The 57,671-nt window shown below is 57.5% G+C and carries 54 protein-coding genes and 1 pseudogene (1 of these 55 running past the window's edge); 34 read left to right on the plus strand and 21 right to left on the minus strand.

All coding sequences use genetic code 11. The features are described 5' to 3' along the window. The 3 genes from ligA to TX82_RS12800 form a co-directional block, all read right to left on the minus strand. Positions 1-1,917: NAD-dependent DNA ligase LigA (ligA, locus tag TX82_RS12790; RefSeq protein ID WP_042251276.1), on the minus strand; the 1,917-nt coding region annotated here is incomplete at its 3' end. A 34-nt stretch (positions 1,918-1,951) separates the two neighbouring features. Next, positions 1,952-3,349: a Do family serine endopeptidase gene (locus tag TX82_RS12795; protein WP_005011506.1), complete on the minus strand. Its 1,398-nt coding sequence runs from the start codon at positions 3,347-3,349 to the stop codon at positions 1,952-1,954. A gap of 87 nt (positions 3,350-3,436) precedes the next feature. Beyond that, positions 3,437-4,918: a DegQ family serine endoprotease gene (locus tag TX82_RS12800; protein ID WP_005011508.1), complete on the minus strand. Its 1,482-nt coding sequence runs from the start codon at positions 4,916-4,918 to the stop codon at positions 3,437-3,439. A 493-nt stretch (positions 4,919-5,411) separates the two neighbouring features. On the opposite strand from TX82_RS12800, the gene TX82_RS12805 reads away from it, so the two are divergent. The 4 genes from TX82_RS12805 (at position 5,412) to TX82_RS12820 (ending at position 8,545) form a co-directional block, all read left to right on the plus strand. After that, positions 5,412-5,612 carry a DUF2065 domain-containing protein gene (locus TX82_RS12805; protein WP_005011511.1) on the plus strand — a complete coding sequence of 67 codons (201 nt, stop codon included), beginning with the start codon at positions 5,412-5,414 and terminating at the stop codon, positions 5,610-5,612. Beyond that, positions 5,605-6,042: a hypothetical protein gene (locus TX82_RS12810; protein WP_005011513.1), complete on the plus strand. Its 438-nt coding sequence runs from the start codon at positions 5,605-5,607 to the stop codon at positions 6,040-6,042. Before TX82_RS12805 ends, TX82_RS12810 begins: the two co-directional genes overlap by 8 nt. A 102-nt stretch (positions 6,043-6,144) precedes the next feature. Beyond that, positions 6,145-6,891 (plus strand): DnaA/Hda family protein, encoded by a 747-nt coding sequence (locus TX82_RS12815; protein WP_005011516.1) that lies wholly within the window; start codon positions 6,145-6,147, stop codon positions 6,889-6,891. A gap of 1 nt (position 6,892) precedes the next feature. Continuing rightward, positions 6,893-8,545 (plus strand): fatty acid CoA ligase family protein, encoded by a 1,653-nt coding sequence (locus TX82_RS12820; protein WP_005011517.1) that lies wholly within the window; start codon positions 6,893-6,895, stop codon positions 8,543-8,545. Positions 8,546-8,551: 6 nt separating this feature from the next. Here the strand turns inward: TX82_RS12820 and TX82_RS12825 are convergent, their stop codons facing one another. Then, complete coding sequence (locus TX82_RS12825) at positions 8,552-9,541, minus strand: TRAP transporter substrate-binding protein (protein WP_005011520.1); 990 nt, start codon at positions 9,539-9,541, stop codon at positions 8,552-8,554. A 77-nt stretch (positions 9,542-9,618) separates the two neighbouring features. Then, the gene (locus tag TX82_RS12830) at positions 9,619-10,482 is read right to left on the minus strand and encodes a TRAP transporter TatT component family protein (protein ID WP_005011522.1); all 864 of its coding nucleotides are present in this window, start codon (positions 10,480-10,482) and stop codon (positions 9,619-9,621) included. Between the two features lie 190 nt (positions 10,483-10,672). Here TX82_RS12830 and TX82_RS12835 point away from each other — a divergent pair, with 190 nt between their 5' ends. The 4 genes from TX82_RS12835 to TX82_RS12850 all read left to right on the plus strand — a co-directional run bounded on the left by TX82_RS12835 (position 10,673) and on the right by TX82_RS12850 (position 13,609). Then, a complete protein-coding gene (locus TX82_RS12835) occupies positions 10,673-11,098 on the plus strand; it encodes a DUF1844 domain-containing protein (protein WP_005011524.1) in 426 nt (141 codons plus the stop codon). A 98-nt stretch (positions 11,099-11,196) separates the two neighbouring features. Beyond that, positions 11,197-12,141, plus strand: a complete 945-nt coding sequence (locus TX82_RS16875; RefSeq protein ID WP_005011525.1) for a YkgJ family cysteine cluster protein — start codon at positions 11,197-11,199, stop codon at positions 12,139-12,141. Continuing rightward, on the plus strand, positions 12,047-12,988 hold the full coding sequence (locus TX82_RS12845) for an alcohol dehydrogenase catalytic domain-containing protein (protein WP_244875059.1): 942 nt from the start codon (positions 12,047-12,049) through the stop codon (positions 12,986-12,988). The genes TX82_RS16875 and TX82_RS12845 overlap by 95 nt, the downstream gene beginning before the upstream one ends. A 108-nt stretch (positions 12,989-13,096) precedes the next feature. Next, complete coding sequence (locus tag TX82_RS12850; protein WP_005011530.1) at positions 13,097-13,609, plus strand: carboxymuconolactone decarboxylase family protein; 513 nt, start codon at positions 13,097-13,099, stop codon at positions 13,607-13,609. Between the two features lie 12 nt (positions 13,610-13,621). On the opposite strand, the gene TX82_RS12855 is transcribed toward TX82_RS12850, so the two are convergent. The 3 genes from TX82_RS12855 to TX82_RS12865 all read right to left on the minus strand — a co-directional run bounded on the left by TX82_RS12855 (position 13,622) and on the right by TX82_RS12865 (position 19,403). Continuing rightward, positions 13,622-17,359, minus strand: a complete 3,738-nt coding sequence (locus TX82_RS12855) for a hydantoinase B/oxoprolinase family protein (RefSeq protein WP_005011532.1) — start codon at positions 17,357-17,359, stop codon at positions 13,622-13,624. Between the two features lie 72 nt (positions 17,360-17,431). Continuing rightward, entirely contained in the window at positions 17,432-18,313 is an 882-nt protein-coding gene (locus tag TX82_RS12860; RefSeq protein ID WP_187291973.1) for an MBL fold metallo-hydrolase, read from the minus strand. 235 nt (positions 18,314-18,548) lie between these two features. Then, complete coding sequence (locus TX82_RS12865) at positions 18,549-19,403, minus strand: HDOD domain-containing protein (protein WP_005011537.1); 855 nt, start codon at positions 19,401-19,403, stop codon at positions 18,549-18,551. 327 nt (positions 19,404-19,730) lie between these two features. On the opposite strand from TX82_RS12865, the gene TX82_RS16395 reads away from it, so the two are divergent. The 18 genes from TX82_RS16395 (at position 19,731) to pnp (ending at position 39,637) form a co-directional block, all read left to right on the plus strand. Beyond that, entirely contained in the window at positions 19,731-20,591 is an 861-nt protein-coding gene (locus TX82_RS16395; protein WP_005011539.1) for a septal ring lytic transglycosylase RlpA family protein, read from the plus strand. Between the two features lie 21 nt (positions 20,592-20,612). Continuing rightward, positions 20,613-21,104, plus strand: coding sequence for a GreA/GreB family elongation factor (locus tag TX82_RS12875; protein ID WP_005011540.1), 492 nt, complete (start codon positions 20,613-20,615; stop codon positions 21,102-21,104). An 8-nt stretch (positions 21,105-21,112) separates the two neighbouring features. Then, complete coding sequence (gene trmB, locus TX82_RS12880) at positions 21,113-21,784, plus strand: tRNA (guanosine(46)-N7)-methyltransferase TrmB (RefSeq protein WP_005011541.1); 672 nt, start codon at positions 21,113-21,115, stop codon at positions 21,782-21,784. A 37-nt stretch (positions 21,785-21,821) separates the two neighbouring features. Further along, complete coding sequence (gene lpxC, locus TX82_RS12885; RefSeq protein ID WP_005011542.1) at positions 21,822-23,849, plus strand: UDP-3-O-acyl-N-acetylglucosamine deacetylase; 2,028 nt, start codon at positions 21,822-21,824, stop codon at positions 23,847-23,849. Positions 23,850-23,949: 100 nt separating this feature from the next. After that, positions 23,950-24,585 carry a phosphoribosylglycinamide formyltransferase gene (gene purN / locus TX82_RS12890; protein WP_005011543.1) on the plus strand — a complete coding sequence of 212 codons (636 nt, stop codon included), beginning with the start codon at positions 23,950-23,952 and terminating at the stop codon, positions 24,583-24,585. Next, positions 24,582-25,238 (plus strand): outer membrane lipoprotein periplasmic chaperone LolA, encoded by a 657-nt coding sequence (gene lolA / locus TX82_RS12895; RefSeq protein WP_005011551.1) that lies wholly within the window; start codon positions 24,582-24,584, stop codon positions 25,236-25,238. Before purN ends, lolA begins: the two co-directional genes overlap by 4 nt. Positions 25,239-25,248: 10 nt before the next feature. Continuing rightward, a complete protein-coding gene (rseP, locus tag TX82_RS12900; RefSeq protein WP_005011552.1) occupies positions 25,249-26,622 on the plus strand; it encodes an RIP metalloprotease RseP in 1,374 nt (457 codons plus the stop codon). A 19-nt stretch (positions 26,623-26,641) separates the two neighbouring features. Then, positions 26,642-26,944: a hypothetical protein gene (locus TX82_RS12905; RefSeq protein WP_005011553.1), complete on the plus strand. Its 303-nt coding sequence runs from the start codon at positions 26,642-26,644 to the stop codon at positions 26,942-26,944. Next, entirely contained in the window at positions 26,941-28,710 is a 1,770-nt protein-coding gene (aepX, locus tag TX82_RS12910) for a phosphoenolpyruvate mutase (RefSeq protein WP_005011554.1), read from the plus strand. Before TX82_RS12905 ends, aepX begins: the two co-directional genes overlap by 4 nt. 70 nt (positions 28,711-28,780) lie before the next feature. Beyond that, positions 28,781-30,490 (plus strand): proline--tRNA ligase, encoded by a 1,710-nt coding sequence (locus TX82_RS12915; RefSeq protein WP_005011555.1) that lies wholly within the window; start codon positions 28,781-28,783, stop codon positions 30,488-30,490. A 206-nt stretch (positions 30,491-30,696) separates the two neighbouring features. After that, positions 30,697-31,164: a ribosome maturation factor RimP gene (gene rimP / locus TX82_RS12920; RefSeq protein ID WP_005011557.1), complete on the plus strand. Its 468-nt coding sequence runs from the start codon at positions 30,697-30,699 to the stop codon at positions 31,162-31,164. Then, positions 31,161-32,912 carry a transcription termination factor NusA gene (gene nusA, locus TX82_RS12925; protein ID WP_005011558.1) on the plus strand — a complete coding sequence of 584 codons (1,752 nt, stop codon included), beginning with the start codon at positions 31,161-31,163 and terminating at the stop codon, positions 32,910-32,912. Before rimP ends, nusA begins: the two co-directional genes overlap by 4 nt. A gap of 51 nt (positions 32,913-32,963) precedes the next feature. Continuing rightward, the gene (gene infB / locus TX82_RS12930) at positions 32,964-35,456 is read left to right on the plus strand and encodes a translation initiation factor IF-2 (protein WP_005011566.1); all 2,493 of its coding nucleotides are present in this window, start codon (positions 32,964-32,966) and stop codon (positions 35,454-35,456) included. A 40-nt stretch (positions 35,457-35,496) separates the two neighbouring features. Next, positions 35,497-35,793, plus strand: coding sequence for a DUF503 domain-containing protein (locus tag TX82_RS12935; protein ID WP_005011569.1), 297 nt, complete (start codon positions 35,497-35,499; stop codon positions 35,791-35,793). Positions 35,794-35,815: 22 nt separating this feature from the next. Next, complete coding sequence (gene rbfA / locus TX82_RS12940; protein WP_005011570.1) at positions 35,816-36,172, plus strand: 30S ribosome-binding factor RbfA; 357 nt, start codon at positions 35,816-35,818, stop codon at positions 36,170-36,172. Continuing rightward, positions 36,165-37,094 carry a tRNA pseudouridine(55) synthase TruB gene (gene truB, locus TX82_RS12945; protein WP_005011572.1) on the plus strand — a complete coding sequence of 310 codons (930 nt, stop codon included), beginning with the start codon at positions 36,165-36,167 and terminating at the stop codon, positions 37,092-37,094. Before rbfA ends, truB begins: the two co-directional genes overlap by 8 nt. A gap of 148 nt (positions 37,095-37,242) precedes the next feature. Then, on the plus strand, positions 37,243-37,512 hold the full coding sequence (gene rpsO / locus TX82_RS12950) for a 30S ribosomal protein S15 (protein WP_005011575.1): 270 nt from the start codon (positions 37,243-37,245) through the stop codon (positions 37,510-37,512). A gap of 19 nt (positions 37,513-37,531) precedes the next feature. Then, positions 37,532-39,637, plus strand: a complete 2,106-nt coding sequence (pnp, locus tag TX82_RS12955) for a polyribonucleotide nucleotidyltransferase (protein WP_005011585.1) — start codon at positions 37,532-37,534, stop codon at positions 39,635-39,637. Positions 39,638-39,709: 72 nt separating this feature from the next. Here pnp and surE read toward each other — a convergent pair whose 3' ends face one another. Both surE and TX82_RS12965 read right to left on the minus strand, forming a co-directional pair. Then, positions 39,710-40,468, minus strand: a complete 759-nt coding sequence (gene surE / locus TX82_RS12960; RefSeq protein WP_005011588.1) for a 5'/3'-nucleotidase SurE — start codon at positions 40,466-40,468, stop codon at positions 39,710-39,712. Between the two features lie 78 nt (positions 40,469-40,546). After that, on the minus strand, positions 40,547-41,134 hold the full coding sequence (locus tag TX82_RS12965) for a peroxiredoxin (protein WP_005011590.1): 588 nt from the start codon (positions 41,132-41,134) through the stop codon (positions 40,547-40,549). A 236-nt stretch (positions 41,135-41,370) separates the two neighbouring features. Here TX82_RS12965 and TX82_RS12970 point away from each other — a divergent pair, with 236 nt between their 5' ends. After that, on the plus strand, positions 41,371-42,300 hold the full coding sequence (locus tag TX82_RS12970) for a cation diffusion facilitator family transporter (RefSeq protein ID WP_084604034.1): 930 nt from the start codon (positions 41,371-41,373) through the stop codon (positions 42,298-42,300). 10 nt (positions 42,301-42,310) lie between these two features. Further along, positions 42,311-43,075 carry an MBL fold metallo-hydrolase gene (locus TX82_RS12975; RefSeq protein WP_005011595.1) on the plus strand — a complete coding sequence of 255 codons (765 nt, stop codon included), beginning with the start codon at positions 42,311-42,313 and terminating at the stop codon, positions 43,073-43,075. Here the strand turns inward: TX82_RS12975 and TX82_RS12980 are convergent, their stop codons facing one another. Further along, positions 43,076-43,363 carry a hypothetical protein gene (locus TX82_RS12980; RefSeq protein ID WP_005011599.1) on the minus strand — a complete coding sequence of 96 codons (288 nt, stop codon included), beginning with the start codon at positions 43,361-43,363 and terminating at the stop codon, positions 43,076-43,078. It lies immediately after the preceding gene. 152 nt (positions 43,364-43,515) lie between these two features. Between TX82_RS12980 and bioD the strand changes: the two genes are divergently transcribed. Genes bioD through TX82_RS12995 form a run of 3 tightly spaced genes read left to right on the plus strand, consistent with a single transcriptional unit; the run spans position 43,516 to position 46,924 of the window. Then, complete coding sequence (bioD, locus tag TX82_RS12985; protein WP_005011601.1) at positions 43,516-44,232, plus strand: dethiobiotin synthase; 717 nt, start codon at positions 43,516-43,518, stop codon at positions 44,230-44,232. Continuing rightward, a complete protein-coding gene (locus TX82_RS12990; protein ID WP_005011602.1) occupies positions 44,225-45,247 on the plus strand; it encodes an NAD-dependent epimerase/dehydratase family protein in 1,023 nt (340 codons plus the stop codon). Before bioD ends, TX82_RS12990 begins: the two co-directional genes overlap by 8 nt. A gap of 21 nt (positions 45,248-45,268) precedes the next feature. Continuing rightward, positions 45,269-46,924, plus strand: coding sequence for a formate--tetrahydrofolate ligase (locus tag TX82_RS12995; RefSeq protein ID WP_005011603.1), 1,656 nt, complete (start codon positions 45,269-45,271; stop codon positions 46,922-46,924). Positions 46,925-46,944: 20 nt separating this feature from the next. On the opposite strand, the gene TX82_RS13000 is transcribed toward TX82_RS12995, so the two are convergent. Genes TX82_RS13000 through thiO form a run of 3 tightly spaced genes read right to left on the minus strand, consistent with a single transcriptional unit; the run spans position 46,945 to position 49,852 of the window. Next, positions 46,945-47,313 (minus strand): 6-pyruvoyl trahydropterin synthase family protein, encoded by a 369-nt coding sequence (locus TX82_RS13000; protein ID WP_005011605.1) that lies wholly within the window; start codon positions 47,311-47,313, stop codon positions 46,945-46,947. Beyond that, positions 47,314-48,687 carry an adenosylmethionine--8-amino-7-oxononanoate transaminase gene (gene bioA, locus TX82_RS13005; RefSeq protein ID WP_005011607.1) on the minus strand — a complete coding sequence of 458 codons (1,374 nt, stop codon included), beginning with the start codon at positions 48,685-48,687 and terminating at the stop codon, positions 47,314-47,316. It lies immediately after the preceding gene. Positions 48,688-48,703: 16 nt separating this feature from the next. Continuing rightward, positions 48,704-49,852: a glycine oxidase ThiO gene (gene thiO, locus TX82_RS13010; RefSeq protein WP_144079175.1), complete on the minus strand. Its 1,149-nt coding sequence runs from the start codon at positions 49,850-49,852 to the stop codon at positions 48,704-48,706. Positions 49,853-50,070: 218 nt separating this feature from the next. On the opposite strand from thiO, the gene TX82_RS13015 reads away from it, so the two are divergent. Next, positions 50,071-50,706: an L-2-amino-thiazoline-4-carboxylic acid hydrolase gene (locus tag TX82_RS13015; protein WP_005011609.1), complete on the plus strand. Its 636-nt coding sequence runs from the start codon at positions 50,071-50,073 to the stop codon at positions 50,704-50,706. Between the two features lie 104 nt (positions 50,707-50,810). Here TX82_RS13015 and TX82_RS13020 read toward each other — a convergent pair whose 3' ends face one another. From TX82_RS13020 to era, 7 genes are all read right to left on the minus strand, one after another. Continuing rightward, positions 50,811-51,047: an FMN-binding protein gene (locus tag TX82_RS13020; RefSeq protein WP_005011615.1), complete on the minus strand. Its 237-nt coding sequence runs from the start codon at positions 51,045-51,047 to the stop codon at positions 50,811-50,813. Between the two features lie 367 nt (positions 51,048-51,414). Then, positions 51,415-51,987, minus strand: coding sequence for an FMN-binding protein (locus TX82_RS13025; RefSeq protein ID WP_005011620.1), 573 nt, complete (start codon positions 51,985-51,987; stop codon positions 51,415-51,417). Between the two features lie 101 nt (positions 51,988-52,088). Beyond that, a complete protein-coding gene (locus TX82_RS13030; protein WP_144079177.1) occupies positions 52,089-52,805 on the minus strand; it encodes a hypothetical protein in 717 nt (238 codons plus the stop codon). A gap of 146 nt (positions 52,806-52,951) precedes the next feature. Beyond that, the gene (locus tag TX82_RS13035; RefSeq protein ID WP_005011627.1) at positions 52,952-53,413 is read right to left on the minus strand and encodes a hypothetical protein; all 462 of its coding nucleotides are present in this window, start codon (positions 53,411-53,413) and stop codon (positions 52,952-52,954) included. 710 nt (positions 53,414-54,123) lie between these two features. Beyond that, positions 54,124-54,600, minus strand: a complete 477-nt coding sequence (gene bfr / locus TX82_RS13040) for a bacterioferritin (RefSeq protein ID WP_005011632.1) — start codon at positions 54,598-54,600, stop codon at positions 54,124-54,126. Positions 54,601-54,624: 24 nt separating this feature from the next. Continuing rightward, complete coding sequence (gene map / locus TX82_RS13045) at positions 54,625-55,386, minus strand: type I methionyl aminopeptidase (RefSeq protein WP_005011634.1); 762 nt, start codon at positions 55,384-55,386, stop codon at positions 54,625-54,627. Beyond that, complete coding sequence (gene era / locus TX82_RS13050) at positions 55,373-56,302, minus strand: GTPase Era (protein WP_005011637.1); 930 nt, start codon at positions 56,300-56,302, stop codon at positions 55,373-55,375. Before era ends, map begins: the two co-directional genes overlap by 14 nt. A gap of 69 nt (positions 56,303-56,371) precedes the next feature. Between era and hemW the strand changes: the two genes are divergently transcribed. Beyond that, entirely contained in the window at positions 56,372-57,508 is a 1,137-nt protein-coding gene (gene hemW, locus TX82_RS13055; protein WP_005011638.1) for a radical SAM family heme chaperone HemW, read from the plus strand. An 86-nt stretch (positions 57,509-57,594) separates the two neighbouring features. Beyond that, positions 57,595-57,671: pseudogene (locus TX82_RS16880) on the plus strand (MazG nucleotide pyrophosphohydrolase domain-containing protein) (its annotated part continues 274 nt past the right edge of the window); the annotation flags it as partial.

Here is a 57,671-nt window from a genome sequence, read left to right on the forward strand (position 1 = left end):
GCCCGCCACCACGTAATCGGTCTTGCCCGATACGGTGGAGGTCACCCGCCCGCCGGCCTTGTGGATGAGGGCCTTCGCCTCCTCGCGCGTGCGGTTCTCCAGCGTCCCCGTCAGCACGAACTGCTTGCCGGAAAGCGCGCCGTCTCCGGACCCCTCCGCGCGTTCTTCTTCCATCACCACGCCCATCTCTTTCAGGTGCGCGATCTCTTTCTTGTTCTTGTCCTCGTCGAAAAACTGGCGCAGGCTCTCGGCGATCTTCGGGCCGATTTCGTCGATCGACTCCAGGTCCTCGAACGACGCCTTCTCCAGCGCGTCCATAGTGTGAAACGTATTGGCCAGCACCTGCGCCACGCGCTGGCCGACGAAACGGATGCCAAGCGCGTGGATGAGGCGGCTCAAGCCCGCCCGCTTGCTTTTTTCGATGGCGTCGATCAGGTTCTGCGCCGACTTCTCGGCGAAGCGTTCGAGGTTCTTCACTTCCTCGTGTTTCAGCGTGTAGAGATCGGACACCGTCTTCACGCGGCCGGAGTGGACCAGTTGTTCCACCACCGCCGTACCCAGGTGGTCGATGTCCATCGCGTCGCGCGACGCGAAATGCAGGAGGTGTTCTTTCAACTGCGCCGGGCACGACGCGTTGACGCACCGCCACGCGGCCTCGCCTTCCTGGCGGACGATCGGCGTATCGCATTCAGGGCAGGTCTTGGGCATGGTGTAGGGTTGGCCGCGTTTGGTTCCCTCGGGCGTCACCACGCGCACCACCTTCGGGATGATCTCCCCGGCTTTGATGATGATGACGTCGTCGCCGACACGCACGTCGAGCTTTTTGATCTCGTCTTCGTTGTGGAGCGTGGCGCGTTTCACCGTGGTGCCCGCCACCAGTACCGGTTCCAGTTCCGCCACCGGCGTGATGGCCCCCGTCCGCCCCACCTGCACGTTGATGGCGTTCACTTTCGTCTGCGCTTCCTCCGCCTCGTACTTGTACGCCACCGCCCAGCGCGGGTGCCTGGCGGTGCTGCCGAGACGGTTTTGCGACCGGAGTGAATTGACCTTGATGACCAGTCCGTCCACGTCGTAATCCAGGGTCCGGCGTTTTTCCTGCCAGCGGTCGATGAGCTTCAACACTGCGTCGAAGTTTTTGCAGAGTTCGGTGTGCGGGTTGATGCGGAAGCCGAGTTGCTTGAGCATCTGGAGGGCGTCGTAATGCGTTTCGAACACCGGTCCTTCGATGTGGCCGACGCTGTACACCCAGATGCGGAGCGGCCGCTCGGCGGTAATGGAGGGATCGAGCAAGCGCACCGACCCGGCGGCGGCGTTTCGCGGATTGGCGAACGGCGTCTCGCCCCGATCTTCCCGCGCGGCGTTCAACTTTTTAAAACCGGTGTGATCCATGTACACCTCGCCGCGCACTTCGAGGTACTTGTGTTTCAGTTTGGATTGGTCGAGAGACAGCGGCACCGAGCGGATGGTTTTGAGGTTGGCGGTGACGTCCTCGCCCACCTTGCCGTCGCCGCGCGTTGCCCCCTGCACGAACAGGCCGTCCTCATACGCGAGGGTCACGCCGAGGCCGTCGATCTTGAGTTCCACCACGTACTCGACGTCGTCCGTTCCCAGCGTCTTGCACACGCGCTGATGAAAGTCCTCTACCTCCTCGACGTTGTACGTGTTGTCGAGGCTCATCATCGGTATCTCGTGCTTGACGGGATCGAACTTCTCCGACGCCTTGCCGCCGACCCGTTGCGTCGGTGAGTCCGGCGTGACGAGGTCCGGGTGCTTCGCCTCGAGTTCTTTCAGTTGGTCGAGCAGGCGGTCGTATTCGCGGTCGCTGATCTCCGGCTGGTCGAGCACGTAATACTGATGGTCGTGGTGATGAATGGTTCGGCGCAGCCGCTCGATTTCTTTTTCGATCTTGGAAGCCATGGAGGGAGTGTGGAATCAGGTTGGGTTCGGGAACTCAGGGAAGCTCCAGGTTCAGGGTGACATAATAACCGGACTGACCGCGTTGCACGAGCAGTAAAACGGAAGAATGCTTGCGCGCCTCGATGAGCGCGTCGTTGAAATCCGCCTGGTTCTTGACCACCACCCGGTTGACCTGCCGGATGACGTCCCCGGGACGGATGCCGATCCGGTACGTCTCGCTGTTGCGCCGCACGCTGACGATGACCACCCCCTGCGACGTGGCCAGGCGGAAACGCTGGCGCAGTTCCGGGGTGATGCCGCGCACCTCGATGCCCAGCCCTTCCTTCGCGAACTGCAACGCGGCGTTGTCCGGTATCTTCACCACATCCAGCCGCAGTTTGGCGTCGCGTCCGGCACGGCGGTAGGTGATCTCCAAACTGTCGCCGACGGTGTACGACGTCAGCTTGCGTTTGAAGTCGGCCTTGTCCAAAAGCTCGTGACCGTCTATGGCGGTGAGTATGTCGCCGGGCTTCAATCCAACACGGCTGGCGGGGCTGTCCCGAAACACCTGTGTGACCAGCGCGCCGCGGGTGTGATCCATCGCAAACTGCCGGGCCAGCATCGGCGTCAGGTCCTGAACCGACACCCCGATCCAGCCGCGGAACACCTCGCCGAATTCGATGAGGTCCTCGACAATGCGACGTGCCGTGTCGATGGGAATGGCGAAGCCGATGCCTTGCGCGTCCTGGAAAATGGCGGTGTTGATGCCGATCAATTCGCCGTTGATGTTGAGCAGGGGTCCGCCGCTGTTACCGGGGTTGATGGACGCATCCACCTGGATGAAGTCATTGTAGATTTCCCGTTTTCCGGCGTGGATGGTGCGGTCGAGCGCGCTGATGATGCCGGAGGTGACAGTGTGCTTGAGTCCGAACGGGTTGCCGATCGCGATGACGGTTTCCCCGATCATGAGATCGTGCGAGCGGCCCATCTTCACGTGCGGCAGGGGCTGGTCGGAATCGATCTTGATCACCGCCAGGTCGGACTTGAGGTCCGCGCCAATCAGCTTCGCTTCAAACTCGCGGTTGTCGATGAGCGTCACCTGGATGCGCACGGCCTTGGCGATGACGTGTTCGTTGGTCAGGATGTAGCCGTCCGGGTGAATGATGACGCCGGACCCCAGACTGCGCCGCTGGGATCCCCTCGAGTCGAACTGGCGGAAAAAAGGGTCGAGCAGGCCGTTGCCGAAAAAATCGCGGAAGGGGTTTTTGGCTTGAGGGGGAGCTTCTTCGGTGAAGATGTTGACGACGGCGGGCCCGACCTGTTGGACCGCTTCGACCACCGGCGTGCGTCGCGGGAAGGGTTCCGCTTCCGCCACCGGAGCCCGGGTCAGTCCGCAGGCAAGAGCGATCGCCGCGAGCAGGCAAACGGCACGCACCCATCGGTTCTTCATCATGGTTCTTCAGGCGTGAAAGACAACACGGAGCGGGAGGGCCCCTGCCCCGCCGCTCCGTGTGTGATTAGGGATTGTGAGATTGCCGGATCAGTTCAGCTTCACCGCAATGTAAATCGTGGTGCCGCCGCGTTTGACCAGCATCAGCGCCGTGTCCCCGGACTTCAACCCGCGGACCGCCGACTGGTAATCCTGCACGTTGGTCACCGGCTTGCGATTGACCTCGGTGATGATGTCGCCGCGACGCAGTCCGGCTTCACCACCGGATTCCCCCGGCGTGACGTCAGAAACCAGGACGCCCTCGGTGGTTTCCAGATTCATGCTTTGCATCAACTCCGGCGTGATGTCCTGCGTCTGGATACCGAGCGGGTCCAAAGCCGCGACCTTGGTCTCTTCGTCTTTGAGAACGGCAATAGTGACAGAGATGTTCATTGGCTTGCCGTCACGAATGATCTTCACGTCGACCGCCTCACCCGGAGGCGTGGCGGCAACGATTTTGGGAAGGCTTTCCATGGTATCCACTTTTTCCTTGCCAAACCGGACGATCACGTCGCCGCGCTTGATGCCTGCCGCCTCCGCGGGACCGCCGGGAATGACATCGCCAACCAGTGCGCCCTCAAACGATTTGAGGTTGAAGGAGTCCTTGAGTTCCGGAGTGATCTTCTGGATCATCACACCCAGCCAGCCACGGGTGACGGTGCCCTTCTCTTTCAGGTCGGGAAGGATGGATTTCACCATGTTGATGGGGATGGCGAAACCGATGCCCACGTTGCCGCCGGTGCTACCGGAGATGATGGCAGTGTTCATGCCGATCACCTGGCCCTTGATGTTGAGCAGAGGGCCGCCGCTGTTGCCTGGGTTGATGGAGGCGTCGGTCTGGATGAATTCGTCATAAGGGCCGGAACCGATGGCGCGGTCCTTGGCGCTGACCACACCCACCGTCACCGTGTGACTGAGGCCGAAGGGGTTGCCGATCGCCATCACCCACTCGCCGACTTCCAGCTTGTCGGAATCGCCGAAATCGAGGTGCGGGAACTTCACTTTATCCTTACCATCCAGCACCAGCTTGATGAGCGCGATGTCGGTTTTGGGATCGCTCCCCACCAGCGTGGCCTCGTATTCCTTTTCGATGGCGCCGCCGTCATCAATATTGACAATGATTTCCTCTGCACCCTGCACTACATGGTAGTTGGTGAGGACCAGGCCTTCCGGACTGATGATGAAACCGGAACCCATGCCACGCCGCGGCTGCGGGTCCTGCTGGCCAAAAAAACGGTCGTAGAAATCCTGAAACGGCTCGCGCGGCTCCCCACGAAACCGGGGTCCATTACCTCGAGGAGTCCGCGAACTCATTTGCGTTTTGCCCCGGATACTGATATTGACCACGGCCGGATTCTTTTCTTTGGCGATTTCCACAAAAATATTGCTTCCCAGCGGCATGCTCTGACTGCTGAGGGCGTGGGCGGAATCCGCCAGATCGAAGCCGGCCATCGGACCGGGAACGGTCACGGGAAACGTCCACAGAAATACCAGGAAACTGATGGCGGAAACTCTCTTCAACTGATTAAGCATTGGGAATCCTCGTTTTATAACCGTGTGGGCAATGGCTTGGATTGCACGGCCGGTCGGACCAGCCAGGCGACATTGCCAGATAAAAATGATAAGAATAAGCGGCCAACAATCCTTGGCTTGAACAGATAGTGGGGGCAAATTGACCGCAAAATTCAATTAAGATGAATGCGGGAAACCGAAAAACCTGTTTCGGGATTGGTCAAAAATCATCGACTTGAATTAAATTATATAATGTCCATTTCAGCATTTACAACTCTAAATCCAACGGTTTTATCCTATTGATTCAATTACATATTGACTCCATGGATGGGATCAAAGATAATCAAAAACGACTATCGGCGGAACATCTCCGGGGGATGTTCCGATCAACCCGCAACCTGATAGCCAACCATTATGAAATCGGGGTGGTCTCAGCTTGCATCCGCAAGACACGGGAGGCGCCCATCCTTGCCCCAACCATGACGAGACAGGAGCTCTCCACGGTGGACACACCATGAGCCTGTTCCTCACCGCCATCGGACTGATGATGATTTTTGAAGGCATCCCTTATTTCTGTTTTCCGGATCAGGTCAAAGCCCTGGCGGCAAAGATTCCATCCATTGAAAACGGTGTGCTGCGCGGCCTGGGGTTTGTCATCATCGTTCTGGGGCTGGTCGTCGTCTATTTCGGGAGGTTAATGTATTCCAATGACTGAATCGATCCAACGGACCCTTGTCGCCACCGCCGTTTTTGCCCTCTTGGGCCTCACCGGTTGCGCGGACACACCGAAGAAAGCCACCGGCCCCGCACCGGAGCAATCCCCGCCGCCTTCCGTGGCCATGCAGTTTCCCAGCGTCCCCATCCCGAAAGGCATTGAGCTCGACCGGGGCAAAACGTTCATCTACGAATCGGGAAGCGGTGATATCAAAGTGGGTCGGCTGGTATTTTCCGTCTGGAACAAGACTGAGGACGTAGTGGATTATTTTCGTACCGAGATGGTGCAGAACGGCTGGACACCCCTCCAGATTGTGGAGCACGACACACGCATCATGCTTTACCAGCGCAAGGGCCAGGTCTGCACGGTCAGCGTGACGCCGTCCCACCTCGGCAAGACACACATTGAAATCCAGATCGGCCCGAAATAAATTTTCAGGCCTTTCAGGCCACACGGGGACGGCCATTTTCATGAGACGCCCGCCCTTGTTCGTATTCATCGAACGGGTTTAGAGGCCCTGAGGCAACGCTCCATGTCTCGTCAGGATTCCAGCAACCGACAACGTATTCTCAACTTTCCCGTTCACCCGGAATACACCTTCGACAATTTCATTCTTTCCACAGGTTCGAAGTTTGCCTTCACCACAGCCCGGCAGTTTTCCACGGCCGACACTGCCCCCTCGCAAAGCCTGTTCATCGCAGGCGCGGCAGGACTTGGGAAAACCCACCTTTTGATGGCCGCCGGCAACCTTGCTTCCGAAACCCAATCCGCACTATACATTCATTGCGAGGACTTTGTTGCAACCGTGACTGACAGGGAAAAGTCTGGTGAAACGGCCCTCGCTCCTCTGGAAACTGTGGATCTGCTGCTGATGGATGACATGGACCGCATTGCGGGCCACACGGAAGCGCAAGAGAGGCTGTACCTGGTTTTCAACACGCGTCGCGAACAAGACAAACGCATTGTTTTTGCCGGGCGCACTGCCCCCAATCGCCTGCCCGATACGGAAAATTACCTGCGCTCGCGCTTTCAGTGGGGCATCACCGCGGAGTTGGGTCCGATCGACGACGCCACCACCGCGCGGCTGATTCATAAGCTGGCGCAGGACCTGGGGCTGGATATCCCGGGAAAGATCGCACACTACCTGCTCACACGTCTTCCCCGCGACTTCTCGTCGATCAAGAACGCGGTCGCCCGCATCAACACCGAATCCCTGGCGCGCAGGCAAAAGGTCACTCTGCCGCTGGTCAAAGCGGCGCTCGGACTGCAGGACGCATGACATGACCACTCCTTCCGTAGAAAACATCGCCAGCCTGGTCGATCACCTGGCCGCAACCATTCCCAACCGCGATGCTCTTGTGGTACCGCGTTCCGGCAGCTGCCGACGCATCACTTTCCGCCAACTTCAACGGGAAACGCACCGGCTTGCGGACGGGCTGCGCCAGTCCGGGCTCGACCACGGCGACCGGGTGCTGGTAATGGTGCCGTTCGGCATCGAATTCGTCACGCTTACTTTCGCGCTGTTCCGCATCGGAGCGGTGCCGGTGCTGATCGATCCCGGCCTCGACCGCAAACAGGTGCTGACCAGTATTGAGAACGTGGCGCCGACCGGGTTCATCGGCGTGCCCATGGCCCATCTCGCCAGGCTGGTGTACCGCAGGCATTTCAAATCGGTGACCCAATGGGTGACGGTGGGAAGACGCTGGTTGTGGAGCGGCATCACCCTGCGGTCCCTGCGCGCTCGCGGCGGCCGCGATGCGGTCCCGGTTGCGACCCGACCGGACGACCCGGCGGCCATCCTGTTCACAAGCGGCAGTACGGGACCGCCCAAAGGCGTGCTTTACACTCACCGGATGTTTACCCTGCAGGTCGAAAAGATAAAACAGCTCTACGGCATCACCATTGGCGAAGTGGACCTGCCGACATTTCCATTGTTCGGCCTGTTCGGCGTTGGGCTCGGTATGACCTGCGTTCTCCCGGATATGGACCCCACCCGCCCGGCAAAAGTGAACCCGGAAAACATCCTCGGACCCATAAAGCAATTCAACATCACCAGCAGTTTCGGATCACCCGCCCTGTGGGACACGGTGGCGCGGTATTGCATTGAGCACGGCCGAAACCTGGAACCGCTGAAACGCATCCTGATCGCAGGGGCGCCGGTTCCGGGATCGTTGCTCGAACGATTCGACCGCATTCTGGCTCCCGACGCAAAAGTCCACACCCCCTACGGCGCGACGGAAGCATTGCCGGTATGCTCGATCGAACGGCGGGAAGTTGTGGATGAAACCTGGACGCGCACGCAGGAGGGCGCGGGAACGTGCGTCGGCAAACCGGTGGAAGGCGTGGACCTCAGGATTCTCCACATCACGGACGATCCCATTCCGGAATGGAATGCCTCGCTGGAAGCGGCCCCAGGAACGATCGGCGAAATCGCCGTAAGTGGTCCGTGGGTAACGCGCCAGTACGCAGTGCTGGATGAAGCCAACCGCCTATCAAAAATCAAAGAAGGCGAACGCACCTGGCACCGCATGGGTGACGTGGGATACCTCGATGAACAAGGGCGGTTGTGGTTCTGCGGCAGGAAAAGTCACCGGATCGAAACGGAGACAGGGTCGCTGTTCACCATCGTTTGCGAAGCCATCTTCAACCGCCTCCCCGAGGTGAGGCGGTCGGCATTGGTCGGGGTGGGCAGGAAAGGTCAGCAGATTCCGGTCGTCGTGGTCGAATTGCACGACCCCCCGTCCATCAAGGACCCGGCGGTCAAAACTCGCCTGCTGGCGGAGCTCCTGGAACTGGGCTCAGCCAACCCTGTCACGAGACCCATCGACATGGTGCTGTTTCACCCGGGTTTTCCGGTGGACATCCGGCACAACGCTAAAATCAACCGCGAGAAGCTGGCCGACTGGGCGGCGGTCAAACTTGCCGACCGGTGAGGGACTTCAGGAACGAACTTCGTCGAGGTGCCCGAGGACCTGGTCCAGCAGTTTCTGGTCGAACAGTTTGCCGACAAGACCTTTCCGCACTTTCTCACCCACATCAAAAAACTTCTGCCGTTCAGCCCCGTCCGGCATCGGTGCCACCTTCAGCCCGTTTTTCTTCATCACCTCGATGGCCTTGTCGTTGTCCTTCTGCACCTGCTGAACCAGCTTCTTTAAATGCTTTGCGCTGATTTCCCGCACCGCTTTCTGGTGCGCGTCGGACAGCTTGCGGAAGCGGCGTTTGGAAATGAGCACCGCACCGGTGGCATTGCCCATGCGAAGCTCGGACATGTACCCCACCTTCGTGAACCATTGCAGAGCCAGCGCGCCGACGGGTGACGCGTACACGGTATCCAGCATGCCCGTCTGCAATGAAAGCAGAACGTCGGTGATGGACATGGGCAGGGGCGTGATGCCCAGATGCTTGTAGGTTTCCTGCACCAGAGGGTCGCCTTCCCACATCCACGCTTTTTTGTCGTGCAGGTCGCCGACCTGTTCGATCGGTTTCTGCGAGAAGAAATGAATCCACCCCACCGGCACCCAGCCGAGCAGGATGTACCCTTCCTTCTCGAACCGCTCGGAGAAGTAACCCGTCATGCGGTCATAGACGTGTTCGATTTCCTTGTCGTTCCGATACAAAAACGGCAGATCGAGCACCCGCACCTCGGGCAAAATTTCTCCCAGCCCGACGCCGGTGAACCCCGCCGCATGCACCTGTCCGATACGCATTTTGCGGATGACGTCGATCTCATCGCCAGACACGCCGCCGGGATAAAACTTGAACGCCACTTCGCCATCGGTTGCCTTCTCCACTTCCGCCGCCAGTTCGTTCATGCGGTTCATCCACGACGATCCTTCCGGCGCCAGCGTGGACAGCTTGATGAACGTTTTGGCGTGAACCGGGGTGGCCTGCACGGTCCACATAACCAGCGCAAACAGCAGGGATGCCAAGATACCGCAGGCGATGCACAGAAACCGTGTGCGGTTCGCGCGGGGAGCCGGGGGTGGGTGCGTTGCCGTCGCTTCGATCAGAAAAGAACATCCACATCCTCCAGAAGTTGTTTTGCTTTCAGGCGCGCCACCTGGTTGGCGAGACGCTGACCGGGCAACACGCCTTCCGGCGTCTCGACCACTTCATTCAAAAGCCGGGTATACAGTTGCTTATCCTGCGTCTGTACCGCCAGGGTTTTGGCGTACATCACCTGAATGATGAGGTATTTGCGTTCGGTCAGCTCGAGGGCGCGCTCGAAATGTTGCCGCGCCTGTTCCGGTTTGCCACCCAGCATGGGCGAGCGCGCTCCATAAAATCCCCCGAAGAACAAGTGTGGCCCGGCATAATGAAACGTTTCGTCCCACTCCAGCACCCGCCGCATAACCGCTTCCACCTTCGGGAATGCGACCAGCGCTTCCATGTCCGTGAGGTTGAACATCAGCCACGCGCCCCAGCACTGGCCCGTCCAGAACAGGCCCGGGAGAGCTTCCTTATCCACATCCTCAAGCGCGGACTTGAATTCGTCCGGCGGGAGTTTCAGGAGGTTTTCCGGAGCGCCGTTCAGGATAAGCGACCGCACGGCGTGGTTGCGTCCGCGCAGATAAAGGTCGGAGGCGCGTCGGTTGTCTTTGCCTTCAACGAAACTGAAGGAATAACCGCAGAATCCTTCCGCCAGCTTGAGATGATAGGAAGCGTTTTCGGGATCGGCCTTCACAAGACCTTCCATCATCTTGAGGCTGGCGGGGATGGCGCTTTCGGCCAGCTTGAGGTCGGGCTCCTCGTTGAGCGCCGCCACCTGGCCTTCGAACAAAGGAGACGCCATGCGAAGGACCATCTGGCGGGGTGTGCAGGCCTGAAAGAAAAGCAGAACAATCGCCAACGCGAGAAATCGGTATGCCATAGTCCTGAGATGATAACAAAACGAATGCGCCGCAACAACACAACAGCTTTGTTTTGACATGAAACGGCCATATTGCTATGTTTTAAATTCATCAGGGAAAGCGTCCGGAGCGTCGACCCGGATTCAGGCCGCGCCCGTTTGGCCCAACCTTCCATCCGGTTCCTTCAAACCGTTTATCAGGGGTTCTGCCATGAGCAAAGACGAAGAAAAGGAAGAAAGCAGTTTCAGTTTCCAGGACCGCCGGTCCTCCCGCTTGTCGGAGGAGGACAGCCAGCAGCAGGAGCAGCAAATCAAAAAGGAACAGGAGAAGGAGGCCCAGAAACATGCAGACCAGGAGGACTCTCACGCACACGGCCAGCAGGGCCAGATGGAGATCAACTTCTCTACCTTCGTACTGTCGCTCACTTCATCCGCCTTTTATTACCTGGGCGACATTCCCGACCCCATGACCGGACAGACGCAGGAAAACCTGCCCGCGGTCCAGCAGACCATCGACATCCTCACCATGCTCAAGGCCAAAACGCAGAACAATCTGGACCATGAGGAACAGAAACTGCTGGAGCAGTTGATCTACGAACTGCAGATGAAATACATCGCCAAGCAGAAAAAAGGCTAGGCGACCTCCCCCCGATTTTTATGGCCCACTTCGCCGGTTGCCCCGCTTCGGTCCCGGATGGTATCTTGAAGGCATAACGCACTCAAAGGGACCGCACAATGACCACCCAGTTCGCCGATCACAACGGCATTTACCTTTACGGCATGACCGACCCGGAAGACCTGCGGCGGTACATCCAGCAGAAATACGCCGAGGCGGAAATCCAGTACGCTTACGAACACCTGCTGGAAGGCGCGAAGGCGCTGGCGAAACAGGAAAAAATTCCCCCCATCCAGGCACTGTGGAAAATCCTCGACCGCGCTTACGAGGAAAAAGCGCCGCCGCTGACCTGCCAGAAAGGATGCGCGCACTGCTGTCACACCGGCGTCATGATCACCGAACTGGAATGGGAAGAGATGGTGAATGCCGCGCGCCGGAAAGGCATCGACCTCAACGACATCATCGAACGCGCCGGGAAAAGCATGCACAAGGTGGAGAAGACGCTGGAGTCCGGTGTGGATCCGGACAAGGTGGACTGGTACACCATGGTCATCAACCAGCCCTGCCCGTTTCTGGAAGAGGACCAGAGTTGCGCCGTTCACGAGAACCGGCCTCTGGACTGCCGCACCATGGTGGCATTCCGCGAGGTGTGCGACTCCAAAAAGCTGGAGCACGCGCAACGTGGCGCGGTGATCGAGGAAGCCGTGGCGCCGACGGTCATCGCGCGCTTGCAGTACGAACAGACACCCAAGTTCAAACGCAGGAAATTCACCGGTTCGCAGAAACTGCGGCTCATCCAGCACTGGCTGCTGGTTTGGAGACAGAAGCAGAAGAAAAAAGAAAAAGTAATCGCCGATTGCGCATCCCCCAACCGGAGTCCACACCATGCCCCGCGCCGCCACACTGATTTCACCCAGGACCATCGAACTGCAGGACCGTCCCGACGCGAAAGCCGGGGCGGGCGAAGTGGTGGTCGCGGTCGAACATGCGGGCGTCTGCGGCACCGACCTGGCTCTCTTCTCCGGCGATTATCCTGTGCCCCTGCCGCTCGTCTGCGGACATGAATTCGTCGGCACCGTCACGGAAACCGGTAGCAACGTGGCCCCGGAGTGGAAGGGGAAACGCGTCACCGCCGAGATCAACAACACCTGCACTGCCTACGGGTCTCCCACACCCTGCCGCGCCTGCCAGCGCAGCATGCCCAGCCACTGCCAGAACCGCACCGTTACCGGCATCATCTCCAAAGACGGTGCGTTCGCCGAAGAGATTGCGGTTCCAGCAGGCGCTCTCCACGATATTCCGGAAGGAATCGATCCCATCACCGCCACGCTCATCGAACCCCTAGCTGCGGCATTGCAAACCTTCGTCATGACTCCGCCAAAAGAAAACGACGTGGTCGTGGTATTGGGTCCGGGCCGCCTGGGCATCCTCATCGTGTTCGTCGCATCCGTTGTGCACAATCTGAAGGTGGTGACCGTTTCGCGGAGCCTGGAGAAGCGCGACCGTGCCCTCCGGTTCGGCGCCACGGAGGCCTGTTCTCCGGAAAATGCCCGCAACCTGATCCACGGCTTGACGGATGGCCTGGGCGCAGACATCGTGGTCGACACCACAGGTCGGCCGGAAGGGTTCGCTCAGGCTCTGGGACTGGTCCGGCCCCGCGGCACCATCTCCGCCAAGACCACCTGCGGCCTGCCCGCCGAAGGGTTGGACATGACCAAGCTGGTGGTCGACGAATTGTGCGTGCAGGGTTCACGTTGCGGCCCGTTCGCTCCGGCGGTGGACATCCTCGCACAACACCAGGACACGTTGAAATCGCTCATCACATCCGTGCAACCGCTCACAAATGCGCAAGCGGCCATCGAATCCGCCTTCTCCGAAAACAAGGTCGTGATCAGTATGCGGGGCCAGTAAATTTCGATTTGTAAGTTTTCGGCTCCACGGACTACCAACTCCCAAAACCGGGTTTCAAACGGACCGGATCCAGAAACCCAATACTCACCGGCAACACAGGGAGGCGTCATGGAAAAAGTCACAACCAAAGCACAGGAACTCCTCGACAAAGCCGAAAAAGGATTTGGCTTCGTGCCCAATGTTTTGAAAGAACTCGCGGTCAGCCCGGAAACACTGGACCTCTACCTGAGTGGTACGGCGATCATGAACGACACCGTGCTCAACGAACGCGAGAAGCAACTGGTCATTCTCGCGGTGTCCACTTTCAACGGGTGCGGTTACTGCAAGGCGGCGCACGGGATGGTGGCAACAAAAGCCGGTGCGAGTCATGAAGATGTCGAGGCGGTCAAAAACAAAACGCCGCTTAAAAACGAACGCGACCAGCACCTGGTGGACGCCACCTCCCGCACACTTGAGAAAAAAGGCTGGCTGACCGCCGAGGACTTGAGTGAGTTCGAGGGCTGGGGCATCGACCGCCGTCAGGTGTTTGAGATTGTTGGCATCATCGCGCTCAAGACCATCACCAACTACGCCAACCACATCGCCCACACCGAACTCGACGACGTGTTCAAACAGGGATGAAGCGGGTGGAGATCAGAACCCCGGTTCGCCGTAACCGCCGCCGCCGGGGGTGAGCAGGCGCAGGCGGTCACCGGGATTCACGTTGATTTCGTTTTTGCCGCCGAGGTTTTCCTCGGTGCCATCGGTGCGTAGAAGCAGGTTGACCCCGCGTGCGGCATCGTCGCCACCGTTCAACCCAAACGGCGCGTGCACGCGGCGCTCACACAGAAGGGTGACCTGCAACGGTTGCAGGAATTCCAGTTCGCGGACGAGTCCAGCGCCTCCCCGGTAACGCCCGTTTCCTCCGGAACCCTTGCGGATCGAAAACTCCCACAATAAAACCGGATAGCGTTTTTCGAGGATTTCGGGATCGGTGATGCGCGTGTTGGTCATGTGCGTGTGAACGCCGGAGCGTCCGTGCCAGCCGGGTCCCGCCCCCGCCCCGCCCCCAATGGTCTCGTAATAACCGAACCTTTCATTGCCGAAGGTGAGATTGTTCATGCATCCCTGCGAAGCCGCCGCCGCACCGAACGCTTTCAGCACCACGTCCACCACGCGTTGCGAGGTGAGCACGTTGCCCGCCGCCACCGCCGCGTGTTTGGACGGATTCAGGATCGATCCCTCCGGGATGACGAACCGCACCGGATTGAGACAACCCTGGTTGAGCGGAATATCGCGGCGCACCAGGCAACGCAGGCAGTAAAGCACCGCCGAGCAAGTCACCGCCACCGGCGCGTTCAGGTTACCCGCCACCTCCTTTCCCGTGCCGGAAAAATCGAACAGCGCACCCCCGTTTTCCTGCAACCCGACCTGCAAGTGAATCGGAGTCCCGTCGTCCATGCGATCTTCCGCCGCCAGAGGCTGACCGCCGTGCTTGCGGTACAATTCTTCCAACACTTCGCGTACCGCCATCTCGGCGCTTTGCTGGATGTAACCCATGTACGCATGCACCACGGGCAGGGAGTATTCCTTTATAAGCGAGCGAAGCAGGTCGATACCGCGCCGGTTGGCGGCGATCTGCGCCTTGAGGTCGGACACATTATCCGCCAGCGCCCGCGTGCCGGAAAGCATCTGCGGTTTGTCATAACCGGGAATATCCGGCGGCGTGGTGAGCAACTTTCTCAACGCCTCTTCCTGGAACAGGCCTCCCTTTACCAGTTGGAACGACTCTACCGCCGCACCCTCTTCCTCGATGCGCGTGGAGAAGGCGGGCATCGATCCGGGCGTACTGCCGCCGATGTCGGCATGATGACCCCGACTGGCGACAAAGAAGACAGCGCGCCCGCCTTCAAAGACCGGGGTGATGACGGTCATGTCTGGAAGATGCGTGCCGCCCGCCTGAGGGTGGTTCGACAGAAACACGTCTCCCTCCTGCATGGCGTCACCATGGAGGCGGATCTGTGCCCGCACCGCCTCGCCCATCGATCCCAGGTGCACCGGCTGGTGCGGTGCATTGGCGACGAGTCCGCCTTCCGGATCGAAAACGGCGCAGGAAAAATCCTGCCGCTCCTTGATGTTGGTCGACACCGCCGTGCGCTGGAGCGTATGCCCCATCTGTTCGGCGATCGACATGAACCGGTTGCTGAACAGAGCGAGCTGCACCGGGTCCCAACGCGTGTCCGCTTTCGCCTCCGTTGCGGCCCCGACTTCGATTTCCACATCGCCTTCCTTCGTGATGCGCGCCGTGCAGTCGGGTTCGACCAGAATGGTGGAGGTGTCATTTAGAAGGATCGCCGGACCGGTTAATTTTTCCTCCGCGCCCATCGACTCCAATCGAAACACCGGCGTCTTCTGCCAGCCGTCTTTGAAATAACAGTCCGTGAGTGCGGCAGGCGGCGTGGGTGCTTCCTTTGGAGCGAGCGGTGGCACGATTGGCCGGGACGTTTTGCCGATGCCGCGTACGCGCAGGCCGTCGATGAGAATCGGCCGCCCTTCCAGTTCGAATCCATACTCACGCCGGTACAGGACACGGAACGGAGTGGCGAAGTTGTCGTCCACGGGACGCCGGACCATGACCGCATGGTCGGTGCCCTCATATCGCAGGCTCAAAAACTCCTGCACCTCGATGGAAGCCGGATCGAATCCTTCCGCCTGCAACGCCTCTTGAGCCTTCCCGCGCAGATCCGCAAGGCGGGGTTCCCACCTGGCTTTGCTGTTCGCATCCCAGACCCACGACACCGGTTCTTCTTTTTCCACCACCACGTCGGCCAGGGCCAGCCCGTAGGCCGAGAGGATGCCCGCGAAGCGATGGATGAGGATGCGGCGGATGCCGAGCGAGCGGGCGATGGCGCAGGCGTGCTGTCCCCCGGCGCCGCCGAAACACGACAGCGCATGCGTGCGTACATCGTGACCGCGGGCGATGGAAAGCTCGCGGATGGGACGGGCCATGGTTTCGTTCGCCACCTCGACACATCCCAGAGCAATGGCTTCGAGACTCATCGGCGACTCGCCTCTTTTCTCTTGCTCCGCGTTGATGTTCTGGGCAAGCGATTCGAATGCACGGCGCGCGGTGTCTGTATCAAGCGGTTCGTCATGATTGGGACCGAAGATATGTGGAAAAAACTCCGGCACCAGCCTCCCGAGCAGGAGGTTGGCGTCGGTGAGGGAGAGGTGACCTCCCTTGCGATAGCAGACCGGCCCGGGGTGTGCTCCGGAAGATTCCGGTCCCACCGCCAGCATGCCGTTCTGGAAAAACAGACGCGAGCCGCCGCCTGCCGCCACGGTTCGGATATCGAGCTGCGGAGCCATCAGGTGAACGCCGGCAATTTCCGTTTCCTGCACCCAGTCGTATAGGCCATCGAAGCGCGACACATCGGTGGAGGTGCCCCCCATGTCGAAACCGATGAGCGGTTGCGGATGGTGCGGATCGAACCCCGTCGCCGCGTAACCCACCACACCACCGGCCGGTCCCGAAAGAATCCCGTTCGACCCTTTGAACCGGTCGGCGCGGACGAGTCCCCCGTCCGACTGCATGAACAGGAGGTCCGCTTTGGGATTCTGAAACCGCCTTCGAAACCCTTCCAGATAGCGCCGGATATGGGGCGTGAGGGCCGCGTCCACCACAGTGGTCTGCCCCCTATCCACCAGTTTGATGCGCGGCATGGTAGCCGATGACACTGACACGTGCCCGAACCCGACCTCGCGTGCCAGTTTCTCTATCTTTTTTTCGTGCGCATCGTAGGCGTAGGCATGGAGCAGAACCACGGCGAGGCTCTCGATTCCCTTGTCCTTGAGGCGTTGCAGGTCATCGTGAACCTCCCCCCATTCAGGAGTGGCCAGCACCTCCACCGCATCGCCGGAAGGACAACGGATGGCGTGTGGAGTGCCGTCGATTTCATCGGGTTTGAGCAGGCGCAGGCGTTCGTCGATTTCGAGCACTGCAGAGTAAAGCGGTTGCGGCGTGGGGATGGCGAGTTGGAACAGGTGCGGGCGGTTCTGCTTGCCGATGACCAGCGCGTCGGCGAAACCTTTGGTGATGATGAGCGCCGTCTTCGCTCCCTTGCGTTCGAGGAGCGCGTTGGTCGCAACCGTGGTACCCATCCTCACCCACTCGACGGACGAAGCATCAAACCCTTCCTTTGGTAAAGGCGTGCGCAATACCTCTTCCAGAACACGGCGGATACCCTCGACCGGCGCATCGGGATAGTGGTCCGGGTCCTCCGAAAGCAGTTTGACCACGCGGTAACCCGGCTCTCCCGGCACTTCCGCGTACACGTCGGTGAAGGTCCCTCCGCGGTCTATGGAAAATCGGAAACGTTTGGAGTCGGCCATTGGCACCTCTCCCGGTCAATGGCTAATGCGCAACGCGCGGCGGAAAGGAGAGCCAAAGTCCATGGCCTGGAATCATTCCGCAAGGAGGTCGAAGGTTTTTCCTTCGCGGGCCAGAAAGCAGTTCAGAGTGGTGTCACCACCGATGGCAGCCAGGTACTTGCGGGTTTTGTCGAGGATGTTGACCAGCTTGAAATCGCTGTAGGTGGGTTCGTGATGGTAGAAAGCCAGGTTTCGCACCCCTGCCTCCAGCGCGATGTCCACGCCGATGAACGTCGAGCTGTGTCCCCAGTCTTCCTTCTCAACCCCTTCGATGAAAGTGTATTGGGAATCGAAAATCAACAGGTCCGCCTCGCGGAAAAAGTCGATGGTGGGTTTGAGATCATCCGGCGACAGCTTCTTGTATTCGGCATCCGTAGCATACACAACTGACTTGCCGCGGTATTCCACCCGATAGGAGAAACTCATCCCGGGGTGATCCATCTCCTTCCAGGTGACAATGACCGGATCGGCCTCCTCCCCGAACACGATATTCTTTTCTCCATTCAGGGTGAGCACTTCAACATCGGCCGTGAAGGAACTGAAGGCCACCGGGAAATAACGGGGATCCTGCTGGTTCATGAGACGTTCTTTGATATCCTTATGAACCCCGTAAAATCGGATGCGGTTGCCCTTGGTGAACAGCGGCACGAAAAACGGCAGTCCCATGATGTGGTCCCAATGGGTGTGCGACAGGAAAATGTGGACTTCCCCCTGCCCCTTTTCAAATTCCCGTTGCATATAGTGATGCCCAAGCTCCCGCAACCCCGAACCGCAGTCGAAAACCAGATTCTTGCCCCCCACTTCCAGTTGCACGCAGGCCGAGTTGCCACCAAAACAACCGCGGACATGCTCTGGAAGCGTACTGACGTATTTCTGCCGACTGGCTTCGTCCTGCAAATCTGCGGGTTTAGCCATTTCCAGCGCTTTCAAAATTTTTTCCTCGATATCGTGGCTCAACTGGGGGGAAGGCAACGACCCACGGACACCCCGGAAGGTTACTTGAAATTGGTCTGCTGGCATGATGAGTTGTTTTGAAACCGGTTTCTGAAATCAGGGTTGGCGTGAACGCAGGGAACCCCACCGAGGGTTCCGCCGCTCATGTTGATGCCGTTCCGGCTGGGAACGAGTTTTTAATTATAAAGGATTGGTCTCATTTATAAAGCACTTCCTGCGCCATATGCAGGCTGTCGCGGGTTTTATCGATCATTTCATCCAGCATGGCGGGGGTCAATCCGTAGGATTGCAGGAAACCGCGATCCAATTCCTCCTTGTAAGCAGAAATATTGTGGTCCATGCCAAAATGGTTGGCGACGTCGTTGGCCATGATGACACTGAGCAGGGTGGGAAACTTTTTTCCTTTTTCTGACACCTGCAGAAAATGCTTTTCCACAGCCAGCACCACATTGGAAGGGATCGGCCACCATTTCCTGATAAACTCCGCTCCCAGTTCCGGATGGGCGATGCCGAACCGCTTCTGCTCCAGTACGTGCAAGGGTTGGTTGATGCCGCGCACCTCTTTCAAAAACTGTCCGTATTCCTTTGGAATCACAAAACTGAACACCATAATGCCGATGTCGTGCATCAGGCCGGAAAGGTAACAGGGGTCCGGATCGCAATTCAGTGGCTTCAGGTTTTCGGCCAGAAGGCGCGCGAGGATGGCCACGGCCAGCGAATGCTGCCAGAACTTTTTCTGATTCAACGCACTTTCGCGTAAAAACAGCTTGGGCAACTCCAGCGTGTAGGCGAGGTCCAGGATCATTTTCAGACCCAACCGGATTATGGCGTCGGGCAACTTCTCCACCTTGCAGCCGGTGCCGCCAAAAAACACGCTGTTGGAAAGCTGGATCAGTCGGCCGGACAGGATAGGTTCGGTTTCTATCAAAATGGCGATGTCGCTGACCTGGCTTTTGGGACTGCCAATTTTGGCTTCCAGACGGTGCAAAATGTCCGGCAAAGGCGGTATGTTCTTCTTCTCCTGGATGATTTCCAGAATGTGTTCCCGCATGGGAGGAAATATTCAAAAAAATATTGATATAAAAACTGTTAGATGCCCGATGGGACCAAAAAGGGGTTTCACATAACGATTGTCACTGGTTTCCCCAAATCTGTCAATGATTTATGGAAGTTTCACCTGCACGACAACATTCCCAGATAAAGGTTGACCTCCCACCTACAAACCCATACAATCAAAACGATTTTATCCATAACTGATTGACTTTGAACAGGTTATAGGTTAGCTCATGGAATCATCAGCCTTGGTTCACCGGACCCCCTGATTTCGGGGGCTTCCCTTTTCCCCTTCAAATCAATCATTCAATCAGGATCTGTCCCAATGGAAAGCCGACAACGCTTCTCACTAACCTGTAAAGGCCTGTTTATATTATGGGTACTGGCGATCGCCTCCGCCTGCACGCATGACCTGACCCCCGCCATGGGGCACGGGCATGGGGCACTGAGCCCCGCACTGAAACGAACGGACAACCTCAATTCCAAACGCATGCCAACCAAACCCGTTTCTCATGAATCCCCCACGCTGGATGAAACCATGCCTTATGATGTGGAGGGCAAGGTGTATCAGCCGCTGGACCGGGCTGACGGGTTTTCCGAGGAGGGGGTCGCTTCCTGGTACGGGCACCCGTTTCATGGGCAGGCAACCTCCAATAAAGAAGTGTATAATATGAATGCCCTGACGGCGGCACACAAAACCCTGCCGTTTCATTCCCGTGTCCGGGTGACCAATCTGGAAAATGGAAAAGAGGTGACTGTCCGCATCAATGATCGGGGCCCTTTTGTGGGGGACCGGGTCATCGACCTCAGTTTCAAGGCGGCGCAACTGCTGGGTATGGCCGACCAAGGGACCGCAAGGGTGCGCGTGACGGTGCTGGAATCCGGAACCGCCCGGAAACCCGAAGTCACCCTGGCCAGCGGACCGGGCACTGTTTTCTACAGCATTCAACTGGGCCTCTTTGAAAACCGCAACTCGGCGGAGCAGCTCTCGCGGCAATACGATGGCGAAGTGCGTCCGGTGGACCGCGATGGCCAAACCTGGTACCAGGTGATTGCAGGCCATGCCCCCGATTACGAGAACGCCATCCTCCTGAGAGAAAAACTCCGTGGACAAGGGCGGGAAGATGCTTTTATTATAAGGAACTGGCGGCCCTCTTCGGCCGCGCTCAATAACCGACTCCCCTGATTTATCAATGGGTTCATATTCATGCGACTTCCGATCATCGACAAACTCGAAAAAGATTTAATGGAGAGCAAACGGGAACTGGAAGTGGACATTCCCAAAGCGCTCAAAGTGGCCACCGACATGGGTGACCTCAGTGAAAACGCCGAATACAAAGCCGCCAAGGAGCGGCAGATGTTTCTGGAATCCCGTGTCTCGCAATTGCAAAAACGCATCAGCGACATCGTGTCCATCGACATCAACCGCATTCCCAAGGATCGCTCCGGTCTGGGAAGCACCCTGCTCCTGAAGGACCTTGATTCCGGAGAGGAAAAAACCTTCAACCTCGTTTTTCCTGAAGAAGTGAATCCGGAGGAAGGCAGGATTTCCCTCGCCTCGCCGCTGGGCAAGGCACTATTGGGAAAAACCGAAGGCGACGACGTGGAATTGAACTTTAATGGCAAGCAACAGGAATTCGAGGTTTTACAGGTTACCACCATTCACGACAGCATGAACAATTCAGGGCATGGATCCTGACATAGAACATGGCAAAAAATTATTTACCTTTTGAGAAGGTCCAGGCACACCCCTGTTTTCTGGATATTGCGGAGTGGCCGGACTGGAGAAAGGTGTTCGGCAATGACAAGCCGCTCAAACTGGAAATCGGTTTCGGCAACGGCAATTTTTTGATCGACATGGCCGTGCGCGAACCGGACAGCAACTTTGTGGCGATGGATTTCTACCACAAGGGAATCCGCAAAGTGATCACGCGTCTCGACCGACTGCAGATACCCAACGTTCGACTGGCTTACGGCGACGCCAAGGAACGCATTCCCGGAATTTTTCTGGACGGAGAACTGGACGAGGTTTATATCAACTTCCCGGACCCGTGGCCGAAGAAACGGCATCACAAGCGGAGGCTGATGAAACCGCCTTTCATCGCCATGCTGTCGCGCAAACTGAAAATGGAGGGATCGCTGAGGCTGGCAACCGATCACGAGGAATACTTTCATGAAATGATCGAGTTTCTGAATGCCGAGTCGTCCCTTCAAAACCGCCACCCGGACAAGGGTTACATTACGTTTCGGGAAGACACGCCGCGCACCAAGTACGAACGGAATTTCATCAACGCCGGCAAACAGATTTATTACATGGATTTCATCAAATGCGCCGAGGTGGCGGAACCGGAACCCGTCTCCCCCGCCCTGGCCCCCTGAATTTCATTTTCATTGAATTGCATTACGGAGAAGACTGTTGGCTAACAAAGAACGTGTGTTGATCGTCGATGACGAAAAAAATATAGTCAGTTCCCTGCAGGAAATTCTTTCCGACGAAGGCTACGAAATCGCCACCGCCGAGGATGGGCTGGATGCTCTGGAGATGGTACAGAACGACCCTCCGGACCTCATCCTGCTCGACATCTGGATACCGGGCATGGACGGTATCGAGGTTCTGCGCACCCTCAAGACGTATTACCCGGAAATCGAAGTTCTGGTGATGTCCGGCCACGGCACCATCGACACCGCCGTCAATGCCACCAAGCTGGGTGCGTTCGATTTCATCGAAAAACCGTTCTCGCTGAACCAGATCGTGCAGTCGGTGGGCAAAGCTCTGGCGCAAAAGACATCCAAGAACGGCATCAACGGTCACGCTCCGCAAAAGCACGAACTCCCCCATTGTTTTCAGATGATGGTGGACGTGAAGAAAACCATCAAACAGCATGCCCGCACCGGCCGGCCGGTGCTCATCCAGGGAGAAACAGGAACCGGAAAGGAATTCATCGCACAGGCGATTCACCAGCAGAGCCGGAAGAACAACATGCCGTTCGTGAAACTCCATTGCGGACTGCGCCCGACGAACCAGATCAAATCGGAACTTTTCGCCCAGGAAAGCACCGGCAAGACGAAGGGACGCAAGCGGCTCCCGTCGCGGTCGCATCCGTCGCGCCGCCGCGTGGTGTACCTCAAGAATGTCGATACGTTGGCCGCACCGGTGCAGGAACGCCTGGCCGAATGCCTGAACCCGGAAGCCCCCGCGGACGTCTCTGCGTACCTCCTGCCTTCACGCATCTTTGCCTCTACCAATCGCGACCTGGAGGACTTGGTGGAAAAGGGAGAGTTCAACGCGGATCTTTACGAATTCCTCAAAGAACAAACCGTGTACATCCCTCCACTCAAGGAACACGCGGCGATGATTCCCTCTCTCGTCACCCGGTTCTTTGAAGAACAGGCGGAACGCACCGACCTGCCCGCACACCAGGTTTCTCCGGACGCGATGGACGTGCTCAGCCGTTACGACTGGCCGGAAAATTTGAAGGAAATGCGTCTGGTGCTGGAGCAACTTGGGCGCAAGGTGCACCCGGAAGACGAAATCACGGTCAATCACCTGCCTCCCGCCATCCGGGCCATGCAAACGGGTGCGGCCACCGCCGCTACCAACGGCAACGGCAAGGGGCAACTCAAACAGAAAACGCTGAAACGCAGTGTGGTGTTGTGCGGCAGTGGATTGCATTCCGGAATCAAAACCGGGCTCATCATGCAACCCCTTCCTCCGGGAAGTGGCATCATCTTCGGCGACATCTCCAGTGGGGCCACCATCCCGGCTCGTCTGGAAAACGTGCAGTCCACGGAATATGCCACCATCCTGCGCCGCGGCACGGCGTCGGTATCCACCATCGAGCACATCATGGCCGTCCTGCACATGTACCGCATCAACAACCTGCTCATCAAGATCGGCGACGAAGCGCCGGTGATGGACGGATCGGCCAAGGATTTCTGCCAGCTCGTTGAAGACGGGGAGTACGAGGACCAGGAGGATTATTACGAAGAACTGGTGATCAAGGAAAAGCTCAGCTTCGGCGACGACCCGAACAAGGCGCACATCAGCATCGAGCCCTACGACGGGTTCAAGGTCTCCTACCACATGGAGTATCCGGAACCGATCGGCGTGATGGATCACGTATTCGATTTCTCCAGCCCGGACCAGTTCAAAAAGGAAATCGCCCCGGCGCGCACCTTCGGTTTCATGAAGGACGTGGCCATGCTTATGAAAATGGGTTTCGCTGCGGGTGGAAACCTGGACAACTTCATCCTGCTCGACGAAAAGAAAGTCCTCAACACCGAACTGCGTTACGAAAACGAATTCGCCCGCCACAAGATTCTGGACATTCTCGGCGACTTCTACCTGCTCGGCAAACCGGTGAGGGGCCACATCAGGGCGCACAAATCCGGGCACACCCAGAACATCGGCCTGCTCAAACAAATCCAGGCAGCTTATTGCTGAGGTCGACGCAGTCCGTTGATTCCTGCTTTCCTCCGGTGGTAATCTGGTCGCAGTAACCTTGGAACCAACCGGCTGACCGCCAATTCCTTGCTGGAATTTCATGAACTCAAAGGCTTTCAAACTGGGAGTGCTCGCCTCCGGGCGCGGCACCAACCTGCAGGCCATCATCGACCACATCGAAAACGGACGGCTGACCGCCGAAATCGCCGTCATCCTGAGCGACCGAAAAAACGCGCAGGCATTGGAGCGAGGGCGAAAGCACGGCATCGAAGCACAGTTTGTCGACCCCAAAGCCTTTGCCGACAAGCGGGCGTACAATGCGGAACTGGTAAGAATCCTTCAAGCCAAGACGGTCGATCTCGTCTGCCTCGCCGGGTACATGCGCATCGTGCGGGAGCCGTTTTTCGAATCGTTTCCGAACCGCATCATCAACATCCATCCTTCCCTTCTTCCGGCGTTTCCGGGTCTCGACGTGCAGCAGAAGGCCATCGATTATGGCGTCCGGTTTTCCGGATGCACGGTGCACTACGTGAATGAGGAAGTCGATGGCGGGCCCATCATCATGCAGGCGGTGGTGCCGGTGGAAGACGGCGACACGGCGGAAACCCTGTCGGCGCGCATCCTGGAGAAGGAACACGAGATATACCCAAGAGCCATCCAACAGATCGTGGACAACCGACTGCGCATCGAAAACCGCCGGGTGGTCCACGCAAAGAGTCCCGAAAGGCAACCATGAAACGCATCGTTCAAATCACCGCAGGCATCGCCCTGCTGTTCTTTTTCGCCGCCCCTGTGCTTGCGGAATCGAAACAGGACATCATCGCCGCCATCCAGAAGAAGTACGACGCGACGCAGTCCTTCAAGGCGCGATTCGTGCAGAAGTCCTACCTGAAGGTGATGGACCAGACTCAGGAGGCAAAAGGCGAGGTGTTCATCAAAAAGCCCGGCCGGATGAAATGGACCTACAACGCGCCGGATCCGCAGGTGCTCATCAGCAACAACAAACTGCTGTGGCTGTACCTGCCTGAAGAGTCGCAGGTGACACGCATGAAGGTGGACAGCATCTATTCCTCGAACACCCCCGCCCTCTTCCTGTCCGGAGAAGGCAAGCTCACCGAATCGTTCAATGTGGGCAAAATTCAACGTGAGGACGGCAACCTGGTGGTGGAATTGATTCCCAAAACCGAAGAACAGGGCCTGGACCGTCTGGTGCTTTTGGCCGACCGGAATAATTTCCAAATCATCGGGTCCAGTGTGTATGATAAATTAGGGAACCGGACACAGATGATGTTTGAAGATATCGAAAACAACCCCGGCATTTCCGATTCCCAGTTTCAGTTCCAGGTGCCTCCGGGCGTGGAATTGATCGACCTTGCCGCTCAACCCTGAAACGCCTGACATGTTTGACGTCGCCGCAATCTCCCTGGATTCCATCGCCGCCTTTGGCATCGACATGTTCGTGTTCCTGCTGGGCCTGGCCGCCCTGATATTCGTTCACGAACTCGGTCATTTCCTGATCGCGCGCAAGTGCGGAGTGATTGTTGAAAAATTCTCGCTCGGCTTCGGGCCGAAAATCGTCGGTTTCAAACAGGGCGGCACGGAATACCTCATCGCCGCCATCCCGCTGGGCGGCTACGTAAAGATGAAGGGCGAAGACCCCGGCGAAGAACTGGGGGACACCACGGGTTCGTTTTCCCACGCCAACGTGTACCACCGCATCGCCATTGCCTTCGGCGGCCCCCTGTTCAACATCCTGTTTGCCATCCTGATTTACGTCATCGTGTTCATGAACGGCGTGCCCACGCTGGGCACCACCGTCGGCATGGTGCGGGACGACTCCCCGGCGTTGGCGGCAGGCATCGAGACCGGCGACCGCATCGTCGAGGTCAATGGACAGGAAATCCGGTTCTGGGACCAACTGCTGCAAATCGTGCACGACGCACCGGGGGAACCCATGCAGTTCGTGGTGGAAAAGGATGGCAAGTCTCTGGTTGAAAAAACCATCACTCCGGTTTCGGAAGAGATAGTCAATTTGTGGGGCGAGAAGGAAACCGTCGGCCTCATCGGTATCACGCCGCTGGTCAGGCGCATCGCCGACGTGGAGGAAGGATCGGCCGCGGACAAAGCAGGCATCCAGAAAGGCGACGTCCTGCTGGAGATCAATAACACGCCCATTCGGGGCTGGCAGGACCTCAAGACCGCCGCTATGGATCATCCGGGCAAGCAACTCGATGTCACCGTGCTCCGTGAAGACGGCATGACTTACGATCTCAAGCTGACGCCCAAGCCGGAGAAGATGAAAGACGAAACCGGCAAGGACATCACCATAGGTCAATTGGGTGTCGCCCTGCAGGGCGAGATGGAAGTCGAACAGTACGGCATCATCGGATCCATGTGGCGGTCGGTGGAAGAGACTTGGAAGCTCACCTACCTCATCGCCGTCAGCGTGAAGAAGATGATCTTTGGATCGGTGTCTGCTGAAAACATCGGCGGGCCCATCATGATATTCCAGTTTTACGGCCAGCAGGCAGAACAGGGATTCAACCAGATCATAAGGCTCACCGCGCTTCTCAGCATCAATCTCGGCCTGATCAACCTGTTCCCGATCCCCATTCTCGACGGCGGCCACATCATGTTTTTCCTGATCGAGATCCTCAAGGGCAAGCCGGTCAGCGAAAGAAGCCGCGAACGCGCGGCGCAGGTGGGCCTGTTCATGATCCTGTTCCTCATGATCTTCGCGTTCTACAACGACATCATGCGCATCATGAAATGATAGGGAGCCCGCTGCGCCCATGCCGCAAGACGGACCCGACACCCTCACGCGACAACGCCTGGACGATTTACACGCCGTTGCGCAGAAACTGAACATCGAAATCCAATGCACCCGGCTCGACGAGACCGAATATCCCGTCGCCAGCGGCCACTGCAAAGTCCACGGCCGGGACCTGATTGTGCTGGACAAAACGCTGAGTCCGGTTCAACATATTGAAATCATTCTGAACGTGTTGAAATCGTTCGATCTGGAAACCATTTACGTTCCGGGCTGGATCCGCGAAAAGCTGGGCGGCCCGGATCAGGAATTCCCATCGCCATGACCCTTTTGAACAAAACCCTGCCGGAAGAACGGCGAGGCAAACTGAAGCACATGCTCGCACAGGGCCAGCTGGTCCGCGCCATCGAAGCCCACAACGGACTGAGCGGCATCATCGCCGACAACGCCCGCATCGAAGGACAGGACGCCGACGGCAACCAGGTGGTTCGCGAATTTGATGCCATCTGGGAAAGCAGCCTCACCGATTCCGCCTCCAAGGGCCATCCGGATATCGAGGTCATCAGTTTCGACTCGCGCCTGCACACCATCCACGAAATCCTCGCCGTCACCAAAAAGCCGATGATCGTGGACGGCGACACCGGCGGCGATCCCAACATGTTCGAATACACCGTGTCGAAACTGGAACGCGCAGGGGTCTCCGCCGTCATCATTGAAGACAAGGTGTTCCCCAAGCGCAACAGCCTGGAGGCCGGCACCACACAGACCCTGCAGGAACCGCAGGCCTTCGCTTACAAGATCAAACGGGGCAAGGCCGTACAGATGACCGACGACTTCATGATCATCGCCCGGCTGGAAAGCCTGATCGCAGGACTGGGACTCGACGACGCCCTCGACCGCGCCCGCGCCTATCTGGAAGCCGGGGCCGACGGCATCATGATCCATTCCAAATCCAAGGACCCCTCGGAGATCCTCGAGTTTGCAAAACGCTACCAGAGTCTCCTCGCTGAATTGGAGATGGACAAGCCTTTGGTCTGCGTGCCGACCACGTACAACAACATCGTCGAGGAAGAACTCAAACAGTCGGGTTTCCACATCGTCATCTACGCCAACCACCTTTTGCGCACCGCGTACAAGTCGATGCTCGAAACCGCGCGCACCATTCTGCTCAACCAGCGTTCGTTCGAAGCCGATCCAATGTGCGCTCCCTTACGCGATATTTTCGATGCCGTGGGTTTTCTTGACGTGAAGGAAAAAGACCGGCTCGACGAATCCAACAAGAACACGCCGGTCATCATCCCGGCGGCGGGCCGTGCCCCGGACCTGGAGAAAGTCATCGGGAACGCACCGAAAGCGATGATCGATATCGCCGGAAAAACCCTGCTCGCACGCCAGATCAAATCGCTCAATATCAACCGCCTCACCGACATCACCGTGGTCACGGGTCACGGCAAGGACCAGATGCGGGCGGAGGGTGTGAGCTTCATCGAGGCTCCGGATTACGAAAAGAACACCGAGCTCGACAGCATCCTCGCCGCGGAAGACAAGATGTCCAACGGCTTCATCATGCTGTACTCCGACATCCTGGTCGAATATGGCGTGTTCGCCAACCTCCTGGCTTCGCGCGAAGACATCGTGCTTGTGGTGGACAATTCGATCCAGTACCTCGACTCGGTGGACGGCAAGGCCACGGATTACGTCATCAGCCGTAACAAGAGGAACCTCGGACGGCGCGCCATCAACTTCGACTACCAGAACACCATCGCCAAGATCGGCAAGAAGATCGATCCCGCGCTGGCCACGCACGAGTTCATCGGGCTGGCCAAGTTCACCAAAACCGGCGCCGAGCAGTTCCTCGAAACTTATCACGACGTGCGGCAGAACCTGCGGGGCCAGATCCAGGAAGCGGAAGACGTCTCCAAGTTCCGCCTCACCGACCTCGTGCAGGAGATGATCGACCGCGGCTTCAACGTGCATTACCTCGAAATCCACAAAGGCTGGCTGGAGATTCATTTCCCGCAGGATATCGAACTGGCCAACGAGTTGTTCGTTTCCACCACATCCGATGCGCCGCAGATTCCCACCCCTTGACTTATTCGGCAGGTTGCTTATCATCCCTCAACCGGTTTTGCCGGTCTGAAACGAACCCACGAGAACACGCATGCGCTATTCGCAGTTACTGATTCCCACTCTTAAAGAAGCGCCTTCCGATGCGGAAGTCATCAGCCACAAGCTGATGGTGCGCGCGGGGATGATCCGCCAGCTCGCCAGCGGCATCTATTCGATTTTGCCGCTCGGCCTGCGCGTGTTGAGGAAAGTTGAACAGATCATCCGCGAGGAGATGAACGCCATCGGCGGGCAGGAGGTGTTCCTGCCCAGCATCCAGCCGGCGGAGTTGTGGCAGGAAAGCGGGCGCTGGGATTTCTACGGCAAGGAACTGCTCCGCATCATCGACCGTCACGACCGCAAATTCTGTTACGGGCCCACGCACGAGGAAGTCATCACCGACATCGTCCGCCGCGAGGTGCGCTCCTACCGCCAGTTGCCGCTCGTGCTGTACCAGATTCAGACCAAGTTCCGCGACGAAGTGCGGCCGCGTTTCGGTGTCATGCGCGGACGCGAGTTCACCATGAAAGACGCGTACAGTTTTCACGCCAGCGAACAGGATGTGCAGAAAACCTATGAGGACATGAAGACCGCCTACAACAACGTGTTCAAACGGTGCGGACTCGATTTCAAAATGGTGGAAGCCGACAGCGGCACCATCGGCGGCAGCTTCTCGCACGAGTTCATGGTGCTGGCATCTTCCGGCGAAGACGCGGTGGTGTTCTGCGACGCCTGCGGCTACGCCTCGAATCTCGAAAAAGCCGGCGCCCGGCCGCCTGCAAACGGTACTGGATCCGATGGATCGGAACCGCTTGCGGAGGTCTCGACGCCCGGACAGAAAACCATCGAGGCGGTGACGACGTTCCTTAAAGTACCGCCGCAGAAACTGGTGAAGACGCTCATCCTTGAAAACGAAAAAGGTCTGGTAGCCGGGTTGGTACGCGGCGACCGGCAGTTGAATCCAGTCAAACTGAAAAACCTGATCGACTGCGAATGGCTGCACCCGGCGAGCGAGGAGTCGATCAAGGAACAAACCGGGCTGCCCGTCGGCTACGTCGGTCCCGTCAACCTGCCCCTGCCCGTATTCGCCGATCATGAAGTGGCGGCCATGCAGGATTTCGTCACAGGCGCGAACAAAACCGACGCACACTTCACCGGCGTGCAGTTTGGACGCGACCTTCAGGTCGAACAGGTCGGCGACCTGCGCACGGTGGAGGAAGGCGACCCCTGCCCGCACTGCGACGGCGGCACCTACCAGATCCGCCGCGGCATCGAGGTCGGACACATCTTCATCCTCGGCACCAAGTACAGTACAGCGATGAAAGCCGGGTTCCTCGACGAAAACGGCAAGGAAAAAACGCTGGTGATGGGGTGCTACGGCATCGGTGTCGGCCGCACCGCCGCCGCGGCCATCGAGCAGAACCACGACGACAAGGGCATCGTCTGGCCCGCACCGTTGGCCCCGTTCCAGGTGGTGATCCTGCCCACCAACTATTCCGACGAGAAGGTGAAAGACGCCGCCGACACCGCCTACCGCCGGCTCACCGAGCTGGGCGTGGAGGTGCTGCTGGACGACCGCTCCGACCGGCTGGGGGTCAAGTTCAAGGATGCCGAATTGATCGGGTTCCCCCTGCAGTTGGTCATCGGTCCCAAAAATCTGGAGCAGGGTGAAATCGAGGTTAAAACCCGGCGTACAGGAGAGTCCGCCAACCACCCCTTCCCCGCCATTCTGGAAAAAATCCCGGCGCAGCTTTCGGAACTCTGATTTTGCTCCCGGCCCTTCCGTTTCATGAAATTAGCTTGCAAGCTCCGCCGAATTTCGGTTAAAATTTACACAAATTGAGCGGTCTGCATTGATGGCGGGCTTCCAGCCCGCTTTTTTTGTATCGAATCATGCAAACCGTACGTCAAAATTCCCGAGCATATTGAACGGAATTTTGACAACCATGCAAACTGGCAACCGGCCACACCATGTCCAAAGGCTCAATACCACAAGCAGTTGAATCGCTGGTGGAGCCCGTTATTCTGGCCCAGGGTCTGGAGCTGGTGGATGTCGAATACAGACGCGAGGGTCGAAACTGGATCCTGCGTATTTACATCGACAAGCCCGGAGGTGTGGGTGTGGAGGACTGCAAGAAAGTCAGCCGCATGGTGGAAGATATGATTGAAGTGGACGATATTGTCCGCACGCATTACATCCTGGAAGTGTCGTCGCCGGGTCTGGACCGGCCGCTGAAAAAGGAAAAGGATTTTCGGCGCTATTTGGGCAAGAAGGTCCAGATCACCACCTATGCCCCGATCGGCGACCGCAGAAACTTCAAGGGTACTCTGAAAAACTTTGAGGACGGCGATGTGCACGTGGATGCGCAGGGGCAGACCTTTGCCATTCCGCTCAACAACATCGCCTCCGCCCGTTTGGAAATCGAATTCAAATTATGACCTCTGAAGTCATCCACATCATTGACCAGTTGTGCCGGGAAAAGGGTATCGACCGCGACGTGCTGATCGATGCTCTCAAGAGCGCGGTGGAAGCTGCCGTACGCAAAAAACTGCCGGACCTCGAAACCCTGCAAAGCCATTTCAACGAAGAAACCGGCGAGGTGGAAATCCTGACCGAGCGCACTGTCGTCTCCCGGGTCAGCGATCCGGAAACACAGATCACCAAAAAGCAGGCGCAGAAGCTGTATCCCGACGCGGAGAACGGGGACGTCGTGCTGGTGAAACGGGAACTGGAGGACTTGGGTCGCATCGCCGCGCAACTGGCAAAGCAGGTCATCCTGCAGAAGGTGCGGGAAGCGGAAATTGAAATCCTGTACAACGAATTCATCGACAAGAAAGACGACCTCATCAACGGCATCGTGCAACGCTTTGAGCACGGCGACATCATCGTGGATCTGGGCAAGGCGGAGGGCATTCTTCCACGACGGGAACAGGTGTTTCGCGAATCCTTCAACCGTGGTGACCGCGTGCGCGCCTATGTTCTTGACGTTCGCAAGACGGCGAAGAACACGCTGGTGATCCTTTCACGCACCCACGTCGGCCTCATCAAGCGCCTGTTCGAACTGGAGGTTCCGGAAATCAGCGAAGGCATGGTGGAGATCATGGGGATCGTGCGCGAGCCCAACGGCCGGACCAAAATCGCGGTGCGCACCAACGACCGCGACATCGACGCCGTCGGCGCCTGCGTCGGCATGCGTGGCCTGCGCGTTCAGTCCATCGTGCAGGAATTACGCGGCGAGAAAATCGACATCGTCGAGTTCTCGGAAGACCCGGAAATCTTCATCCGTAACGCTCTCAGTCCGGCGAAGATTTCGCGCATCCTGATGAACAAGGACGAAAAGCAGATGACCATCATTGTCGCCGACGACCAGATGTCGCTGGCCATCGGTAAAAAGGGGCAGAACGTGCGCCTCGCCGCCAAGCTGGTCAAATGGAAGATCGATATCAAAGGGGAATCGGAGGCCGGCGGTCTGCTGGAAGCACCCAGCCTGTTTCAGACTTCAACATCCTCCAAGGAGGACTTTTTCGAGATTCTCAAAAACACCAAGGGGTTTGGGGAGAAAATCGTCTCCATCCTCTTCAACGACAACATCGTCTCCTTCGACGAAGTGGTGAAGCGCGGCACCGCCGGCATGCAGGAGCTGCCCGGTATCGGACCGAAAAAGGCGGAATCGCTGGTCGAGTTTGCGGAAGAACAGATTGCAAAACGTCCGAAAGCAACCGAGCCCGCACCGTCGGCTCCACCGGCCGTGGTGAACAAGGCGGAGGAAGACGACAATCTCGTTTACACCTCCCCCAGTCTCAAGAAGCCCTCTTTGGAATCCGGGTTTCTGGATTCCCTGGCGGAAGCCGCTGAGACCCTTGAAGAAAAGGACGAAACCGCCACAGTCTCCGCGCCGGAAGAAACCGCCGCCGAAGAAGCGGTACCGGTGCCGGCAGAGGAAGAGACTGTTTCCGCAAATAATAATGAGGAAGAAGAGGAAGAACAGGAACTCGGGCTTGAAGCGCTGGCGGGCGTTCCCCCCTCCATCATCGACGCTCTGGCCGACAACGGGTTCCAGACCGTTGCCGAGTTGTCCGTCACCTCAGTGGAAGAACTCACGGTAATCGAAGGTATTGACGAAGATACGGCTCAGGCCATCATCACCCAGGCCAAACTGCTCATGGAGAAGTACGAAAACGTTTGAGGGGATGATTATGAGGACCTAAAATAACATCCACAGTTCAGGAGGTTGCCTTTGGCTAAAATCAGGATTAACAAATTGGCGTTGGAACTCAACGTCCAGAATGACCAGATCATCGACGAGCTCAAGAATCAAGACTGCCCGGTCAAAAACCACATGAGCTCCATTGATGAGGACATGGCCAATTACATACGGGATTTTTTTACCGAAAAACCGGTAGACGGTGCCGGCAAAAAGAAAAATTCCACCAGCAAAACCAAGGCGACCTCAAAAGCCACAGTCAAATCCGCGACCAAGAAAAAAGCGGCGACCAAAACCTCTGCCAAGGCTGCTACCAAAACCATAGAGAAAAAAGAAGAGGACGCGAAAAAACCTGCCAAGGCCAAAACCTCCAAAAAAACCGAAGCGAAAGAAACCGCCAAACCCAAAGCCGCGACCAAACCTGCGGCCAAAAAAGAAGAAGCTCCAGGCAAGGAAGCAACCCAAAAGAAAGCGCCGGCGGAGAAATCATCGCCCTCCAAACCGAAAAAGAAAGACGCCGCCGGCGGCCGTGCCGCCAAGCCGGTGGACCAGGAAGAGTTGGACGAGGACGGGAACAAGACCGGACGCAAGCTGGGTCTTAAAATCGTCAAAAAAGAGGGCCAGGACAAGGAGAGCACGCCCAAGCCTCCCCGTGCCAAAGGAAAACCGCAACCGTCGCAGAAAAAAGTCGAACGCGGCGGAGACAGGAACATACCGAGGCGTCCGGTGGCAACGCAACCGGCCCCTGCACCCACTGCCGTTGTGGAGGAAGAAGGATTTGAAGTGGTCCGCCTCATGGACACCACCGCTTTGCGCGACCTGTCCGACAAACTCAAGTGCACGCCCAACGACCTCATCAAGGACCTGATGGGTATGGGGGTCATGGCCACGATCAATCAGAGCCTGGATTTTGATATTGCCTTCAAGCTGGCAGACCAGCGCGGGTTCGAGGTGGAACGCGTCACGCCTGAATCCGAAGTGGGCTTTGAGGATGAGGACGAACCGGATAATGAGAAGGACCGTGTTCCGCGTCCGCCCATCGTCACCATCATGGGCCATGTCGACCACGGCAAAACCTCCCTGCTGGACGCCATCCGCAAAACCAACGTAACCGAGTCGGAAAAAGGCGGCATCACCCAGCACATCGGCGCGTACCAGGCGAAGGTCAACGGGAAACCCATCACCTTTCTGGACACGCCCGGCCATGAAGCCTTCACCGCCATGCGTGCGCGCGGCGCCCAGATCACGGACATCGTGGTGCTCGTGGTCGCCGCCGACGATGGCCTGAAACCGCAGACCAAGGAGGCCATCCACCACGCCACCGCCGCCGGCACGCCGCTGGTCGTGGCCATCAACAAGATTGACAAACCCGATGCCAAGCCTGACGAGGTGAAGAAACAATTGGCTGACCAGGGACTCATTCCGGAAGAATGGGGCGGGCAAACCATCATCGCCGAAGTCTCGGCGAAAATGGGAACCGGACTTGAAAACCTGCTCGAAATGCTGCTTCTGCAGGCGGAAATCATGGAACTGAAGGCCAATCCCAAGGTCCGGGCGCGCGGCACCGTCATCGAATCGCATCTGGACAAGGGACGCGGCCCCGTCGCCACCATCATCGTTGAAAAAGGCAGTCTCAAAGTGGGCGACCCCTTCATCGTCGGAAACTACTTCGGTAAGGTTCGCGCCCTGAACAATGACCTCGGTAAAACCATCAATGAAGCCACGCTCGCCATGCCGGTGGAGGTGGTCGGTATTCCGGAAGTTCCGGATGCGGGCGACAAGTTCATGGTGGTCAAGGATGAAAAGCGGGCGCGCCAGTTGAGTCAGCTCAAACTCCAGCGCCAGCGGGAAACCGTGCTGTCGGCAAAACCGCGTATCAGCATGGAAGACCTGCACCAGCAGATTCTGGAAGGCAAAATCCAGGAACTGAACCTGATCATCAAGGCCGACGTCCAGGGCTCCATCCAGGCGGTCCAGGAAGCAGTAACGCGGGTCGGCACCGACAAGGTGCGGATCAAGGTCATTCACGACGCGGTGGGCGGTATCACCGAATCCGACGTCCTGCTGGCAAGCGCCTCGAACGCCATCGTCATCGGCTTCAATGTGCGGCCCACGGAACAGGCGGCGGCCATGGCCCAGCAGGAAAACGTGGATGTACGTATGTATGGCATCATTTACGACGCCATTGAAGACATCAAAAAAGCGATGGAGGGTCTTCTGGAACCCACCTTCCGGGAAAAGGTCACGGGACGTGCTGAGATCCGTGAGGTGTTCACTATCCCGAAGGTCGGTGTGGTGGCGGGCTGTCACGTGCTTTCCGGAACGCTGGAGAGGAACCGCCGCGCCCGGCTGCTGCGGGACAACGTGGTGGTGTACGAGGGCAAAATCCAGACGCTCCGCCGGTTCAAGGAAGACGTGAAGGAAGTCGCTTCCGGATACGAATGCGGCCTGTCACTGGAAAAATTTCAGGATGTGAAGCAGGGCGATATCATCGAGCCGTTCGTGCTGGAAGAAGTCGCCCCGTAATACGAGTTCGAAACAGCGCCCGTTCTTTCAAGGATCCGCCATGAAAGTGGGATGTTGCGCCATCAAATTGTTCCTGCACGGCAACGAATCGCTGAAAGGAAAGCGCAAGATCATCCGGGCCATCAAAGACCGGGTGAAAAACAAATTCAATATCAGCATCTCCGAGGTGGGCGACCAGGATGTGCACCAGAGCATCCACCTCGGCATTGCGGCGGTCAGTGGTGACGGTCCCTACGTGGAGGGCCTCATGCAACAGGTTGTCAACTTCATCGACCAGATGCACCTGGCCGAAATGACCGATTACCAGATAGAAGTCCTGAACCTCGGCAAAGGCTGATCCAGGAAGCCGGGAAACCATCATGTTTCGCTACAAACGATCCGAACGGGTCCAGGAACTGCTCCTGGAAGAGTTGTCCAAAATGGTCCAGCACGAGCTGAAGGACCCGCGTATCGGCTTCGTAACGCTGACCCGGATCGACCTGACGGACAACCTGAAACATGCCAGGGTGTTCGTCAGCATCATGGGGACCGATCAGGTGCGGGAGGAAAGCCTGAAAGGGCTGAACAGCGCGAAGGGGTTTTTACGCAGCCAGCTGGGCAAGCGATTGTACCTGAAAGCGATTCCCGAACTGGATTTCAAACTGGATGCCTCCGGAGACCAGGTGGACCGCATCACCCAGCTGCTGAGGCAAATCCACAAAGACGACGATGAATAAAATCATCAACCTGTACAAGCCCGCCGGGCCCACCTCGTTCGACATGGTGCGGTCGGTCCGGCGTCTGCTGAAAGTCAAAAAAGCCGGACACATCGGCACCTTGGACCCCTTGGCCGAGGGCGTCCTGCCCATCTGCCTCGGCCAATCCACCAGGGTCATCCAGTTCCTGACTCCGCTGACCAAAGTGTACCGGGCGACGATGACCCTGGGTGTCAGCACCGACACACAGGACCGGCAGGGCAAGGTCCTGGAGCGTCGCGACCCCGCCGGGGTGACGAAAGAAGATGTGGAAAGCCTCCTGGCCCGCTTGGTGGGACCGCAGAAACAGGTACCGCCGATGTATTCGGCCAAAAAAAAGAATGGGATTCCCCTTTACAAATTGGCCAGAAATGGTATTACTATCGACAGAAAACCGGTGGATATCCGGATCCATGCCACCGAGTTTATCGAGAAGATCGACGAGAAGGTCCACTTTCGCGTGCATTGTTCCGCGGGGACCTATGTCCGCACCTTGTGTCATGATATCGGCGAAACGCTGGGGTGCGGCGCCCACATGTCGCACCTGATTCGGGAGAAGGTGGGCGAATTCGATTTGGAGTCTTCCCTGTCTTTGGAAGAACTGGAACTCGCCAAGGAACAAGGCAATCTTTCCACCAAACTCCTGCAAGCGGAACAGGCTCTGGATTTCCTTCCCGAAATTCAGGTCCATCCGGATCGAGTCCAATCCATTGCCCACGGCCGCGCCCTTACCAAGGCCTGGGTTCAGCATTCTCCCAACCGGTTTGGACCGGGAATGAATTTCCGTGTGACGAACGAAGACAACCGCCTCGTGGCCATCGTCGAGCCACTGGTGGATCAGGACCGGTTTATCAACCTGGAACCGGACGAAATTGCTTTTAAGCTCAAACGCGTTTTGATTTGAGTTTTTGATAGACCTGCCGGAGTGGCTGGAATGTTTTCGCAGGGGAAATTCCCCGGACGTTGCAAACGGGCCGTGGTGTGAATTTTCTCTACGAAAACATTCGGCACACCTCCGGCAGAACGCAGAACCAATTTAGGAGGTGTCAGCAATGGCATTAACGAAGGATAAGAAACAAACCATCATTGAGAAGTACAAGGTAACCGAGCAGGACACCGGGTCTTCCGAGGTGCAGATCGCACTTTTGACCGAGCGCCTGAACTACCTGAACGACCACTTCAAAACCCACGGCAAGGACCATCATTCCCGCCGGGGTTTGATTCGTATCGTCAACAGGCGGCGCAAGCTTTTGGACTATTTGAAACGGGAAGACCTGGAACGATACCAGAAGATCATTCAGGATCTGGGTATCCGACGCTAATTTTACTGGAGACAAGTGAATGCAAAAGAAGGTAGAGACCGTATTGGACGGCAAAACCCTGTCGCTGGAAGCCGGATGGCTGGCCAAGCAGGCCAACGGCTCCGTCGTTGTGAGACAAGGCGACACCATGGTGCTGGTCACCGCCACGATGGCCGCCAGCGCCCGCGAGGGTATCGATTTTTTTCCACTGACTGTTGATTTTCGCGAACGCACCTACGCCGCGGGACGCTTTCCCGGCGGGTTTCTGAAACGGGAGGCACGGCCTTCCGACCCGGAAACGCTGGTCTGCCGGTTGATCGACCGGCCGATCCGCCCCATGTTTGAGGACAATTTCAAAAACGAAACGCAGGTCGTCTGTTTCGTCATTTCCCACGATCAGGAAAACCCGGCAGACGTCGCCGCCATCACCGGCGCCTCCGCCGCCCTGCTCATCTCCGACATCCCTTTCCACACTCCCGTTGCCGGCGCCCGCGTCGCACGCGACAAGGAAGGCAAGTTCCTCATCAATCCGACTCTCGAACAGATGGCGGAAAGCGACCTCAACCTCGTTATGGCCGGCACTGCCGACGCCATCACCATGGTCGAGGCGGGAGCACAGGAGTTGGACGAGGCGACCATGATCGAGGCTCTGGCTTTCGGCCACGAGCACATCAAGGAAATCGTGAAAATCCAGGTCGAGCTGCGCGAGATGCTGGGTAAAGAAAAGGCGCAGGTCGAAGCTCCGGAGGTCAACGCCGAGCTTCAGGACAAGATCGTCGCGTTCCTCACTCCCGGCATGGAAAAAGCCATGCAGATTCCCGGCAAGCAGGACCGTCAGGATGCCATCGATCAGTTGAAGGAGTCGATGAAGGAACAGTTCAACCCGGAAGCCGACGCTGATCTGGAAGGCGAAATCAAGGGCTACTTTAAGAAAGTGGAAAAGGAAGTCATGCGCCGCCTGACTCTGGAAACGCAGACCCGGGTGGACGGACGCAAACCGGACGAAATCCGGCCGATCACCTGCCAGACCGGGTACGTTCCCCGGGCGCACGGTTCGGCCATCTTCACCCGTGGAGAAACGCAAGCACTGGTCACCACCACGCTCGGCACTTCGTCTGACGAACAGCGCATGGACACGCTGGATTTCCGTGGAAGCAAAAACTTTCTGCTCCATTACAATTTCCCCGCGTTCTGCACCGGCGAGGTGAAATTCATCTCCGGCCCCGGCCGCCGCGAAATCGGCCACGGAATGCTGGCCGAACGCGGCCTCGCGCCGATGCTCCCCAGCCGCGATGATTTCCCTTACACCATCCGCATCGTCTCCGACATTCTGGAATCCAACGGATCGTCTTCGATGGCTTCGGTGTGCGGCGGCAGCCTGTCCCTGATGGACGCGGGTGTGCCGGTAAAGAAACCCGTAGCGGGCATCGCCATGGGCCTCATCAAGGAGCAGGACCGCATCGCCATTCTGTCGGACATCACCGGCACCGAGGATCACCTGGGCGACATGGACTTCAAGGTCGTCGGCACCGATGCCGGCATCACCGCCCTGCAGATGGACATCAAGATCGACGGGTTGACCAAGGAGCTGATGGCGCAGGCGCTGGAACAGGCCCGTGCCGGGCGCCTGTTCATTCTGGGCGAAATGGCCAAGGCGCTGGAAACACCGCGCCCCCAGATGTCCAAATACGCGCCGCGCATCACCACCATAACGGTTCCGGTGGACAAGATCCGCGACGTCATCGGCCCGGGCGGCAAGGTGATCCGCGATATCATCGACAAAACCGGTGTCCAGATCGACATCAACGACAGCGGTCTGGTGACCATCGCCTCGGCGGACGAAGCGGCCGCGGAAAAGGCGATCGGCATCATCCAGAACCTCGTGCAGGACGTCGAGGTGGGCAAGATTTACATGGGCAAGGTTAAGAAGATCATGGACTTCGGCGCCTTCGTTGAAATCTTCCCCGGCACCGACGGGCTGGTCCACATCTCGCAGATCTGCGACCGGCGCATCAAGCGCGTCAGCGATGAAATCTCCGAGGGAGACGAAATCGTGGTCAAGGTGATCGACGTGGACCGCAACGGTAAAGTCAAGCTGAGCCGCAAGGAGGCCATGCGCGACGAAGCCGAGGCCGCTCTGCGCTAAAGTCGAACGCAAAAACAAAACGGGTTCAGGGATTGTCCCTGAACCCGTTTTTTTTGTTCCCCGTTTGAAAACTCAAAACTCCAGCTTCCATTCCTTGATGCGGTCCAGTGCATCGTGCCGCGTCAAATCGAAATGGATGGGCGTGACGCTGATGTAGTTCTCCCGCACCATCTCGCAGTCCGTGCCCGGCTCCACTTCCATGAAGGTCATCTCCCCGGCCAGCCAGTAATAGATGTTGTTCCTCGGGTCCACGCGCTTGTCGAATTTCTCGATGACGCGCGACTTGCCCTGGCGCGTCACCGCCACGCCTTTGATCTCGTCACGCGGCACGGCGGGGATGTTGACATTGAGGGACACCCCTTCCGGCAGCCCGTGCTCCAGCACCAGCGGGTAAAGGTTGCGGATGAACTCCGTCGCCACGCTGAAATCGCGGCTTTCCCACGAATCCAGAGACACCGCGATGGCGGGCAGTCCCATGGTCGCCGCCTCCGTCGCCGCGGACACGGTTCCGGAGTAAATGATGCTGGTCCCCATGTTGCCGCCGTGGTTGACCCCGGAGATGACCATCTCCGGGGGCTCGTCCAGCAGTTCCGTCACCGCGATCTTCACGCAGTCCGCCGGCGTGCCGCTGACGGCATACCCTATGAGCCCGTGTTCCTGGGTTTTCACGGGAAGCGCTTTCAGCGGATTGGCCAGGGTGATGGCGTGGCCGACGGCGCTCTGCTCGCTTTCCGGAGCGACGATGATCACGTCCTCCAGCGGCTTGAGCGCCTGCCACACGGACTGGATGCCGGCGGCGTAAAACCCGTCATCATTTGTAAGGACAATCATAGGCAAAAAAACAGGCGGAGCCCGCAGGTTCCGCCTGTCTGTTTTTTTTAAACGTTCAGAAAGAAAGTTCCAGGTGAATCAACCGTGTTTCTGGAAATACTCCTGCGACTCTTTCGGGCCGGGCTTCATGCCGTCCTTACCCTGGGTCCAGTTGGCCGGGCACACTTCGCCGTTCTTTTCATGGAACTGCAACGCGTCGAGCATGCGGATGGCTTCGTCGATGTTGCGGCCGAGCGGCAAGTTGTTGATGAGTTGATGCTGAACCACGCCATCCTTGTCGATCAGAAACAGGCCCCGAAAGGCAATGCCGCCGTCAGCAAGCACGTCGTAAGAGGCACTGATGTTTTTATCCAGATCCGCCACGAGCGGGTAATCGATATTGCCAAGACCACCTTTTTTGCGGTCGGTGTTGCGCCACGCCAAGTGGGAAAAATGGCTGTCGATGGAAACGCCCAGCACTTCCGTGTTGCGTTTTTTGAATTCGTCGATCTTGTCGCTGAAAGCAATGATTTCCGTCGGGCAAACGAAAGTGAAGTCGAGCGGATAGAAAAAGAGGATCACGTATTTACCACGGTAGTCCGAAAGTTTGATCTCTTTGAAGCTCCCATCCGGCATGACGGCCTGAGCGGTAAAATCGGGGGCTTGCTTTGCAACTAATGTCGCCATGTTTAACTCCTCTTTCTATAAATGTTAAATTCAAAGGGTTTTAATGTAGCACAAATGATCCTGTGTCTTCAATTGAAGGCATTGGCAGATTGGGCTTTTCCAGGAACACAAACTTCGGTATTTCAGTGCCCTTGGGACCTCCTTGACAGGTATTCCGGCTCAACCTAAAATGAGAAAGCTCTTATAAATCTGGATTCTATCTGATTTTCCAAAATGGGTGTCGTCGGCTGGATTAGATGGCCCAACCCCACCAAAGTTTCAAAAATATGAAAGCCGCCCTGATCCAAAACAAATTGAAGCTGGCCATCTTCCTGACCTCCCTTGTCATGGTGGCGGAGGCGGTGGGCGGCATTCTTGCGCACAGCCTGTCCCTTCTTGGCGACGCGGCCCACATGCTTACCGACGTTTTTTCCCTCAGCCTCAGCTGGTTTGCCCTCAAAATCGCAGACAAACCGGTCACCGCCACCAAAACCTACGGTTACCACCGGATGGAAATCTTCGCCGCGCTCACCAATGGTATCTTATTGTTTATAATGGCTCTATGGATTCTCTGGGAGGCCATCGAACGGTTCCAGTCGCCCCTTCCGGTGCACACGCCTACGGTCATGGTGGTGGCCCTTTTGGGCCTCATCACCAACCTGGCCGTCATGTATTTTCTTAAAGATTCCGTCGGCCACGGCCACCACCACGACCTCAACCTGAAAGGCGCGTTTTATCACGTCATTGGCGACACCCTCGCCTCGGTGGCCGTGCTCCTCGGTGGTTTGGTGATGTGGTACACTCAATGGTACGTGCTGGACGTGGTCATCGCTGCTCTCATCTCCTTAATTCTGATGTGGGGCGCACGGTCGATCATCGCCGACTCCTTCCACATCCTGCTCGAAGGGGTACCGCGCGGCATCTCGCTGAAAGAGGTCGAACGGGAACTCACCGCCATCCCGGCGGTCGAGGACATTCACGAACTGCACGTGTGGTGCATCTGTTCAAATATTTACGCACTCAGCACGCACGCACTGGTGAATAACAGCAAGGTCTCCCAGGTGGAAGACACTTTGAAGGAAATAAAAGCGTTGTTGAAGGACCGCTTCAACATCACCCATTCGACCATCCAGTTCGAGTTCAGCCCGTGCAGTGTGTCGGACGCGCTGTGTGACATGAAACACTGATCGGCCTGATATGAAACTCATTTTCCTTGGAACGGGCACCTCCACCGGCGTGCCCACCGTCTGCTGCCCCTGCGACGTCTGCCGCTCCGACGACCCGCGCAACAAACGCCTCCGCGCCTCGGTCATGGTGCAGAACAACGGTTTCAACCTGTTGATCGACACCTCTACGGATCTGCGCCAGCAATGCCTCAACCACAGTATCGACCGCATCCACGCCGTGCTCTACACGCACCACCACGCCGATCACGTACACGGCATCGACGAACTGCGCGTGTTCAACTTTTTTCACAAAACCGTCATCCCCTGTTACGGCAATGCCATGACGCTGGAAGCCATTCAGCGCAACTTCAATTACATCTTCAACGGCCACAAGCCAATGGGCGGCGGCATCCCTCAACTCGACCCGATCGTCATCGAATCCAGCCCGTTCGAGCTGGGCGGTCTCAACGTCCTGCCGGTGGACATCACTCACGGCAACATGACCATATTGGGTTACCGCATCAACGACCTCGCCTACGTCACCGATTGCTCCGGCATCCCGGAGGAAAGCGTGGAAAAACTGAAGGGGCTGGACGTGCTCGTTTTGAACGCACTCGGATTTGAGCCGCACCCGACGCACTTCTGCCTCGACGACGCGCTGAACGCCATCGACATGCTGAAACCGAAGCGCGCCATCCTGACGCACATCAATCACAAATTCGATCACGAATCGGTGAACAAGGAACTGCCGGAGAATGTGGAACTGGCTTACGACCGGATGGAAGTGGAGGCGTGATCAGTCCAGGTCGAAATCGCGGAGGGGTTTGGAACTGTCCTTATCCACGTGCTTCTGCGCTTCCTTAAACTTCTCGTCGAGAAGGCGGGAACGGTCCTTTTCGATTTCATTCTGCTTCTTGAACAGGCTTTCGGCTTCCTTGCGGTGACGGTCGAGGTCCTTCACCATGTCGGACAGGTTGCCGACCGGCTTTTTCTTCTCTTCCTTCCACACCACCTGCCCCGTTTTCTGGTCCACCTGCAATTTGGCTTCGCAGCAGGGGCAGAGGATTTCAAGTTTGTCGCTCATAAATCGCCTTCAAGATTCAGGTAAACAACTCCAATGTTTTAAATTATATCAGAGAGCCGGGGCCCTGAAAAGGGAGCCCCCGGCTAAATTCACGTTGGCAAGCAACGCCGCCTTGCCTACAATGAAGCGTTTGTTCAAGGAGACCTCTTTTCATGGCTGCAAATGGATATTTCATCACCGCCACCGACACCGGGATCGGCAAAACCGTGGTCACAGCGGCCCTTTTGACGCTGTTCCGCCAGCACGGACAAAACGCAGGATTCATCAAACCCATCGAGACAGGGGTGGACACGCATTGCAGTTCCGCCGCCAACTCCGACGCCAAATTCCTTCTGGAATGTTCGGGCCTCAACGAGCCGCTGGAAGCCATCTGTCCGCTGATCCTCAAAACCCCCGCCGCGCCGTACCAGGCGGCGGAAGTCGAGAACAGGGAAATCGTCCCCGCCGCCATCGAGGACGCCTGCCGCGAAATCGCGAAACGGTACCATCCGTTACTGGTCGAAGGCGCCGGCGGACTGCGCGTTCCCATCACACCGGACTATCACATGATCGATCTCATCGCCGCGCTCGGCTTTCCCGTCATCCTCGTCGCCGGATTTCAACTGGGCACCCTCAACCACACGTTGCTCAGCCTAGACGCTCTGCACGCCCGCAACATCCCGGTCAAAGGCGTGATCTTCAGCGACCGCAAGGAGGACGGGCTGACCGATGTCGAAGCCCTGCAACCCGCGCTCATCTCGCACCTGTCAAAGGTTCCGGTGCTCGGCCGCCTGCCCTTCATCGACGACCTGTCCACCGACAGCTTCACTCCGGAAGTGTGCGCCCATCTCGAACAGATGATCAACCTTCCCGCGCTCCTCGATGGTTGACAAGGATAGGACCGAAATCCCCGGCCTGAATGGCGCACGCGTGCTGGTTACGGGCGCTGGCGGATTCATCGGCTCGCACCTGGTCGATGCACTTCTTCAACAAAACATGACGGTGCACGCGCTGGTGCGGAATCCCAAACGCGCAAAGTGGCTGGATGCAACGAAAATCGATCTGCATACCGGAGACCTCCTGCAACCGGCCACCTACCGCGACCTGCTGAAACAGGTGGACGTCGTTCTCCACTGCGGCGGCACGGTGCGGGCTCGAAAACCGTCCGACTTCAACCGCAACAACGTCACCGCCTGCAACAGCCTGTACGAAGCCTGCCTCGAGCACGGCAGGCACCTGAAGTCCATTGTGCACCTGAGTAGCATCGCCGCCTCGGGTCCATCCCCCTTGGATGCTCCCATCGACGAAACGGCATCGTGCCGGCCGCACTCGGACTACGGTCATTCCAAGCTGGCGGGAGAGGTGATCGCCCTCACCTTCTCGCGCTTCCTGCCGATCACCATCCTGCGTCCTCCCGTCGTGTATGGCGAGCGCGACAGGAACCTCCTTGACTACATCAAGCTCATCAGCAAAGGATGGAACGTGCACATCGGGAGGAAACCGAAAATCCTGTCACTCATTTACATCGAAGATCTCACCCGCGCCATCCTGCACGCCGGGGCGCGTCCCCCGGAGAGCGACCGGGTGTTGTTCATTACGGACGGAGAGTGTTACTCATGGGACCGGGTGGCTGAGGCGGCGATGGAAATACTGAACGTACGCGCCCGTCGGATTGTCCTGTCGCAGACCGCACTCACGGCGCTGGCGTTTCTGTCGGAGACGTTTTCGAAATTCAGCAAGCACCCACCGCTTCTCGATCGCCAGCGCGTGCGCGACATCGACCAGGGTGCTTGGACGGCATCGCCCAAACGTTTTTTTGACACGTACGGATTCCGACCGCGTTATGATTTGAAGGAGGGACTGACCCGCACCATCGACTGGTACCGCGAACACCGCTGGCTGTAATCTTTTAATAGAGGAGACGCCATGCCATCCGATTCCACCACCCCCGAACTGCAACCCATCACCGAAATCGCCGCGAAGCTGGGTTTGACGGAAGCCGACCTCGTGCCCTACGGCCGCACCAAGGCCAAGGTGCGGCTGAACGTGCTGGAGAAACATCCGCCGAAAGGCAAACTGATCCTCGTCTCCGCCATCACACCCACCGCGGCAGGCGAAGGCAAGACCACGACCACCATCGGACTCGGCCAGGGTCTGGCGAAGCTGGGCCAGCGTGTGTGCCTCGCCCTGCGCGAACCGTCGCTGGGTCCGTGCCTCGGCATGAAAGGCGGCGCCACCGGCGGCGGCCAAAGCCAGGTGCACCCGGCGGACGAGATCAACCTCCACTTCACCGGCGACTTCCACGCCGTCACCGCCGCCAACAATCTGCTGTCGGCGCTCCTCGATAACCGCATTTACCACGAAGGCATGAGTCGCATCGATCCCCGGCGCATCCAGTGGCGGCGGGTGATGGACATGAACGACCGCGCCTTGCGCAACATCGTGCTGGGCCTGGGCGGTGTCCTGCAGGGCGTGCCGCGCGAAGGGGGATTCGACATCACCGCCGCCTCGGAGATCATGGCCATCCTGTGCCTCGCCGGAAACTTCGGCGATCTCAAAAAACGTCTGGCGCGCATTCTGGTCGCCTTCACCCACAACGACGAACCGGTGACCGCCGATTCGCTCAATGCCACTGGCGCGATGACAGCACTCCTCAAAGACGCGCTCATGCCCAACCTCGTGCAATCGACCGAGGGCGTGCCCGCGTTCATCCACGGCGGCCCGTTCGCCAACATCGCGCACGGATGCAACTCGGTGATCGCCACCAAGATGGCGATGGGCCTCGCCGATTGGGCGGTGACCGAAGCCGGATTCGGTTTCGACCTCGGCGCGGAAAAGTTCTTCGACATCAAGTGCGTGAGCGCCGGACTCGACACCGCCGCGGTGGTGCTGGTCGCCACCTGCCGTGCGCTCAAAATGCACGGCGGCGCGCAGAAGGGCGAGTTGACGTCACCCGACCCCGAACGACTAGCAAAAGGATTGGTCAACCTCGACCGCCACGTCGAGAACATCAAACGATTCCGCGAACCGCCCATCGTCTGCCTCAACCGCTTCGACACCGATACCGACGCCGAAATCCAGATCGTGCGCGAGCACTGCGAGAACAAACTGAAAGTCCCGTTCGCGGTGAGCGATCATTTCGCTAAAGGCGGCGACGGCGCGGTGGAGCTGGCGCGGACGGTGATGGAGCACGCAGAGAAAGTGCCCGATCCGTTCCACCCGCTCTACGACTGGGCGGAAGACATCCCAACGAAAATCTGGAAAGTGGCGAATGGCATGTACGGCGCGGAGAAGATCGAGTACAGCAAAAAAGCCGAGCGCGATCTCAAAAGCCTGGAGAAATGGGGTTACGACAACCTGCCGGTGTGCATCGCCAAAACGCAGTCGTCCTTGTCCGACGATCCCAAACTGTACGGACGGCCTTTGGGGTTCACCGTGACGGTTAGGGAGATATTACTGTCGGCGGGGGCGGGATTCGTCATCCCGGTGACGGGGGAGATCATGCGCATGCCCGGCCTTCCAAAAAATCCGCAGGCGGAGCACATCGACGTCGTCGATGGGCATATTGAAGGGATTAAATAAAGAGAGAGGCACCCCGTGCCTCATTCAAAATACGCGGCGCCGCTTTCCGGGGTTTCGTACACTTCCACGCGCTTGACGCGGGCGTGCTGCTTGTCGATCGCCGCCTCCAGCTGTTTGAACAGCCAGCGCGCGATGTTCTCCGCAGACGGGTTCTGGGTGTCGAACGGCGGCACTTCATTGATGTTGTGGTAATCGAGTTTCGAGAGAAAATCGTCCACCATTCTCTTCAGCTCGACGAAGTCGATGCCGACGCCGATCTCGTCCAGTTCCTTCGCCTCGACGGTGACGCTCGCCGTCCAGTTGTGGCCGTGCAGATTTTCATATTTGCCGTCGTAACCGCGCAGTTGGTGCGCGGCGGAGAACCGGGTGGTGACATAGACTTCGTACATTCAGACCTCGCTCAACACGTCATGGATGCAATCGCGCGCCGTGGCCATCATTGTCCGGATGCTTTCGGGATCGATCACCAGCGGCGGAATGAAATAAACCACGTTGCCCAGCGGACGCAGGAACAGTCCGTGTTGCAACGCCTTTTTATAGATTTGATACCCCACCCTCTGCGCCATGGGGAACTCTGCCAGGGTTTCGCGGTCACGCACCAGTTCGACCGCCCCGATGAGTCCCGTCTGCCGGAACTCGCCGCACCATTTCAGCTCCTTCAACATCGCACCGCACTCGCGCATGGTGGCAATGCGCGTTTTGAGCGCGTCCCAGAATCCGTCTTCGGCGAACAGTTCGAACGTTGCGTTGGCGGCGGCGCACGCCAGCGGGTTGGCGCTGTAGCTGTGGCTGTGGATGAACAGCTTGAACGTGTCGTAGTCGCCATAAAATGCCTGGTAGATGCGGTCTTCGGTGAGCGTCGCTGCCAGCGGCAGGTAACCGGAGGTGATGCCTTTTGAAAGACAGAGGAACGTCGGCTTGTGGCGAAGTTGTTCGGAAACGAACAGCCCGCCGGTGCGGCCGAAACCGACGGCGACTTCGTCGTAGATGGTGTGCACGCGCAGGGTTTCGCAGGTGGTCTGGAGTTTTTCCAGATAAACCGGGGGATACATTTTCATCCCCGCCGCACCCTGGACGAGGGGTTCCACGATGACGGCGGCGACATTCTGATGTTCCTCGACCAGCGCCTTCTCCATCGGTTCGAAACACTCCGCCTTGCAGGTGTCGCGTGTGAGGCCGTAGGGACAGCGGAGGCAGTCGGGTCCTTCCACCTTCAGGTTGTCCATCAGCACCGGCTCGAAGCGGTTGCGGAACAGGTCGATGCCGGACACGGAGAGCGCGCCCAGCGTCTCGCCGTGGTACCCGCCCTTCAAATAAATGAACCGTTTTTTCTCCGGCTTGCCGGTCTGCGCCCAGAACTGGAGGCTCATCTTGAGCGCGATCTCAACCGACGTCGAACCGTTGTCCGAGAAGAAGACCTTGGTGAGGTTGGGCGACGACCATTCGACCAGCTTGTGCGCGAGGTCCACCGCCGGCTGGTGAGTGATGCCGGCGAACATGACGTGCGCCATCTTATGCAACTGATCGACAATAGCCTGATTGATGTGCGGATGGTTGTGGCCGAAGAGATTCACCCACCACGAAGAAATGCAATCCAGGTAGCCGGCGCCTTCCCGGTCGTACAGGTGCAGACCTTCGGCGCGGTCGATCAATAGAGGCGGTTCGGTCTCGTGATCCTTCATCTGCGTGCACGGGTGCCAGATGTAATGGAAGTCGCGGATCAGGTCTTCGTCGCGCGGCGGCGCATTTTTGGGGAGTTTCATGGTATCCGGTTTCCGTTCACATGTCGTAGCGCGCCGGGTCGAACTCGGCGACCAACTCCGGCGCGTCGCCGGTGACAATCCCGGCCATGTAGTCGGCCTGATTTGGGGTCTGCAAAATACCGTTACGGAAATGTCCCGTTGAATAATACAGGTTGTGAAACTTGCTGCTCGCTCCCATGACCGGCATGCGGTCTTCCGCAGCGGGACGCAGCCCCGCCCACGTTTCGACGAGCGGTGCATCCTGGATGGCGGGCAGGATGGCGGCGGCGCGGTCGATGATGGCCTGAATGACGTCGTCCTGAATCAGGCTGTCGAATCCCTTGTCCTCCATCGTCGAGCCCAGCACAAATCCATTGCCCTGCCGCCACGGCGCGATGTAGGTACACATGCCGTGAATGGTGTAGGCAAGGGTCATGTCGTCCACATCGACGCGGCACATCTGGCCTTTGATGGGACGCACCGGCATGGAGACGCCGAGCACCCTGCCCAGCTGTTGCGACCAGCTTCCCGCCGCCAGCACGAACCGTTTTCCTTCCACCTCCCCCGTGTCCGTCACCGCCGCAAACAGCGATGAACCGTCCTGGCGGAATCCGGTAACACCGGCGTTCTCCACCCTGACTCCCAGTTTCGCCGAGGCCGCCACCAGTGCGTCGTGCAGTTGGCGGTTGTTGATCTGCGCCTCGCCGACCCAGATGCAGGCGCCGACGTCCGGCGAAAGGTGCGGCAGTTTTTCCCGCACCTCGGCAGGAGACCACACGGCGTGCGGCACGTTTTCCGATTTAAAGAACTGGAGACGCTCGTCCCACTGGTCGCCGATGGATTTCTCCGGCATGATCGATCCTGCGTCGGACAGAAATACGTCTTTCCCGCTCACCGAGGAAACCTCTTCGATGAAACGCGGATATTTGTCGAGCGATTCGCGGCAGAAGCGGAAGAAGCGGTTGGCCTCCCGGCATTCGCAGAATGGGGCCAGCATGCCCGCAGCGGCGCGGGAAGCCGCAAGAGAGTGCATGGGATCGCCCAGCACCACGATATTCCAGTCCGGACGGGCCTGCTTGGTTTTGAAGGCGATGCTGTGGCCGATGACCCCGGCCCCGACGATCACCACATCGTACTGCGGCACTGCGTGAATCCTCGCTCCATTGCAGGTGGTTGAAAGCTTCATTGTATACGACTTTGCCGCACCAGACCACACAAAGCCCGGATTTTACAAGCCTCCGGCCGTTGACCGGGCCGGGCCGCCACCCCGAGTTTCCTTGAATTGCGAGCATGGTATGTGGTACTTTTTTACCTGTCCGAGACTCAAATTCAGGCGATTTCCGAACTTCAGAACCTTGGGAGTGCCTGAACCGAATTCATGCAACGCAACCTGAAGGATGGACCATGTCCGAGAATCCCGAGCAGACCGAAACGCAGACCAACGCTTCTGAACGCATTGAACCGATGCTGGCGCACCTGAAGGTGGGTGGACAGAATATCGACCTCGACCGCATCCGCGCCCATTTCAACCAGATGTGGGAATTCGAAAACGGCGACAATCTATCGGAAGAAGAGCAGTACCTGACCACCATCGGGCTGTTCATTTACACCTGCCACAACGCGCTGGACGATTACAGCATCAACGTCATGCGGGCACGGCAGTACATCACCGATGCGCTGACGGCGTGGCTGGCTCCGGAAACGGACAAACAGGTGGCGGAGGAGAAGGCCTCGGACAACCCCTTCAAGACCTTCGTGGAAAAGGAACAGCCGCGGGCGGAGGATTATTTCAGTTGGCGGCACTTTCTGTTGGAAGTCAAAAAGGCGAGCGACAAGGAGTTCCAGTTCAAAATGAAATCCTGCTGGTTCCACAGTTTGTTCATCCGGCTGGGGCGGGCGGACTACATCGAGACCGCCTGCAACTTCGACCGCATTCCGGCCGAGGCCCGCACCGATTACGTGAACCTGAAACTCAACAACACCTTCGCCAAACTGGGCACCTTCTGCCAGTTCCGCTACACCCCCTCTGAGGGAGAGTGAGCGCCCCCCCAATCCGGTTGAGTAGGAGAGACCCCGATCGCCTCAGCCCAGGATGCCTTCCACCTTGTCGATGAAGATCACTTTATAGGCGGCAACGGCCTTTTTCACCCCCGCGTCATGGACCGTACAGACAACGTGGCGCCGGTAATGTTATTGATATCGTTGAATGGGTTCTTCGCATTCCTGCCGAAGAACTGGCTCATGAAGGGCTCAAATCGCACCTCCCACCCGTGCGGCTCGCGATAGACCATGATTTCGACATCCCGCACCGTTCCATCCGGATTGATGACCACCATGAACGTGATGGGATAGGAGCGGCCGATCTCGTTTCCCACCACCATGTAGCCCAGGGGCTCTTTTTTTCGTCCAGCCCGATATACCAGGTGAGGCGGCGTTCATCGTAATCTTCTTCGAGGATGCTGGAGATGGCTTCGCGCTGGGCTTCGCTCAACCAGACTTTTTTCTTTTTGACGAGGCGGGTGTTGGGGAACGCGAGTTTCAGCGCTTCCATCTTGGTCAGGTAGACGGTCTCCACGTATTCTTCTTCACCGAATACCAGGAGGGTGGGTAGAAGGATAAAGGAAGCGATCAAAAGTAAAAATACAAACCCGCCCAACCCGGACCTGCGGCCCGGATGGACGGGTTTGAAACCCGGTTCAGATTGCATAGGTGGCTATTATATAAACAACAACCTGATTTTGTCCAAACTCATTTTACCTTGTCCAGAAACAGGATCTGGTAGATGGCGGAAGCCTTTTTGACCCCGGCCGTAACAACACGGACGGACACCGTCGCGCCGGTGACAGCGTTTGGGATGTAATCGGCTCCGATCTTTTTCCCGAAAAACTGCTTCAACCAGGAGTCGTACTGGATGTTCCAGACGCGAGCCCCCTCATACTGCAGGACCTCCACGTCCTTTACCGTACCATCCTGATTCAAAACCGTCACGAAGCTGAGCGGCCAGGATCGGTTTTTTACCGAATCGAATATGGCGTAGCCAACAGGGGTGCTGCCCTGCATGCCCACGTACACGTTGATGCGTTCCTCGGAAACGTTTTGCTGGGCCAGTTTCGAAATTGCCTTCCGCTGGGCTGTGCTGAGCCAGATTTTTTTCTTGATGACTTTGCTGACGCCGGGGAACAGGTGCTGAAGCGCATCCTCCTTGTTGCTGACATTTAAAGCATGGGCCGGTAATGCAGTCATCCCGATCCATACAGCCAGCATGATCAACGCCAGGCCCCCATAAAGCGGGTTGGGTTTCTTCGCGTTCAATTTATTCATTTGCGATCCTCTTTTTTTAACAGCTATATTAACAAATTTAGACTGTATCCGGTCGGCTGAACAGCCGGTTTCCTCCTCCCAGGCCGACCGGTAAAGTTCGATTAGAAGAACATGTACGCCATGCCCAGGTTGAACTCCTGGCTGCTGGTGTTGTTACCCCGGTCCTGATTGGTGTAGTCCAGCTTGATCGCCACGTTCGGCGTTGGAAACCAAGCCACGCCGCCGGTGAATACATCGACTTCCTGACTGACATCCCTTGGAAAGCCAGCGGGAATCTCGTTCTGGGAGTCGATGCGTTCGTACATGCCGTGCAAAACAATATCATGCGAAGTAGCCACCTTCATCAACTGAAGAAGATGGACACCCACCTGCACATTCCAGGCGAAACTGCCGGTAGGAACGGTTGTACTTGTGGCGTTGGCCGCCACAGGTGCGATGGCGTTGGCCTTGTTGATTTCCGCCGCATTGTTAATGTGGGTATGAACCACGGTGGCGTTCATCTCAAACCAGCGTTTGCGGAACTTAATATCACCCTCGACCAAAGTCGTGCGAGCACCGGCATCGATGAAGTTATGCGAAGTGTCGCCGGTGTAAAAAGACGCACCCAACTGGAAACCGGGGAACAGATTGGGCAATTCCACGCGCCCCGTCACTGCGAGGTCAGAAGCGATCATGTTGTTGGGCTGCAAACGACCACCCCGGATGCCGCTGGAAGTGAATTGGCCCGATGCCCCGCCAGCACCCACGCCAGACCCATTGTCACTGGCATTGATGCGGAGAGATTGCAGGGAATTGACCACGTAAACGCGGTAGTTCATACCGCCCAGGACATTTCCGAAGGTACCGAACACACCACCACCGGTGCCGTTCCAAGAGGTCGGGATCGCCCGGTTTTGGAGAAGCGGACGCTCCACAGTCCAGAAGAAAACCGGTTCGTGGAATTCGTTCAGGAAGCCGACAGGGATCAGGACCGTACCGCCCGGACGTTGAACTTCGGATCCAGCAGGAAGTCAAGATACCCCATCTCGAACTCCAACTGCTGAGCTGCGTGCTCGTAATCGATTTCCGCGTTCAGGAAAATCCAGTCGTTGAACTTGGCGTTGATGCCGATGACAAAGCGGTGCGCATCGAAATTGTTGCGGCGTTCATCCGAAGGAAACCGCAGGTGGGTTTCACCGTAACCGGTTACGTTGACGTTGCGGCGGAAGGTGCTGACGTCATCGCGCAGGCCGTCGATTTCCTCCGCCATCAATTCAACCTGCTTTTCCAGAGCTTCCAGGCTGGCGCCCTCTTCCTCAATAATGATGAGTTCGCCTCCCTTACCGATTTCTTCCTCCTCAATGATCAAACCACCAGGCTGAGCCCAGGCGGTGGTCCCGCCCAGGAACATGCCCAGACACACTAACGTTGCAAGTGTTTTTTTCATTACCTCCTCCAGATTTTTTTTTGTCGCGCCCGTACGGGAAAACCAAATTTTCAGGGCGAATGGACTGCAAAAAAATGTCGGCACCCGATCCCTGACGGGAAGCCGACACCTACCTTGGCAACTTACCTTTGACTCAGACCGTAACTGAATTCCAATTAAGGCAATCTCAAAAGCTTGCGGATGGCATCCTTTGCCTTGCGTACCTTAATCACACGATCCTGCGAATCGATCTGAACCGCGGCTCCTCCACCGCATCGGCCCATGCACCGTGAACTTCGAACAGATCCCATGGCTTCGGGATGTTCACGATAATGACACCGCAGTGTTCGCAACACACTTTTCGATCCCCAAGCTTTGCAGCCTGGCCCCTGGCAAACCGTGATGGATGTGTCGTGACCATTCATGAATAAGGATGCCTCCAAAAATCAAAGATTCTGAGATTCATTATCATTCATATAAAACCATAGATACCGAAATTGAGAATCATTGTCAATGGGGATTCGCGAAATTTTTGCAAACAAATCAAAAATACTTTATTTACAATAACTTATGGATATCCTGTGGTTCGAAGAATTGCCTGCTTTCAGTATTCTCATGGCTTCCCAATTGAAAATGAAATCCGGAATCAAATGGTTTGAGGTGGGACAAAAAAAGCCGCCCGGTTAAAACCGGGCGGCCTGAAATTAGAGTGAGTATCCGTGGGGGAAAGGTTATTCTTCCGTCTTCATATGCTCTGTCAGATAGTTCTGAATCCCAATGTCCTGAATACGCGAGAACTGGGTTTCCAGCCAATCACAGCTTTCCTCTGAATCCTTCAGGATCCCATCGAGAAGTTCCTTGGTGACAAAGTCGTTTTTGTCAAGGCACAGCCGAATGTGCTTTTTAAGTTTTTCAACGTGTTTCTTTTCGTAGGCGTATTCGCTTTTCAACTGCTCCTGGCAATTCTTGCCGACGGGGATCTCCTCGTATCGGGCCATGTTGGGAGCGCCTTCCAGAAACAGAATGCGTTCGATGAGCTGGTTGGCGTGTTTCATCTCGTGCATCGATTCGGCCCGGCTGTGCTCGGCCAGTTTTTCATACCCCCAGTTTTCCTGCATCTTGTAATGCAGATAGTAAATATTGATGGCGGTCAATTCCCCGGTCAAAATATCATTGAGCGCGTCGATGATTTTTTTATCACCTTTCATGAATCGCTCCTCCAAGTAGAACGTTTAAAATGAGGTTCCTTCTGTTCGAGTCAACACTTCCGCTCCATCGGCCGTAACAAGGATGGTGTGTTCGAACTGAGCGGACAATGAACCGTCCAGTGTGACGGCGGTCCAGTTGTCATCAAGAATCCGCAGCTCGCGCCCACCCATGTTGACCATGGGCTCGATGGTGAATGTCATGCCCTGCCTCAACTCCATACCCTGTCCGAACTGGCCGAAGTGAAGCACCTGGGGTTCATCGTGGAATTTGGCTCCAATGCCGTGCCCGCAGAACTCCCGCACCACGGAATATCCTTTCCTTTCGACGAATTGCTGGATGGTGGCGCCGATGTCGCCCAGATGGGCCCCCGGCCGCACCACGTCGATGGCCTTGTGCAGGGCGATTTTGGTGGCTTCGGTGAGCTTCTGCGCGTTCTTGCGCGGTGACCCCACGAAAAAAGTCTTGTTGGTGTCTCCGTGGTACCCGTCCACAATGGTGGTGACATCCAGATTGACAATGTCTCCGTTTCGCAGCTTGCGGTCAGAGGGAATACCGTGACACACCTCGTCATTCACCGAAGTGCAGATGCTTTTGGGAAACCCCCGGTAATTCAAAGGAGCGGGAATAGCCCCTTTCTTGATGATGTAGTCGTGACAGATGTCATTGAGCTCATTGGTCGTCACGCCCGGTTTGATGTACGACTCGATCATCACCAGGACCTCCGCCGCCAGCCGGCCGGTCACCCTCATCTTTTCGATTTCTTCATCGGTTTTAATGGAAACCATGCTTGTACCCAAACTCCTTAAGGTCACGAACGTTGTCGCGCCATCGCTCTTTCACTTTAACATACAGGTTGAGGAATACCTTGTTTCCGAAACGCCGCTCGATCTCTTCGCGTGACCAGGTGCCGATCTTCTTCAACAATTTTCCACCGCCACCGATGACTATTTTCTTTTGAGATGCTTTTTCCACGAAAATGGTTGCATCGATCACCAACATACCACGTTTCCCCTCACGCAAACCATCCACTACCACCGCAACGGAATAAGGTATTTCCATTGCAGTCAGTTTGAAAATTTTTTCGCGAATGATTTCCATTATAAGAAATTCTTCGGGCGCGTCGGTGATCATGTCCTCGGGAAAATAGCGCGGCCCTTCAGGAAGGTGTTTGAGGATCACCTGCTCCAGAAGATCCAGCCCGTCTTCCTTCAATGCCGAAATGGGCACGGTTTCGACAAACGTCTCACGCGCGTTGATCTCGCTGGTCAATTCCAGAATACGCGCTTTGGGGATCAGATCGATTTTGTTGATCACCAGTATTTTCGGCGTGCGCGACTGCTTCAGGGATTCCAGCACAAACGCATCGTCTTCCCCGCATCCCTGCCGGGCGTCGATCATGAACAGGATCAGGTCCACATCCCCGTAGGTGCTGAGCGAGGTCTTCACCATCTCCTCGTTCAGCTTACGCGCGCCCTGGTGGATGCCCGGCGTGTCCATGAGGATGATCTGCCCTCCTTTAAGGTGGCAGACGCCGGTGATCCGGTTGCGTGTGGTCTGGGGACGGCGCGACATGGCCGCCAGCTTTTCGCGGACCAGCCGGTTGAGTAACGTCGATTTGCCAACGTTGGGCTTGCCGATCAAACTGGCGTAGCCGGATTTGAATCCTGTGTCGTTGGTGGTGATATTGTGGGCACTCCTCAAAATGTGGGCTATACGCCGAAAATGTTAAATTGTATTATAGGTGAAACCAGAAACCAAGTGGTTAACGCAATGGACTCTGTCGGCCTTTATATCCACATTCCCTATTGCCTGCACAAATGCGGCTACTGCGATTTCAATTCGCATCCGGAGAACGCCTCCGAACGGGAGCGGTACGTCCCGGCCCTGATCGAAGAAATCCGCCACTACGCGCCCCGGCTGAAAGACCGACGGGTGGAGACCATCTTTTTCGGCGGCGGAACCCCCACCACGCTTCCGGCAGGCGACCAGATCCGCATCCTCAAAGCCTGCAGACGGTATTTCGACGTGGCCGACGACGCGGAGATCACCACCGAGGCCAACCCGTCCACTGTCGAGACGGAAAACCTGAAATGCCTGCGTGCCGCTGAGATCAACCGACTGAGCGTCGGCGTGCAGTCGTTCGACTCGGACGAACTGAAAACCCTCGATCGCGTGCACAGCGTCAAGGAGATTCATCAAACCGTCGAGCGCGCCCGCCGCGCGGGGTTCGACAACCTGTCGCTCGACCTCATGTTCGCCCTGCCCGGTCAGTCGAAAGTACGCTGGCAGGACAACCTGGAACAAGCCATCGCCAAGAACCCGGAACACCTCTCCGCTTACAACCTGACCATCGAGCCGGGCACCGCTTTTCACAAACTGCATGAAGCGGGGGCACTCACCCTGCCTTCGGAAGATTTTCAACTGGAGTTGTACCAGTACAGCATCAAGCGGCTGGCGGAGGCGGGCTACGAGCATTACGAGATTTCCAACTTCTCCAAACCCGGTTACGAGAGCCGCCACAACATCCTGTACTGGGAAAACGGCGATTACCTGGGGCTCGGCGCCGGAGCGTCGTCATACCTTGACGGGGTGCGCTTCAAAAATTTCAACACACCCGCGCATTACATCGACCGCGTTAAATCCGACGGTCACGCGGTGCAGACCGAGGAAGCGCTTGACGCCCGCCGCGCCATGGGCGAAACGTTGATGCTGGGCCTGCGCCTGAAACGCGGCGTCAGCATCCCGAAATTCGAACAGCGTTTCCAGGTGCCGTTCGACAAGGTGTTCGGCTCCGTCGTCGAACGTCTGCGCGAACAGGAACTGGTGTCGGTGCACGGCGACCATCTCGCTCTGTCCACGCGCGGGCTGTATCTGGCCGACTCGGTCATCCTCGAATTTATCGAATGAACCATACCAAAATAAACAAGGAAGGCAACATGAACGAAAACGCCGCCAAAGCGTTCGGAGAGCTGGTCGCCATCGTGGACCGGTTGATGGGGGAAAACGGCTGTCCGTGGGACCGGGTGCAGACGCGCGAGTCACTGAAACCCTATCTGGTGGAGGAAACCTA

It is taken from the genome of Nitrospina gracilis 3/211 (genome assembly GCF_000341545.2).
Taxonomy (GTDB): domain Bacteria; phylum Nitrospinota; class Nitrospinia; order Nitrospinales; family Nitrospinaceae; genus Nitrospina; species Nitrospina gracilis.

Bases quoted from the DNA above. Each gene is read 5' to 3' on its own strand.
- TX82_RS12855 (WP_005011532.1), bottom strand. From the start codon at position 17,359: ATGGCCGACTCCAAACGTTTCCGATTTTCCATAGACCGCGGAGGGACC.
- TX82_RS12865 (WP_005011537.1), bottom strand. From the start codon at position 19,403: ATGCGGGAACACATTCTGGAAATCATCCAGGAGAAGAAGAACATACCG.
- lolA (WP_005011551.1), top strand. From the start codon at position 24,582: ATGAAACGCATCGTTCAAATCACCGCAGGCATCGCCCTGCTGTTCTTT.
- TX82_RS13035 (WP_005011627.1), bottom strand. From the start codon at position 53,413: ATGAAAAAAACACTTGCAACGTTAGTGTGTCTGGGCATGTTCCTGGGC.
- pnp (WP_005011585.1), top strand. From the start codon at position 37,532: ATGCAAAAGAAGGTAGAGACCGTATTGGACGGCAAAACCCTGTCGCTG.
- TX82_RS12915 (WP_005011555.1), top strand. From the start codon at position 28,781: ATGCGCTATTCGCAGTTACTGATTCCCACTCTTAAAGAAGCGCCTTCC.
- bioD (WP_005011601.1), top strand. From the start codon at position 43,516: ATGGCTGCAAATGGATATTTCATCACCGCCACCGACACCGGGATCGGC.
- surE (WP_005011588.1), bottom strand. From the start codon at position 40,468: ATGATTGTCCTTACAAATGATGACGGGTTTTACGCCGCCGGCATCCAG.
- nusA (WP_005011558.1), top strand. From the start codon at position 31,161: ATGACCTCTGAAGTCATCCACATCATTGACCAGTTGTGCCGGGAAAAG.
- thiO (WP_144079175.1), bottom strand. From the start codon at position 49,852: ATGAAGCTTTCAACCACCTGCAATGGAGCGAGGATTCACGCAGTGCCG.
- bfr (WP_005011632.1), bottom strand. From the start codon at position 54,600: ATGAAAGGTGATAAAAAAATCATCGACGCGCTCAATGATATTTTGACC.
- trmB (WP_005011541.1), top strand. From the start codon at position 21,113: ATGGCAAAAAATTATTTACCTTTTGAGAAGGTCCAGGCACACCCCTGT.
- rimP (WP_005011557.1), top strand. From the start codon at position 30,697: ATGTCCAAAGGCTCAATACCACAAGCAGTTGAATCGCTGGTGGAGCCC.
- rseP (WP_005011552.1), top strand. From the start codon at position 25,249: ATGTTTGACGTCGCCGCAATCTCCCTGGATTCCATCGCCGCCTTTGGC.
- bioA (WP_005011607.1), bottom strand. From the start codon at position 48,687: ATGAAACTCCCCAAAAATGCGCCGCCGCGCGACGAAGACCTGATCCGC.
- map (WP_005011634.1), bottom strand. From the start codon at position 55,386: ATGGTTTCCATTAAAACCGATGAAGAAATCGAAAAGATGAGGGTGACC.
- TX82_RS12875 (WP_005011540.1), top strand. From the start codon at position 20,613: ATGCGACTTCCGATCATCGACAAACTCGAAAAAGATTTAATGGAGAGC.
- TX82_RS12990 (WP_005011602.1), top strand. From the start codon at position 44,225: ATGGTTGACAAGGATAGGACCGAAATCCCCGGCCTGAATGGCGCACGC.
- aepX (WP_005011554.1), top strand. From the start codon at position 26,941: ATGACCCTTTTGAACAAAACCCTGCCGGAAGAACGGCGAGGCAAACTG.
- TX82_RS16875 (WP_005011525.1), top strand. From the start codon at position 11,197: ATGACCACCCAGTTCGCCGATCACAACGGCATTTACCTTTACGGCATG.
- TX82_RS12905 (WP_005011553.1), top strand. From the start codon at position 26,642: ATGCCGCAAGACGGACCCGACACCCTCACGCGACAACGCCTGGACGAT.
- TX82_RS12835 (WP_005011524.1), top strand. From the start codon at position 10,673: ATGAGCAAAGACGAAGAAAAGGAAGAAAGCAGTTTCAGTTTCCAGGAC.
- TX82_RS12995 (WP_005011603.1), top strand. From the start codon at position 45,269: ATGCCATCCGATTCCACCACCCCCGAACTGCAACCCATCACCGAAATC.
- truB (WP_005011572.1), top strand. From the start codon at position 36,165: ATGAATAAAATCATCAACCTGTACAAGCCCGCCGGGCCCACCTCGTTC.
- TX82_RS12860 (WP_187291973.1), bottom strand. From the start codon at position 18,313: ATGGCTAAACCCGCAGATTTGCAGGACGAAGCCAGTCGGCAGAAATAC.
- TX82_RS12935 (WP_005011569.1), top strand. From the start codon at position 35,497: ATGAAAGTGGGATGTTGCGCCATCAAATTGTTCCTGCACGGCAACGAA.
- purN (WP_005011543.1), top strand. From the start codon at position 23,950: ATGAACTCAAAGGCTTTCAAACTGGGAGTGCTCGCCTCCGGGCGCGGC.
- TX82_RS12975 (WP_005011595.1), top strand. From the start codon at position 42,311: ATGAAACTCATTTTCCTTGGAACGGGCACCTCCACCGGCGTGCCCACC.
- TX82_RS12810 (WP_005011513.1), top strand. From the start codon at position 5,605: ATGACTGAATCGATCCAACGGACCCTTGTCGCCACCGCCGTTTTTGCC.
- TX82_RS12815 (WP_005011516.1), top strand. From the start codon at position 6,145: ATGTCTCGTCAGGATTCCAGCAACCGACAACGTATTCTCAACTTTCCC.
- TX82_RS13025 (WP_005011620.1), bottom strand. From the start codon at position 51,987: ATGAATAAATTGAACGCGAAGAAACCCAACCCGCTTTATGGGGGCCTG.
- rbfA (WP_005011570.1), top strand. From the start codon at position 35,816: ATGTTTCGCTACAAACGATCCGAACGGGTCCAGGAACTGCTCCTGGAA.
- TX82_RS13015 (WP_005011609.1), top strand. From the start codon at position 50,071: ATGTCCGAGAATCCCGAGCAGACCGAAACGCAGACCAACGCTTCTGAA.
- TX82_RS12800 (WP_005011508.1), bottom strand. From the start codon at position 4,918: ATGCTTAATCAGTTGAAGAGAGTTTCCGCCATCAGTTTCCTGGTATTT.
- TX82_RS13020 (WP_005011615.1), bottom strand. From the start codon at position 51,047: ATGGTGGTGGGAAACGAGATCGGCCGCTCCTATCCCATCACGTTCATG.
- hemW (WP_005011638.1), top strand. From the start codon at position 56,372: ATGGACTCTGTCGGCCTTTATATCCACATTCCCTATTGCCTGCACAAA.
- TX82_RS16395 (WP_005011539.1), top strand. From the start codon at position 19,731: ATGGAAAGCCGACAACGCTTCTCACTAACCTGTAAAGGCCTGTTTATA.
- TX82_RS12820 (WP_005011517.1), top strand. From the start codon at position 6,893: ATGACCACTCCTTCCGTAGAAAACATCGCCAGCCTGGTCGATCACCTG.
- TX82_RS12980 (WP_005011599.1), bottom strand. From the start codon at position 43,363: ATGAGCGACAAACTTGAAATCCTCTGCCCCTGCTGCGAAGCCAAATTG.
- TX82_RS12970 (WP_084604034.1), top strand. From the start codon at position 41,371: ATGGCCCAACCCCACCAAAGTTTCAAAAATATGAAAGCCGCCCTGATC.
- rpsO (WP_005011575.1), top strand. From the start codon at position 37,243: ATGGCATTAACGAAGGATAAGAAACAAACCATCATTGAGAAGTACAAG.
- TX82_RS12805 (WP_005011511.1), top strand. From the start codon at position 5,412: ATGAGCCTGTTCCTCACCGCCATCGGACTGATGATGATTTTTGAAGGC.
- TX82_RS12830 (WP_005011522.1), bottom strand. From the start codon at position 10,482: ATGGCATACCGATTTCTCGCGTTGGCGATTGTTCTGCTTTTCTTTCAG.
- TX82_RS12795 (WP_005011506.1), bottom strand. From the start codon at position 3,349: ATGATGAAGAACCGATGGGTGCGTGCCGTTTGCCTGCTCGCGGCGATC.
- TX82_RS13000 (WP_005011605.1), bottom strand. From the start codon at position 47,313: ATGTACGAAGTCTATGTCACCACCCGGTTCTCCGCCGCGCACCAACTG.
- TX82_RS13030 (WP_144079177.1), bottom strand. From the start codon at position 52,805: ATGAACTACCGCGTTTACGTGGTCAATTCCCTGCAATCTCTCCGCATC.
- TX82_RS12850 (WP_005011530.1), top strand. From the start codon at position 13,097: ATGGAAAAAGTCACAACCAAAGCACAGGAACTCCTCGACAAAGCCGAA.
- TX82_RS12965 (WP_005011590.1), bottom strand. From the start codon at position 41,134: ATGGCGACATTAGTTGCAAAGCAAGCCCCCGATTTTACCGCTCAGGCC.